The organism is Massilia sp. CCM 8734 (assembly GCF_011682155.1).
Classification (GTDB): Bacteria; Pseudomonadota; Gammaproteobacteria; order Burkholderiales; family Burkholderiaceae_D; genus Telluria_A; species Telluria_A rubra.
Map to the genome: position 1 here is coordinate 1 of NZ_WHJI01000047.1, position 57,671 is coordinate 57,671.

Below are 57,671 nucleotides of genomic sequence, written 5' to 3' on the forward strand. Positions count from 1 at the left end.
AGCCTTGAGCTCTTTAAAGGGTCGTTCGAGACCAGGACGTTGATAGGTCAGGTGTGGAAGTGCAGTAATGCATTAAGCTAACTGATACTAATTGCCCGTACGGCTTGTCCCTATAACCTTAGCAGGTACAGAGATAAGAAATGCGCGTTGTGTTTTGTGTTGATACGCAATCACTACCCAAGTAATACAATAAAACGATACTTCTTCCAGATTCAAGCTAGTGCTGCCCGGTCGGGAGCACCAAGCTGTACAAGTTATGCCTGATGACCATAGTAAATCGGTACCACCCCTTCCCATCCCGAACAGGACCGTGAAACGATTTTACGCCGATGATAGTGCTGCAACCAGTGTGAAAGTAGGTCATCGTCAGGCTAGTTATAAGAGAAAGACCCCGGTAAGCCCAAGCGCGTTCAAGATCGCGCTTAGTGCAAACCGGGGTTTTTTTTCGTCCACGTTTTTGTCGACGGCCGCATGAATGTCAGGTAAATCTGGTGCCGCGCAAGCTGCCAGGGCATTTGCGCGGCGGAATTCCCTGCTATTCAACGTCGTTTATTGCGGCTTGTACGTCACTTTCAAGGTGTAGCTGGATGCCGTATAGCCATTCAACAGCACATACACATCGCCATTGGCCGTCATGTTGACGGTGCAGTTTTCCGTGCTGGTCGAGCCATCCGATTTGCAGGTGTAGCTGGTGGTGGTCGGCACGGAGGTTTTGCGCACATACAGATCGGTGTCGCCCGTTCCGGTGGTGGACGACACGACCGAACCAATCGCCGCCTTGAACGGACCGAAGGTTTTCTTCTGGCCCGAGGTCAGGCTGCCGGTAAAGGTTTCGGTCTTGTCGGTACCGCCCGGCGCTGCGCCATCGCTGCCCAGTTCAATCGCGAACGATGCCGCCAGGCGCGCGAATTTGAGCGAGTGATTGGCCTGGCCGCCGGCGTTGGCGAAGGTGTCGTTGACCGTGTGGATATACCGGTTCGACTGCGACATCGTCGTTTCGAACGGCATCGACGCGTAATAACCCTGCGCCGTCCACGATGCGTGATCCGAGCAGCCGTACCCACACTTGTCGTAACCGATGGTCAGGGTCGGCTGATAGGTGGTGATCAGATTGGCGACGAAGGTGTTCTGCGCGCTGTCGGTGTAGTCGGTATAGATATAAATATCGTTGGCCGAGCCTTTGTAGTTGGTCATGTCGAGCTGCATCACGCCGACCACGTTCACATTATTCGTCTTGAAGTTCTGGGCAATCGCCTGCGAACCGCGCAAACCCACTTCTTCAGCCGCATAACCGATCATTTTGATGGTGCGGCGCGGCTTGTAGCCGTTGGCGATCATCGAGCGCAGCACTTCGGTCATGCTGGCGATGCCGGACGCATCGTCATCGGCGCCCGGCGCACGCGAGGTTTCCCCGGTGCCGGAACCGACCGTGGAATCGAGATGGCCGCCGAGCACAATCACCTCGGACGGATTGTCGGTCCCGGTAATGGTCAGGATGACCGATTTCTGGTTATAGCCGCTGTGCGTGAATTGCGTCACCGCGATATCGGAACGGCCGGTGGCCATGCCGGCCCATTTTTGCTTGAGCCAGTTGGACGCGTCGGAGCCGCCCGTGGTCGTATAAAAGCGGTTCGTGAACGAGGACAGTTCCGTAATCGTCGTGCCGATATTGCTGGCCTGCATTTGCGACAGCACCGGCGTTACCAGCGCCTGGTTGTCGATCGTATAGCTCGGCCGGGCCAGTGCCGCCAGGCTGGCTGCGCTCGGAGGCGAGGCCAGCTTGGCCAGCGCGCGCTTGCCGTCGGCTTCGGTCTCGTGATACATGTACCCGCCGCAACGCTTGAGTTCATGGTGGATCGATTCGTTCAGCTTCAGCATTTCTTCTTCGTTCACTTGCACCAGGTGAACTCGCTCCGCAGCGACGAGCCCGGCCTGGTCATTGGTCCTCACAACCTGACTCTGGCGCGCAATCGCTTGCGGCGCCACTTTTTGCAAATGCGTGTACGCGGTGTCGCCCACCGTGATCCAGCCTTTGCCGGGGGCGGCGGCGGCGGCATTGGTGGTCGCCAGCAGCCCGGAAATCAGGACTGCAAGCAGGGCAGGCATCGCGCGACGCTGGAATTGGTGCACTTGGTTCTCCATCGGATTTTCCTTTTTTATAGATGGGCGTTGTAGCCCACTTGTCGAGCGATGGCGTGACCGGTGGGTCAGACGGCGCTCATCCAAAAAACAATGCAGCCAAAATGGCCGCATCGGTCGGATGCCTGAATTGCTAAATGGTTGTACATACTTTGCAAAAAATATTATCACGTGGAAGTACCGCACAAACTAGATTGTAGGAATTTGTTCACAGTAAATCTATATATAAATCAATGACTTACGGCAAGTTTGTATCCACTAAGCATGAGCCGTTATGGCGTGGAACTGCCGAGCTCCACTGCGAAGGCGGCCGCCAGGCGTGCGAACTTGAGCGCGTGCACGGCTTGTCCGCCTGAGCTGGCGAAGGTGTCGTTCTTGCTGTGGATGTGGGGATTGGCGCGTGCCAGCGAGGACTCGAAGGGCATCGAGGCCGGGTAACCTTCGGCGTGCCAGGAGGCATGGTCGGAACAGGCGTAACCGCAGGAATCGCTACCGACGGTAACACCCGGCAAATATGCGGCGATCAATTTACCCAGGAATTCATTCTGCTCGGCGCTGCTGTAATCGCGCAGCAGATAGATATCCTTGTCCGCGCCCTTGTAGTTGATCATGTCCAGCTGCAGCACCCCGACCACCTGGATGCCGGCCTGCCGGAACGCGCGCGCCAGCTCTTGCGAGCCGCGCAGGCCGACTTCCTCCGCCGCGTAAGCGATCAGCTTGATGGTGCGGCGCGGCCGGTACTTGCTCTCGCTCATGACGCGCAGCACCTCGGTCAGGCCGGCCACGCCGGAGGCGTCGTCATCGGCGCCGGGCGCTTGTGCCGATCCCGGCTCGTCCATGGCGTTGGCGTTGATCGAATCGAGATGGGCGCCGATCACGACAACTTCATCGGCCAGGTCGGTGCCGGCGATGGTGGCAATCACCGATCCCTGTGGAAAGCCCGTGTGGGCAAAGGTCTCGACCAGCACGCCGCCATGGCGCGCGCCGGTGGCGGCCCAGCCTTGCCGCAGCCACTCGGAGGCACGCGCGCCGTGCGGGCTGTTATAAAAGCGGTCGGGAAAGGCCGACAAGCCCGCGATCATGCGTGCGATATGCTTGGCGTTCATGCCGGCCAGCATGGGCGTGACCGTCGCCTGGTGAGCGATCAGATAGCTTGGTCGCACCAGCCCGGCTAACGGCGCCGCCGCGCCCTGTGCCAGGCTGCGCTGCGCGCTGGCCTGGTCCGCATGCACCATGAAGCCGCCGCAATGCCCAAGCTTTTGGTGCAGCAAGCGCGCCACCCGCCCCACTTCCTTGGACGGCACTTCCACCAGCACCACCGGCGCCGGGCTGACCGCTGCGACGCCGGGAGTCGCATGCAGGCGTGCGGCCGGCATGGCCGGGCTTAACAGGCGGTAAGCCGCCTCGTCCACGGTCAGCCAGCTGGTCTGCGCCAGCGCGGGCGGCGTCGCCGCCAACAGCATTGCCAGGATCAGTATCCGCATCGCAAAGCCCTCCCTCCTGCTCGATGGAAAAAGCTTACTGCGGTTGTTCAGTAAAAGTTCAATTTTGAATGTGGGATGGTTGATCTTTGTCAAACACGCATGTCATCCGGGCGTCACGCTCGCTCAGTACACTCTTGCGTTTTCGAATGACATCCCTGATGAGGCTTGCATGAAGTTTCTCCCGCAACTTTCCCTGATCGCCGCTGCGGCGGCCATGGCCATGGCCGGCTGCGGCGGCAGCAGCGACACCGTGCGTACCGCGCCCGCAGCGCAAACCGGCGTCTTCCTCGACTCCGCCGTCGAAGGGCTCGACTACGCCGCCGGCGCAGGCGCGCGCGCCACGACCAATGCCAAAGGCGAGTTCTCCTGTATAGTCGGCGAAACAGTTGCCTTCAGCATTGGCGGGATGGCATTAGGCAGTGCGAGCTGCGGCACGCTGTTGACGCCGCTGTCGCTTTCGGGAGGAACCGACGTGACCGACCCCAAGGTAGTCAACCGCTTGTTGGCCCTGCAATTGCTCGACGACGATAACGACCCGTCCAACGGTATCAAGCTCGGCGCCGACGCAAAAGCCGCGCTGGCCGGCAAAAACCTCGATGTCAATGCGGCCGCGCCCGTCTTCAATGCCGCGCTGGCAGGCAGCCTGGCCGGCAGCACCTACGGCGAGCGCACCATCGACGACGACCGTCGCATGCTGGCACGCGAACATTTCGAAGACACCCTCGCTGCGACAGTCGGCACGCCCGCAGTCGAGCAATTTACCCAGTCCACGCCGCTGGGCAAGGTGGCTACCAGCGTGACGCGTTACCAGGTCAGGGCGGCAGCCAGTTTCCACGTCCCGTACGAAGGCGCCAACGCGGCTGTGAAGGCCGAGTTTGCGCAAGGCTTCCTGCCATCCTACGGTTCCGGGCTTGCTTTCAAGGGCAAGAACGCCAACGGCGACCTGGAGTTCTACAGCCTGACCGACCGCGGCCCCAACGGCGACGGCCCGAACCTGCCCGCGCTCGACGGCCAAGGCACGATGGGCAGCAAGATTTTCCCTTCGCCCAGCTTCACGCCATCGATCGGCGTGTTCACCATCGGCAAACAGGGCGCCACCCTGAGCGCCAGCCTGCCGATCAAGGTTGCCGCCGGCGTGAACGCATCGGGCTTGCCGGTGCCGGCCGGATCGCTTGGCAACTCGGCCGAAATCCCGGTGTTTGACGCGATGAAATTCGATCCCGCCAGCAAGGCCGTGTTCAACGCCGGCGGCATCGACAGCGAAGCCATCGCCGTCGATCAGCGCCGCAACGCCCTGTGGGTGAGCGACGAGTACGGCCCCTTCCTGGCGCGCATCGACGTCGGCACGGGCATCATCCAGGCCAAATACGCCCCCGGCAGCGGCTTGCCCGCCATTCTCGCCAAGCGCCGCGCCAACCGCGGCATGGAAGGGATGACACTCGACCCAGCCAGCGACAAGATCCACGCCTTCCTGCAAAGCCCGCTCAGCGATGGCACGGCGGTCTACGCCGTGACCGGCAAGAACGAACAGGTCGAGCGCTTTGCCCGCTTTACGCGCTGGATCGAATTCGACCCGGCGACCGGCGCGACCACCCGCATGTTCGCCTATCCGCTCGACGGCAAGGATTACGCGGACGGGCGCACCGGCAACGCCAAGCTGGGCGACATGGTGGCGCTGGGCAATGGCAAATTCATCGTCATCGAGCAGGGCGCCGGACCCGACGGCGAGGTGTTCAACAAGCTGATGCTGGTCCAGATCGGCGAGGCCAGCAACATTCTCGCCCCTGGTTTCAATCCGCACACGTCCGACCTGGAAAAAAGCAGCATGAGCGGCACGGCGATCAACGGCGCCAGCTGGGCCGGCGTAACGCCGCTGAAAAAGACCTTGCTGCTGGACTTGAACGCGATCGGCTGGCTGGCTGAAAAGGCGGAAGGGCTGGCCCTGGTCGACGGCATGACCCTGGCGCTGACCAACGACAACGACTTCGGCATGCTCACCCGCGTCACCGGCCCGGACGGCAAGATCGTGGCCGCCGCCGACGTCACCAAATGCAACGTCAACGCCGCCGGCAACATCATCGCGAGCAGCGCCGCCGGTTGTGGCGAAGCCAACCGCATCCGCGTCGGCCGTGGCGCCGACAAGGAACGCCCGAGCCGCCTGTGGCTGATCAAATTCGACAAAGCCCTGTCGTCCTACTGATCGCCCATGGCAAAACGGCGCCCGATTCGCATCGGGCGCCGTTTTGCACCATCCAAACGCAGCGTTCATCAGAACGCGCGCGAAGCCTTCAGCACCAGGAAGTTCACGCCGCTGTTGGGCTTTTTGTAGCCGCCGTTCGAGAAGTGTTGAATCTTCATGCCCACATCCCATTGATTGGCGAATACATAGCCAGCGCCCAGGTGATCGCCGAACTGGAACGCGGTCGACAAGCGGTTCGAATCGTTGTCATAGCGCTTCGACAGCAAATTGAGGCCGATGCCCGCTTCGCCATACCAACCGGTCATGTCGTCTGCCTGGAACCGGAACACCGGCGTGAAACCGATATTCGTGATGTTCTGGTGTTGGCCGTCCACGTTTTGATACGCATTGCCGCGCCATTGGGCAATCGAGGCATCCCAGTAACCGCTGAGGTGGGTGCCGTTCGATTGGAACCAGCGCTGGCTCCAGTCTTTTTGCACGCCAAAACGGACCATCTGGACCTTGGCGCCGCCACCGACTTCCAGCGAGGCGTTATCAATCACTTTGTCGGACGCAAACGCGCACGGGGTTGCGGCCATCACCGCGAGCGCTGCCAGCGAGGCACACCGCTTCATGTTTAACAGGGACATATGTGGGGCTTTCTGAGATAGGCACGCTAATTCATCATGATTAGCGTGTCCACTATTGTACCGGCGAAGCTGAAACCTCGCCTTGCATCATGTGTGCGCGCAATTTGATAAAATGACATGCTTAAAGCCGCATTCACTTCCATCCCAGGAGGCCGCCCTGACTACCCTCACCATCGCCTTTCTCGGCATCGGCCTGATGGGCCATCCGATGGCCATCTGCCTTGCTGGAGCCGGCTGGACCGTTCGCGCCTGGAACCGCTCTCCCGACAAAGCCGAGGCCCTGCGTCCCGCCGGTGTCCAGCCCTGCACCGGGCTCGATGAGGCCGTGCGCACGGCCGACATCGTCATTTCCATGCTCGCGTCCGGCGCCGTGGTGAGCGAGGTCATCGACGCCGCGCTGCCCAGCCTGCACCCCGGCGCGCTCTGGATCGACATGAGTTCTACCCAGCATGGCGAAGCCCTGGCTTTTCACGCGCGCCTGGCTGCCCGTCAGGTCCGCTTCCTCGATGCGCCCGTTTCCGGAGGCGTTGCAGGTGCGCAAGCTGGCAGCCTGGCGATCATGGCCGGCGCTGCGCTCGATGACTTTGCCCAGGCAGAACCCGTCCTGCGCGCGATGGGACGGCCCACCCTGGTCGGCCCCGCCGGCAGCGGCCAGGTTGCCAAATTGTGTAATCAGTTAATCGTCGGCGGCACCCTGAACATCGTGGCCGAGGCGCTGCTGCTGGCGCAGGCGGCCGGCGCCGATCCGGCCGCCGTGCGCAGCGCGATCCGCGGCGGCTTTGCCGAAAGCCGCATCCTCGACTTGCACGGCCAGCGCATGCTGGACCGCAATTTCATTCCTGGCGGGCAGGTCACGAGCCAGCTCAAGGACTTGCAAAACGTGCTGGTGGCCGCCGCCGATGCCGGCCTGGTGCTGCCGCTCACCTCGGTCGTCACCGCCAATTACCGCAGCATTGCCGACGAGTTTGCACGTGCCGACCACGCAGCCGCCCTGCTGGCGCTGGAGAAAATGAACCCGGGCCAGCGCCTGGGAACGGCGCCGGACCAGTTGCCGCCGGACTAGTCTTTAGCCGGCGCCAGCTGCATTTCGGCTAGCCGCACCCAGTAGCTGGCGCCGATCGGCAACAAATTATCGTTGAAGTCGTAGCTGGCGTTGTGCAACTGGCACGGCCCCAGCCCGTGACCGCCGGCGCGATGGTCGCCTTCGCCATTGCCGATGAACACATAGCACCCCGGCTTTTCCTGCAGCATGAAGGCGAAATCCTCCGCCCCCATGGTCGGCTCGGTATTCGCATTGACCTTGTCATGCCCCACCACGGCCGTCATCGCCTCGACCGCAAAGGCCGTTTCGCGCGCATGATTGACCAGCGGTGGATAGTTGCGCTTGAACTGGAAGCCGACCGTGGCATTGAAGCCCGCCGCGCAATGCTGCGCCATCTCGCCCATGCGTTGCTCGATCAGGTCCAGCACCGGCGTGGTGAAGGTGCGCACGGTGCCGATCAGCACCGCTTCGTCGGGAATCACATTGGTGGCGCTGCCCGCGTGGATTTGCGTGATCGACAACACCGCCGTATCGAGCGGACTTTTCTCGCGCGAAATGATCGTCTGCCACGCCTGGGCGATCTGGACCGCCACCATGACCGGGTCGACGCCGCGATGCGGCTGGGCCGCATGGCAACCCTTGCCCTTGACCACTACGCGGAACTCGTTACTGGACGCCATCATCGGCCCCGCCACCACGCCGAAAGTGCCCATCGGCATTCCCGGCCAGTTGTGCATGCCGTACACGGCATCCATCGGAAACTGCTCGAACAGGCCGTCTTGCATCATGCGGCGCGCGCCGCCGCCGCCTTCTTCGGCCGGCTGGAAAATCAGGTACACGGTGCCGTCGAACTTGCGGTGTTTCGCCAAATGATGCGCCGCGCCCAGCAGCATGGCCGTATGGCCGTCGTGGCCGCAGGCGTGCATCTTGCCCGGATGGCGCGAGGCATGCTCGAAGGTGTTGATTTCTTGCATCGGCAAGGCATCCATGTCGGCCCGCAATCCGATCGCGCGCGTGGAGGTGCCGTTCCGGATGATGCCCACCACGCCCGTCAGGCCCAGGCCGCGCACGATGGGGATGCCCCATTCGGTCAGGCGGGCCGCGACCACATCGGCGGTGCGGACTTCTTCGTAACACAATTCCGGGTGCGCGTGCAGGTCGCGCCGGATCTGCTCCAGCGCACCCTGGAAGGCGATAATCGGTTCAACAAGGTTCATATCATTCTCCACTCATGCTGGAATGTTAACCCATTTGTGGCAGTTTTGTAGTCCTTCTGGGCATCAGGCTGGCAGACCGGACCTGCTTCTCAACAACAGTCCCGGAATCGTATAAAGTAAGGGTTTCAACACCTGTTTCCCTGGATCTTGCAATGACCACCACCCAAGTGAGGGCCACCTGCCCGCACGACTGTCCCGATACCTGCGCCCTGCTCATCACCGTGGAAGACGGCGTCGCCACCGAAGTCAAAGGCGACCCCGACCATCCGACCACGGCCGGCGTGCTGTGCACCAAGGTGTCGCGCTATGCCGAACGCACCTACCACGCCGAGCGCCTGCTGCATCCCATGCGCAGGATCGGCAACAAGGGCGAGGGCAAGTTCGAGCGCATCAGCTGGGACGAGGCGATCGACACCATTGCCAGCCGGTTAACAGAAATCGCCGCGCGCGCCCCGCAAGCGATCCTGCCGTACAGTTACGCCGGCACCATGGGCCTGGTGCAGGGCGATTCGATGTCGGCGCGCTTTTTCCACCATCTCGGCGCATCCTTGCTTGACCGCACCATCTGCGCCACGGCCGGCTTTACCGGCTATAAATACACCATTGGCGCCACCATCGGCACCGATGTCGAGCAGTTCCAGGATGCCAAACTGATCATCATCTGGGGCGGCAACCCGATCGCCTCCAACCTGCATTTCTGGATGCGCGCGCAGGAAGCCAAGCGCAAGGGCGCGCGCCTGATCGCGATCGACCCGTATCGTTCCCTGACGGCCGAAAAATGCCACCAGCACATTGCCCTGTTGCCCGGCACGGATGCCGCGCTGGCGCTGGGCCTCATGCATGTGCTGATCCGCGACAATCTGGTCGACGACGATTACATCGCCCGCTACACCCTGGGCTACGAGCAACTGAAAGAACGCGCCGCCGAATGGCCGCCGCAGCGGGTTGCCGACACCTGCGGCATGACGCCCGAGGAAGTCGAAAACCTGGCGCGCGAATACGGCGAGACGGCCCGGCGCGGCGAACCGGTGGCGATCCGCACCAATTACGGCGTGCAACGCGTACGCGGCGGCGGCATGGCTGTGCGCAATATCACCTGCCTGCCGGCCCTGGTCGGCGCCTGGCGCCATGCTGCCGGTGGGGTCCAGTTGTCGTTGTCGGGCTCGTTCCCGGTCAACAAGCAAAAGCTGCAGCGTCCGGACTTGCTCAAGCAGCCGGTACGCACCATCAACATGACCACCATCGGCGACGATTTGCTGCGCGATACATCAAGCGAATTCGGCCCGAAGATCGAGGCCGTGATCGTCTACAACGCCAACCCGCTGGCGATCGCCCCCGATTCCGACAAGGTCATGCGCGGCTTTGCGCGCGACGACCTGTTTACCGTCGTGCTCGAACATTTCCAGACCGATAGCGCCGACTACGCCGATATCTTGCTTCCTGCCACCACCCAACTGGAACACGTGGACGCCCACAGCACCTACGGCCACCTGTACATGATGGCCAACAATGCCGCCATCGCGCCGCTGGGCGAAGCCAAGCCCAACACGGAAATCTTCCGCCTGCTGGCCGCGCGCATGGGTTTCGACGACCCATGCTTCCAGGAAACCGACGACCAACTGGCCGCGCAATCGTTCGATGCCAGCCATCCGCGCGCGATTCATTTCGACTGGGAATCGCTCAAGCGCAAGGGCTGGCAAAAACTGGCGATGCCGGCCGCGCCGTTTGCCGAAGGCGGTTTCCCCACGCCATCGGGCAAATGCGAATTCTATTCGGCCAGCATGCTCGCCGACGGACTCGACCCGCTGCCGGCGCATATTCCGCCCTACGAATCGGTGGCGAGCAACCCGGTGCTGGCGGCAACATATCCACTGGCCATGATTTCCCCGCCGGCGCGCAATTTCCTGAACTCGACGTTTGTAAACGTGACCAGCCTGCGCGCGACCGAAGGCGAACCGCATCTCGACATCCATCCCGACGACAGCGCCGCGCGCGGCATCGAGCATGGCCAGATGGTGCGCATTTTCAACGACCGCGGCGCCTTTGTCGCCCGGGCCCGGGTCACGCCGAAAGCGCGCGCCGGGCTGGTGGTGGGCCTGTCGGTATGGTGGAAGAAACTCGCCAGCGACGGCAAGAACGCCAATGAAGTGACCAGCCAGCGCCTGACCGACATGGGCCGCGCGCCGACCTTTTACGATACGCTGGTGCAGGTGGAAAAGGTATAAAACCCAAAGGGGGTGCGCGATGAAACTCAGCAGACGGGCCCGCAACGGCCTGATGGCAGGCACGGCGGCATTGCTGCTGGCAAGTTGTTCCAGCCTGAATTATTACCGCCAGGCGGCCCAGGGCCAGCTGACCCTGCTGTCCGACGCGCGCTCCATCGACGACTGGCTGAACGACCAGGCCACCGACGCCAAGCTGCGCGTGCGCCTGGCCACGGCGCGCCAGATCCGCACCTTCGCCGTCAAGGAACTGGGGCTGCCCGACAACAACAGCTACAAGAATTACGCGGCCCTGAGCCGGCCGTTTGTGTTGTGGAACGTGGTGGCCGCGCCGGAACTGTCCTTGAAACCGATCCAGTGGTGCTTCCCGGTGGCCGGCTGCGTCACCTACCGCGGCTACTACAGCAAGGAAGACGCCACCGAGTATGCGCGTGTGCTGCGCGAGGAAGGCAACGATGTCTCGGTCGGCGGCGTGCCGGCGTATTCCACCCTGGGCTGGTTCAACGACCCGCTCATTTCCACCTTCATCCACTATCCCGACGCCGAACTGGCGCGCCTGATTTTCCACGAGCTGTCGCACCAGGTGGTCTACGTGGCGGGCGACTCGCAATTTAACGAATCCTTCGCCAGCGCGGTGGAAGAGGCCGGCGTGGAACGCTGGCTCAGCGGTTATGGTAACGAAACCATGCGCGCGAACTACCTCGCCATTTCGGCGCGCAAGAAACAATTTCTCTCATTGCTGCTGGGCTGCCGCGATGCGCTCGGCAAAGCTTACGCGTCCAAAGCCAGCGTCGCCGAAAAACGCGCCAGCAAAGCCCGCCTGTTCCAGAAGTTGCAGGACGATTACCAGCTGCTCAAGGCGAGCTGGGGCGGTTATGCCGGCTACGACCGCTTCTTCGCCGAGCCGCTCTCGAACGCCCACCTGGCCTCGATTGCCACCTACAACGATTTCATCCCGGCCTTCCGCGCCCTGTTGGCGCGCGAAAAAACGTTTCCGCGTTTCTACGCCGCCGCCAAGGCCTTGGCCGAACTCGACCGCGACGAGCGCCACCGCCGCCTGAAAGCGCTGGCCGGCGCCTGAACAAACGCCGGCAATTTTTCGCCATACCAATGGGTGTTGCGGCACTGCACCAAAAGGTGCGTGCATCAAGCCTGTCTGAAATACCAGCAAAAGCGCTTGCATCGAAGCGCATCGCCCGATAGCATCACAGACAGCGTAATAAAGCGCACGCTCGGTTTATTTTCTTGAGCGCAAAAATACTGGTCGGCAATGTGCGCCGAACCCACATAACGATAATATTGAGACTGAGGCACATATGGACAAGATTTGGCTGAAATCCTATCCCGCGAACGTCCCTGCGGAGATCGATCCCGACCAGTACGGCTCGCTGGTGCAATTGCTCGAAGAGTCCTTCCAGAAATTCGCGACCCGCAACGCCTACGTCTGCATGGACAAATTCCTCACCTATGCCGAGCTCGACCAGTATTCGAAACGCATGGCCGCCTGGCTCCAGAGCCGCGGCCTTTCCAAGGGCGCGCGCGTGGCCGTGATGATGCCCAATGTGCTGCAATATCCGATCGCCATCGCCGCCATCCTGCGCGCCGGCTACACCGTGGTCAACGTCAACCCGCTGTATACGCCGCGCGAACTGGAGCACCAGCTCACCGATTCCGGCAGCGAAGCGATTATCGTCCTGGAAAATTTTGCCCACACCCTCGAACAAGTCCTCACCAAAACACCGGTCAAGCACATCGTGGTGGCCAGCATGGGCGAGCTGCTCGGCGGCGTCAAAGGTGTGATCGTCAATTTTGTCGTGCGCAACGTCAAGAAAATGGTGCCCGCCTTTTCGCTGCCCAACGCCGTGCGCTTCAAGGACGTGCTCGCGCAGGGCGAAAAGATGACGTTTAACCCGGTCAAGGCGAGCGCCACCGATGTCGCCTTCCTGCAGTACACGGGCGGCACCACGGGTGTGTCGAAAGGTGCGACGCTGACCCACCGCAACGTGATCGCCAACGTCCTGCAAAGCGAAGCCTGGTCGCAGCCGGCGCTGATCAAGGCGCCCGTGGTCGAGCAGGTGGTGATCGTGTGCGCGCTGCCGCTTTACCATATCTTCGCACTGACCTGCTGCGCCATGTGGGGCATGCGCGTGGGCGCCCTGAATATCATGATTCCCAATCCGCGCGATATCGGCGGCTTTATCAAGGAACTGTGCAAATACAAGATCAACATGCTGCCGGCGGTCAATACCCTGTATAACGCGCTGCTCAACCATCCCGATTTCACCAAGGTCGATTTCTCGGGCCTGAAGATTTCCAACGGCGGCGGCATGGCGACCCAGCAGATCGTCAACGACAAATGGAAAAAGGTGACCGGCACCTGCATCATCGAAGGCTACGGCCTGTCCGAAACGTCGCCGGTGGCCACCTGCAACCGTTCCGACCTGACCGAATTCACGGGCCACATCGGCATGCCGGTGCCGTCGACCGACGTTGCGATCCTCGACGACGACGGCAAGCCGGTGGCGTTGGGCCAGTCGGGCGAAATCGCGATCCGCGGCCCGCAGGTGATGGCCGGCTACTGGAACCGTCCGGACGAAACGGCCAAGGTCATGACGGCCGACGGCTTCTTCAAATCGGGCGACGTCGGCATCATGAACGAGCACGGCTTTATAAAAATCGTCGACCGCAAAAAGGATATGATCCTGGTTTCGGGCTTTAATGTGTACCCGAACGAGCTCGAAGAAGTCATCGCCAAGCATCCGGGCGTGCTCGAATGCGCCTGCATCGGCGTGCCGGACGAGCATTCGGGCGAAGCGGTCAAGGTGTTCGTGGTGCGTAAAGACCCGGCCCTGACGGTCGAACAATTGATGGCTTACTGCAAGCAGGAATTCACCGGCTATAAAAAGCCGAAGTACATCGAATTCCGCAGCGAGCTTCCGAAAACCAATGTCGGCAAAATCCTGCGCCGCGTGCTGCGCGATGAAAAGCATGCATCGTAAGTGGCATCGCAACAGATAGCAGTACGTTCTTCGCTTATTTAGCGGCACGACCGCCTGCGGGCGGTCTTTTGCATTCACAGTTACAGTAAAAAAGACGAGGCATAGATGGACAAGTTTTGGCTTAAGTCGTACCAGGAGGGCGTGCCTGCGGAAATCGATTACACGCAATACCGCTCGCTCACCCACCTGCTGGAAGAAGCTTTCCGCAAGTACGCCGACCGCAAGGCCTACGTTTGCATGGACAAGTCCATCACCTACGCGGAACTGGACCGCATGTCGGCGCAGATGGGCGCCTGGCTGCAAAGCCGCGGCCTGAAACCCGGCGCGCGCGTGGCCATCATGCTGCCCAATGTGCTGCAATATCCGGTGGCCATGGCCGCCGTGCTGCGCGCCGGCTACGTGATCGTCAACGTCAACCCGCTCTACACCCCGCGCGAGCTGCAGCACCAGATGATCGACTCGGGCGCCGAAGCCATCGTGGTGCTGGAAAACTTTGCCCACACGGTGCAGGAAGTGCTGGCCAAGACCCAGGTCAAGCACGTCATCATGGCCACCATGGGCGACCTGCTCGGCCCCCTGAAAGGCATGATCGTCAACCTGGTGGTGCGCAAGGTCAAAAAAATGGTGCCGGCGTTTTCGCTGCCGGACGCGGTCCCGTTCAACAAGGTGCTCGCCGAAGGCGCGCGCCTGACGCTCACGCCGGCCACGCTCGGCCATGACGACATCGCCTTCTTGCAGTACACCGGCGGCACCACCGGCGTGTCCAAGGGCGCGGTCCTGCTGCACAAGAACGTGATCGCCAACGTGCTGCAGAACGAAGCCTGGCTGCAGCCGACCCTCGACACCCTGCCCAAGAACCAGCAACTGCAATTCGTGTGCGCGCTGCCGCTGTACCATATCTACTCGCTCACCGTGTGCTCGCTCATGTCCACCCGCCTGGGCGGCATGAACCTGCTCATTCCGAACCCGCGCGACATGCCGGGCTTCGTCAAGGAGTTGAGCAAATACCGCATCAACGTGTTCCCGGCGGTTAATACCCTGTACAACGGCCTGCTCAACAACGCCGAATTCGCCAAGCTCGATTTTTCCAGCTACAAGGTGTGCAACGGCGGCGGCATGTCGGTGCAGCAGTCGGTGGCGGACCGCTGGCTCAAGCTGACCGGCACCCCGATCATCGAAGGCTACGGCATGTCCGAAACGTCCCCGGTGGCCACCGCCAACCGCTGCGACATCAAGGAATTCACCGGCTCGATCGGCCTGCCGTATCCGTCCACCGACATCGCCATCCTCGACGACAACGGCAATCACGTGCCGCTCGGCGAGCGCGGCGAAATCGGCATCCGCGGCCCGCAGGTCATGGCCGGCTACTGGAAGCGCGACGACGAAACCGCCAAGTCGATGACCGCCGACGGTTTCTTCAAGACCGGCGACATCGGCATCATGGATGAACGTGGCTACACCAAGATCGTCGACCGCAAGAAAGACATGATTCTGGTCTCGGGCTTTAACGTCTATCCGAACGAAATCGAAAGCGTGATCTCGTCGCATCCGGGCGTGCTCGAATGCGCGTGCATCGGCGTGCCGGACCATAATTCGGGCGAAGCGGTCAAGCTGTTCGTGGTGCGCAAAGACCCGAACCTGACGGCGGAAGACCTGCTCGAATTCTGCAAGGAGCAGCTCACGGCCTACAAAAAGCCGAAGTACATCGAGTTCCGCACCGATCTTCCGAAGACCAACGTCGGCAAGATCCTGCGCCGCGAACTGCGCGACCCGGCGCCGGTCGTCACGGCTTGATCTGGGCGGGAGCCGCTAGATTTGGCGCGCTCCCGCTTTGCCGTTGGCAACTTCAAAGCTCGCCAGCGTCGCCTTGCCCGACTGCGCATTGCGCACATCGTCCAGCCCGACGAACACCGTCGTGGTCTTCTCAGGCGTCACATCCATCAGCATGAACCCGCGCTTGTCGCTGCGCCCGTATTTGGTATGCGGGTTCATCTCCAGATACTGCAAGGTGCGCGCCTGTGGCCGCGAGCCCGACGTCACCGAGGTCCCGCAAAACTCGGTCGCAATGAGCGGATTGCGTTTGGACGACGGCCGGTTAAAGTCACCCAGCAAGTCCGACGCATAAAACGTGTGCACATCGCCCGCCAGCACCACCGGATTGGCCGCGCCGCTCTTGCCCAGCGCCTCGAACAGCCGCTGGCGCGCCACCGGATAGCCATCCCACCCATCATTCCAGAAGCGCCCGTCGCCGGTCTTGAGCACCGGCACCTGGCTCGATTGCGCCATCGGCGTCTGCTGCGCGATCAGGTTCCAGCGCGCCTTCGACGAATTGAACCCCTCGGCCAGCCATGCCTCCTGCGCGTGCCCCAGCATCGAGCGGCCCGGGTCGCGCAGCGCCGCGCAGGCGCGCGTGACCGAGCTCGAACCGCCCCGTCGCACCGGCGCACAAGCATGCGTGGCGCGGTACTGGCGGTCGTCCAGCACATGAAAGCGCGCCAGCCGCCCCCAGTCGTAGCGCTGGTACATGCGCATGCCGGCGTAGTCGCCCGGCCGCGCCAGCACCAGCCGCAGCGGCATATGCTCATAAAACGCCTGGTACGCCGCCGCGCGCCGCAGCGCAAAGCCGGCATCGAGCCGTTCGTCGCGCTCGCCCGCGTAATCGTTGGCCACTTCGTGGTCGTCCCAGGTCACGATCCACGGCGCCGCCAGGTGCGCACCCTGCAAATCGGCGTCGCTCTTGTACTGGGCGTAGCGCGCGCGGTACTCGGCCAGCGAAAACGATTCCGCCGTGCGCACGGCCGAAGCAGGGTGCGCCAACTGGTACGGCCCCCACTCATATATATAGTCGCCCAAAAACGCCACCAGGTCGGGCGCGGCGGCGGCGATGTGGCGGTGCGCGGCGTAGCTGCCGAACTCCCAGTGCTGGCATGAAGCCACCGCCAGCTTGAGCGCGGCGGGCATGGAATCAGGCGCCGGGGCGGTGCGCGTGCGTCCGGCCGGGCTGACCGCGTCGCCCAGCATGAAGCGGTACCAGTACCAGCGCGCCGGTTCCAGTCCGCGCACGTCCACATGCACGCTGTGCGCCAGCGCGGGCAGCGCGCTGGTCGTGCCCCTGGCCGCGATGCGGGTGAACGCCTGGTCGTGCGCCACTTCCCAGCGCACCGAAAAGGCGACCGGCGGCATGGCTGCGGCGTTCAATGGATCGTTCAGGATGCGCGTCCACAGCACCACCGAGTCGGGCAGGGGAGAGCCGGAGGCCACCCCCAGGCTGAAAGGATAATCTGTGCCGGCCGCGCGCGCGTGCGCACCCGGCAGGGAAATGCCGCCGGCGGCCAGCGCCGCGTACTGAAGGAAGAGGCGGCGCGGGCCGTCCACTTAACGGTCTTGCGGGAAGATCAATTCATCGAGCGCCGGCACCTTGCGCGGCTTGCGGTCGTCGCCCGTGGCGACATAGGTCAAGGTGGCCTCGGTCACCTTGACGGTGTTGGCCTGCAGGCGGTTACGCTCGGCGTAGACTTCCACGTAAACCGTGATCGAGGTATTCCCCACCTTGGTGATATCGGCATAAAAAGACAGCAGATCGCCGACGAACACCGGATTTTTGAAGACGAACGAGTTCACCGCGACGGTGGCCACGCGCCCGTTGGCGCGCCTGGTGGCCGGCAGCGAGCCGGCGATATCGACCTGCGCCATGATCCAGCCGCCGAACACATCGCCATACACGTTAGCGTCGGACGGCGCGGGCATGACCCGCAGCTCGGGCATTTTGCCGGCTGGGAGTCCTCGGGGGGCGGAAACAGAGGCAGGAGCAGGGACAGCGTTTTCTGGCGTGGTCATCGTGAAATCTCTTGAAAGGCTACAATCGACCGGAATTGAACCACAAATCCCCGAGCTCCGCCATGCGCCGTAATTCTTCCCCTCCGCCTCCCGTCGATCCGAACGCCCCGCCACGCAGCGACTGGGGCACCTTGAAGACCCTGATTCCCTACCTGTGGGTATACAAATGGCGCGTCATGGCGGCGCTGGGCTGCCTGATCGCGGCCAAGCTGGCCAACGTCGGCGTGCCGCTGGTGATGAAAAACCTGATCGACCAGCTGACCATCAATCCATCGAACCCGAAGGCGCTGCTGGTGCTGCCGCTCGGCGCGCTGGTCGCCTACGGCCTGCTGCGCCTGTCGACCACGGTCTTCACGGAGCTGCGCGAATTTTTGTTCGCGCGCGTCACCCAGCGCGCCGTGCGCACCATCGCGCTGCGCGTGTTCCGCCACCTGCACGCGCTGTCGCTGCGCTTTCACCTGAACCGCCAGACCGGCGGCATGACGCGCGATATCGAGCGCGGCACGCGCGGCGTCAGCTCGCTCATCTCGTACACGCTGTTTAACATCTTGCCGACCCTGGTCGAGATTACGCTGGTGCTGGGCTACCTGGTCACCCACTACGACATCTGGTTCAGCGCGATTACCGGCGTGGCGCTGGTGACCTACATCGCCTTTACCGTCATCGTGACCGACTGGCGCACCCACTTCCGGCGCACCATGAACGACCTCGATTCCAAGGCCAACACCAAGGCCATCGACTCGCTGATCAACTACGAAACCGTCAAATACTTCGGCAACGAAGACTACGAAGCGGCGCGCTACGACGAAGGCTTGAAAAACTACGAGAACGCGGGCGTCAAGTCGCAAACCTCGCTGTCGGTCCTGAACACCGGGCAATCGCTGATCATCGCCACCGCCGTCACCCTGATTCTGTGGCGCGCGACCGAAGGCGTGATCGCCGGCACGATGACCCTGGGCGACCTGGTGCTGGTGAACTCCTTCATGATCCAGCTCTACATTCCGCTCAACTTCCTGGGCGTGATCTACCGCGAAATCAAGCAAAGCCTGGCCGACATGGAACGCCTGTTCTCGCTGCTGGACCAGAACCGCGAAGTGGCCGACAGCGGCGACGCCAAAGCGCTGGCCACCCACGGCGCCCAGGTCGCGTTCTCGAACGTGAACTTCAGCTACGAATCGAAGCGCCAGATTTTGTTCGACGTCGATTTTACGATTGCGGCCGGCACCACCACCGCCGTGGTGGGCCACAGCGGCTCCGGCAAGTCGACCTTGTCGCGCCTGTTGTTCCGCTTTTATGACGTCAACAGCGGTGCGATTACCATCGACGGCCAGGACCTGCGCAACGTCACCCAGGAGTCGCTGCGCCGGGCGATCGGCATCGTGCCGCAGGATACGGTGCTGTTCAACGACACCATCGAATACAACATCGCCTACGGCAAGCCGGGGGCGAGCAAGGACGACATCGTCGCCGCCGCACGCGCCGCCTCGATCCACGACTTCATCGAGTCGCTGCCGGACGGTTACGCCACCATGGTGGGCGAGCGGGGACTGAAACTGTCGGGCGGCGAAAAGCAGCGCGTGGCCATCGCGCGCACCCTGCTCAAGGACCCGGCCATCCTGATTTTTGACGAAGCCACCTCCGCCCTCGACTCCAAGGCCGAACAGGCGATCCAGGCGCAGTTGAAGGAAATCGCAAAGAACCGCACCACCCTGGTCATTGCGCACCGCCTGTCGACGGTGGCCGACGCCGAGCAGATCCTGGTGCTCGATCACGGACGCATTGTGGAACGGGGTACGCATTACGCGCTATTGGGAGCGAACGGCTTGTACGCCCAGATGTGGGAACGGCAGCAGGCGAAGCAGGAAGAGGAAGAGGCGGAGTCGCCGCTCGACGTGGAATAAGCGGGTGGGGACGTCGTGCCCACCCTTGAACCAGTTAGTAGGTGTAGAACATGCGCTGGATTTCCTTGGTGCTGTTGGTTTTGGTCAGCGCCAGCATCAGGAGGATGCGCGCCTTTTGCGCATTGAGCGTATCGGCGGCCACGAAGTCCAGCTGATCGTCATTGGCTTCGCCGTTGCGCGCCAAAATTCCCTGTCCCACGCGGCTGGCGCGCACGATGATCGCGCCCTTGGCGCGCGCCGCTTTCAACGACGGCACCACTTTTCCGGCCAGGCTGCCGTCGCCCACGCCAGCGTGGATGATGCCCTTCGCGCCCGCGGCCATGAAGGCGTCCAGCGCCACCGGATTCATGTTCGCATAACCGTACACGATGTCGACCTGCGGCAGCGACGTCAGCGCGCCGATATCGAACTCGGTCTCGGTCGTGTGCTTGCGCACCGACTGGCGATAGAAGAAAGGCTTGCTGCCCTGGATGTAGCCGAGCAGGCCGAGTTCGCTGGTGCGGAAGCTGTCCAGGGTCGAGGTATTGACCTTGGTGACATCGCGCGCGGACTGGATCTGGTCGTTCATCGCCACCAGCACGCCCTTGCCGACCGCTTCCGGGCTGGCGGCCAGCATCACCGAGTTATACAGGTTGATCGGGCCGTCGGCCGACAGCGCCGTCGAGGGACGCATCGCCCCGACCAGCACCACCGGTTTGCGGCTCTTGAGCACCAGGTTGAGGAAGTACGCGGTTTCTTCCAGCGTGTCGGTGCCGTGCGTGATGACGACGCCATCGACGTTGTTCTGCGCCAGCAGCACATTGACGCGCTTGGCCAGCGTGAGCCAATGCTCGTTGCTCATGTTCTCGCTGGCGATCTGGAACACCTGCTCGCCGGTGACATTGGCCACCTTCGACAGTTCCGGCACCGCCTTGATCAGGTTTTGCACGCCCACCGTGGCGGCGGTGTAGCCGACCGTGGTGGTGCTGCTCGCGCCGGTGCCGGCGATGGTGCCGCCGGTGGCCAGGATGGTCACGTTGGCCAGCTTGGGCGCGGCGCTTTCAGCCTGCACAGCACTGCTCACCGCCACCAGCATGGCGAACAGGGCGATCATCGATCGGGTGGTTTTTTGATACAGCATGGGTTCTCCTTGGATTGATGTTTATGGTTGTTTGTAGACGACGCCGTCTTTCATCACAAAGCGCACCTGCTGCAGGAGCGCGATGTCGCGCAGCGGGTCGCCGGCAACGGCGATGATGTCGGCCGCGTAGCCCGCTTCCACGGAACCGAGGCGGGTACTTTGGTCGAGCAGGGCGGCGGCGTTCAGGGTGGCCGCGCGGATCGCTTCGAGCGGCGGCATGCCCGCTTCGACCATGTAGGCGAACTCCTTCGCGTTCTCGCCGTGCGGGAACACGCCGGCGTCGGTGCCGAAGGCGATCTTCACGCCGGCCTTGTAGGCGCGCGCGAAAGTGGCCTGGATCTGCGGGCCGATGGCGGCCGCTTTCGGGCGCACCAGCGGCGAATAGTAATCCGGGTCCCTGGCCTTGTCGGCCACGTAGCGGCCGGCCGACATGGTCGGCACGTACCAGGCGCCGTGCTTCTTGAACAGGGCGATGGTGTCGTCGTCCATGATGGTGCCGTGTTCGATCGAGTCGATCCCGGCGCGCAGCGCGCGCTTGATGCCTTCGGTGCCGTGTGCGTGTGCCGCGACCCGGAAGCCGTAATCTTTGGCGGTGCTGACGATGGCGCGCAGTTCGTCCTCGGTGTACTGGGCGTTCTGGCCGTTGCGGGCCTGGCTCAACACGCCGCCGGTGGCGGTGACCTTGATCAGGTCCGCGCCTTCCTTGTAGCGGGCGCGCACCGCTTCGCGCGCGCCTTCGGCGCTATTGACCACGCCTTCGTTCGGTCCCGGCGTGCCCAGCGCATGGCTCAAGCGCTGCGAAAAATTATTGCTCGGATCGGCGTGCCCGCCGGTGGTCGCGATCGATTTCCCCGACGTGAACATGCGCGGGCCGGGAATGCTGCCGGCCGCAATGGCGCGCTTGAGCGAGACGTTCAGGCCATCGCTCGCGCCCAGGTCGCGCACCGTGGTAAAACCGGCTTTGAGGGTGCGCTCGGCAAAGATGACGGAGCGGTAGGCATGGTCGGCCGGGTTCAGGCTGATGGCGTCGCGCAGGGCGTCGGCCTGCTTCTGGGTTTCGCCGGTCAGGTGCACGTGCATGTCGATCAGGCCGGGCAGGCAGGAGTGGGCCGACAGGTTGATGTGGCCCGCTGTCGGGTTAGCGTCCGCGTTCGCGGCTGGGCTCATCGGCCCGACCGACTTGATGGCGCCGTCTTCGACGACGATGCTTACCTTCTCGCGCCAGGCGCCGGTCTTCACATCGAGCAGGCGTCCGCAATCGACGGTCTGGGTGGCGGCTTGCGCACTACCGCAAGCGAGCAAAATACCGATGGCGGACAGCTTGAGCATTGCGGGTCTCCCGAGAAGAATGATGGCAAAAGAGCATACATGAACTAAATGTGCAGAAGTGCGGCCAAGGCCCAAAAGCGAAGGGCGGAAAAGCTGTGCTTTCCCGCCCTGTGAGCGCTGGTGGCTTACTTAAGCGGCGAGGTGGCCGGTTCGACCGTGCCAGGGTCGCTCAATTCACCCTCCCACTTGGCCACGACCGCCGTGGCGATGGCATTGCCGATCACGTTGGTGGCCGAACGCGCCATGTCGAGGAAGTGGTCGATCCCGAGCAACAGCAGCAGGCCTGCTTCGGGAATATTGAACTGGCCCAGGGTGGCGGCGATCACCACCAGCGATGCGCGCGGCACGCCGGCCATGCCCTTGGAGGTCAGCATCAGCACCAGCATCATGGTCAGCTGGGTCGACAGCGACATCTCGATGCCGTAGGCCTGGGCGATGAATACGGTGGCGAAGGTACAGTACATCATCGAGCCATCGAGGTTGAACGAATAACCGATCGGCAGCACGAACGCGGCGATACGGTTGCGCACACCGAAGCGCTCCAGGCCTTCCAGGGTCTTCGGAAAAGCCGCTTCCGACGACGCGGTGGAAAACGCCAGGATGGTCGGCTCGCGCACTTCGCGCAGCAGCGCAAACACGCGCGGTCCCAGGAACAGGAAGCCGGCGATCGTCAGCGCCACCCACAACACGCCGATGGCGATGTAGAACTCGCCCATGAAAATACCGTAGGTCGACAAGATGCCGATGCCGCTCTTGGCGATGATGCCCGAAACCGCCGCCAGCACCGCGATCGGGGCCAGGTTCATCACATAGCCGGTCACCTTGAGCATGACGTGGGCAACGCCGTCGATGGCTTCGATCATCGGATTGGCGCGCGCGCCGACCGCTGCGGCGGCGGTGCCGAAGAACAGCGAGAAGATCACGATCTGCAGGATTTCGTTCTTGGCCATGCCGTCCACGATGGACGACGGCACCAGGTGGGTGACGAATTCCTTCAGCGTCAGGCTGCTGGTGACGATGCCCGACACCGCGCCGGCCGGCGGCAGGTGAGCCACCATGGCGTCGCCGGGGCGGAACAGGTTGACCAGGATCAGGCCGAGCGAGAGCGACATGACCGAGGCGATCACGAACCAGCCCAGCGCCTTGGCGCCGATGCGGCCGACTTCCTTGGCGTCGCCCATCTTGGCGATGCCGACCACCAGGGTCGAAAACACCAGCGGCGCGATGATCATTTTAATCAGGCGCAGGAATAGCGTGGTTATCAGCGACATGTATTCGGCGAAGGCGGCCGGGTTCGGCGCGCTGACATTGATGGCATATCCGAGCACCACCCCGAGCACGAGGGCCAGAAGGATGTAGAGGGTGAGGCGGTTTTTCTGGTTCATGGGCTGTGCGTCCTGTATTTGGGTCGATTCGGTGGCGTCAGGGACAGCGGAAAGCCGGTTTCCCTGCATTCTCGGGCAAAATAGCGGTATTTTGTGAGCGAACCAGCCAGTTATGTGATGATTTTCTTGGCAAGTTCCGCAGTATCCTAGGGGTCGCAGGTGCTGTCAAGCTCGCACCTTCTCTATCAGAACAGACGAAAAACAACATGATCGAACTAAAAAATGTCAGTAAGTGGTATGGCCAGTTCCAGGTGCTGGCCGACTGCACGACCGAGGTGGGCAAGGGCGACGTGGTGGTTATCTGCGGCCCGTCCGGCTCCGGCAAGTCGACCCTGATCAAGACCGTCAACGGGCTCGAACCGTTTCAGCAGGGCGAAGTACGGGTCGACGGCGTCTCGGTGGGCGACAAAAAGACCGACCTGTCGGCCCTGCGCGCGCGCATCGGCATGGTGTTCCAGAATTTCGAGCTGTTCCCGCACCTGTCGGTACGCGACAACCTGACGCTCGGCCAGACCCGGGTGCTCGGGCGCAGCCTGGAAGAAGCCGCCGCCAAGGGTTTGCAGTACCTGGACCGGGTGGGCCTCCTGGCGCAGCAGGATAAATACCCCAGCCAGCTATCGGGCGGGCAGCAGCAGCGCGTGGCGATCGCACGCGCCCTGTCGATGGACCCGATCGCCATGCTGTTCGACGAGCCCACCTCCGCGCTCGACCCGGAAATGATCAACGAAGTGCTCGACGTGATGGTCGGGCTGGCGCAGGAAGGCATGACCATGATGGTCGTCACCCACGAAATGGGCTTTGCGCGCAAGGTCGCCGGGCGCATTTTGTTCATGGACCATGGCCGCATCGTTGAAGACAGCCCGACCCAGGAATTCTTCACGGCGCCGCGCTCCGAGCGGGCGCGCGAGTTTTTGGCCCGGATCATTCACTGACGCCGGTGCGCCTGCGATTACAGGAAGTCGTCTTCCCGCTGGTGCCGCACCGCGAGAATAGTGACGGTGTGTGCGTCTTCGATCTCGAACAAGGCGACATACCCGGCGCCGCCAAAATCAATGAGCAACTCCCTGAGACGGGGCGAGTCGGCAGCTGCTTTTCTGCAGGTGAAGGGAAATTCCTCCAGTAGCGTCATGGCTTTGGCAATGATCGTACGCGCCCGCCTGGCCGCGCCAATGTCCTTGGCGGCCAGATAGGCATACAGGCGGCGCAAGTCGGCCCGAGCCTCTTTTGTATACCTGACGCGAAAACTCATTTGACCGCCCGGGCCTCGGCGTCGGCAATGACTTCATCAAGGTCGCGCAGGACGTCGTCGGCACTGTAATACTCGCCGTTTTGCAGTGCCGCGTCGCGCGAGGCGAGACCGCGTTCGATAAAGTCGCGTTGCGCGCGGCGCTGCCGAATCTGCAGTGTCACCGATTGCGCGACAAAGCTGGACAGGGATTCGCCGCTTTCCAGTACGCTTTCGGCTGCTTCGCGCAATTCGGGTGCGACTCGTAGAGAGGGGAAGTTGGCAGTTTTCATCATCGGGCTCCATGCGTTGCATTTGCAACGCAGTATCTCAAGCTCCCGAGGCGAATGCAAGCAGCAGGTTCAAACGTGCGCCATGTTTCTTGGAGGAATCACGAGCGATTGGTCGCCTTCGGAGGTTAAAATACCGCATCCGTTCTCCGAAAGCCGCCATGTCCACCATCGATACCCCCCAGAGCCTGACCATCACCCGCCCCGACGACTGGCACCTCCACCTGCGCGACGGCGCCGCCCTGGCCAGCGTGCTGCCGCACAGCGCACGCCAGTTCGCGCGCGCCATCGTCATGCCCAACCTCAAACCCCCGGTCACCACCACCGCCATGGCCCAGGCTTACCGCGAGCGCATCCTGGCCGCGCTGCCGGCCGGCATGCGCTTCGAGCCGCTGATGACGCTCTACCTGACCGACAACACCGACCCGGACGAAATCCGGCGCGCCCAGGACAGCGGCTTTGTCCACGCCGTCAAGCTTTACCCGGCCGGCGCCACCACCAATTCCGACGCCGGCGTGACCGACCTGGCGCGCTGCTACAAGACGCTCGAAGTGATGCAGGAAGTCGGCATGCCATTTCTGGTGCACGGCGAAGTGACCGACCAGGAGATCGACCTGTTCGACCGCGAGGCAGTCTTCATCGAACGCGTCATGCGCCCGCTGCGGCGCGACATGCCCGAGCTGAAAATCGTCTTCGAGCACATCACCACCAAGGACGCGGCGCAGTACGTGGCCGAAGCCGACGGCCCGATCGCCGCCACCATCACCGCGCACCACCTGCTGTACAACCGCAACGAGATCTTCAAGGGCGGCATTCGACCGCATTACTACTGCCTGCCGGTGCTCAAGCGCGAAGAACACCGCCTGGCCTTGATGACGGCGGCCACCAGCGGCGACGAGCGCTTTTTCCTGGGCACCGATTCGGCCCCGCACGCGGTGGGCGCCAAGGAGACCTCGTGCGGCTGCGCCGGCTGCTATACAGCGCTGCACGCGATGGAGATGTACACCGAAGCGTTCGAACGCGCCGGTGCGCTCGACAAGCTCGAAGCCTTCGCCAGCTTCCACGGCCCGGATTTCTACGACCTGCCGCGCAACACCGAACAGGTGACGCTCAAGCGCGAAGCCTGGACCCTGCCGCACACCGTGCCGATGGCCGACTCCACCCTGGCGCCGCTCAACGCCGGCGAACAGATTAACTGGAAGCTGCTGTAAGCGATGCTGTCGCAGATCGACTGGGCGCGCCCGTGGTACGACGCAGTGCGCCCCGCGTTTGCGCGGCTAGGTGGCGGGATGACGAGCGTGGCCGAGGCCCTGAACGCGGCTGCCGCGCCGCTGGCGCTGGTCAACCAGCGCGGCCTGCCGCTGCGCTTCGTGCCGCAAGATCACTTGCCGGACGGGCGCGCCTACGAAGAATTCATTGGCGCCACCGGCTGCGTGCCCACGCGCGAGAACCTGCACGACTTCTTCAATGGCCTTGTGTGGCTGACCTTCCCGCGCATCAAGCAGCAATTGAACGCCCTGCAGGCGGCGCAGATCGCGCTGGCCGGGGTGGGCAAGTCGCGTGGCGCGGCGCGCGACGGCGCCACCATTTTCGACGAAAACTCGGCGCTGCTGGTGGTGCGGGCCGGCGGCGAGGGCGAGCGCCTGGTGGCCGCCCTGCGCGCGCACGGCTGGATTGAGGCACTATACGAACAGCGTGGCGCATTTGGGCCGGACGCCGAAGTCTGGCTGTTCGGCCACGCGCTGATGGAAAAATTGGTCGCGCCGCGCAAGGCGATCACCGCGCACACGCGCGTGGTGGTGGCCGGCGACGAGTACTTCGCGCTGTCGCACGACCAACGGCGCGCCTGGATCGACGGCAGGGTCGCCGCCGAACTGGCGGACCAAGGATTGAGCACTGCCTGCTTTACTCCCTTGCCGGTGCTTGGCGTGCCCGGTTGGTGGGAAGGGCAGGACCACGCGTTTTACGCCGACACCACGGTATTTCGGCCCAAGCGGGCCGTTTGAGGAGAACACATGACTGAAGCGGTACGTTGGGGAATTCTGGGCACGGGCAAGATCGCGCGCGCATTTGCGACGGCTTTGCGCGACACGCCGGGCGCGCTGCTGGCCGGCGTGGCGTCGCGCAGCCTGGAAAGTGCGCAAGCCTTCGGCGCCGAATTTGGCGCGCTTGCCAGCTACGGCTCGTACCAGGCGCTGGCCGATGCGGCGGACATCGATGTGGTCTACATCGGCACCCCGCACCCGATGCACGTCGACAATGCCGTCATGGCTCTCAATGGCGGCAAGGGCGTGCTGTGCGAAAAACCCTTCACCATGAACTTGGGCGAAGCGGAACACATCGTGGCGCTGGCGCGCGAGAAGAAGCTGTTCCTGATGGAGGCGATGTGGACGCGCTTCATGCCGGCGCTGGCCGAAGTGCGGCGCATCATCGCCTCCGGCGAGATCGGCACGGTGCACCAGGTGACGGCCGATTTTGGTTTCGCGGGCACGCAGGACCCGCTGCATCGCCTGAATGATCCGGCGCTGGGCGGCGGCGGGCTGCTCGATTTGGGCATTTATCCGCTCTCGATTGCGGCCGCGCTGCTGGGGCCCGTGGCCGAGGTGCAGGCCATGGCGTTGATGGGCGAGACCGGGGTCGATATCCAGACCGGCTTCACCATGCGGCACGAAGGTGGCGGCATGTCGGTGTGCAGTTGCTCGCTCAGGGCCAAGACGCCGGCGGAGCTGACCGTGTCCGGCAGCCTGGGGCAGGTACGGATGAACACCATGTTCCACCGGGCGCAGTCGGTGACCGTGAGCACGGCGGACGGCGCGCGCACGATTGACACCCCGTACCTGGGCAACGGCTATGTGCACGAGGCGATGGAAGTGGGGCGCTGCCTGAAGGAGGGATTGCTGGAGAGCCCCGGCATGCCGCTCGACGAGACGCTGCATCTGATGGGCGTGCTCGATACGATGCGCGGCCAGATCGGATTGCGCTATCCGGCGGACCGCTAACCCTTCGTTCCGGCCACCACCCCGTGTTCCCGCGAAGGCGGGAACCCAAGTTCGCTCCGTAGTCGTCGACTGAGCGACTAACTTGGGTTCCCGCCTCTGCGGGAAGTCGTCTACGGCAATGCCGAAGACGACGGTTTGGAGTGTAGCGGTTGGGTTTGGCGGCATCAGCCTTACACCTTCAAAAACTCCTCTTTCCCACCCAGCCATCTCGCCAGATGCGCCTCCACCACATCATCGACCGCCTCGTGAATCAGGTTGTGCGCCACGTCGCGCGCCTGTTCCACCAGCCACTGGTCGGTCTCCAGGTCGGCGAACCTGAGCATCGCCTGGCCCGACTGGCGCGCCCCTAAAAACTCGCCCGGCCCGCGAATCTCCAGGTCCCTGCGCGCAATCTCGAATCCATCGGTGGTCTCGCGCATGGTCATCAAGCGCTGCTTGGCGATCGGGCCCAGCGGGCTTTGATACAGCAGCAAGCACACGCTGGCGGCCGAGCCGCGTCCCACCCGTCCCCGCAACTGGTGCAGCTGCGACAAGCCGAAGCGCTCCGCGTGCTCGATCACCATCAGCGATGCATTCGGCACATCGACGCCCACCTCGATCACGGTGGTGGCCACCAGCACCTGCACCTCGTTCGCGGTGAACGCATCCATCACCTCCTGCTTCTCGGCCGCTTTGAGGCGCCCGTGCACCAGCCCCACCTGCAAGTCGGGCAGGGCCTCGGCCAGCATCGCGTGCGTATCGGTGGCGGTCTGCAACTGCAGCGCCTCCGACTCCTCGATCAAGGGACAAACCCAGTAAATCTGGCGCCCCTCCAGCGCCGCCGCGTGTACCCGCTCGATGACTTCGTCGCGCCGGTTCTGGTCGATCGCGCGCGTCACGATCGGGCTGCGCCCCGGCGGCAGTTCATCGATGATCGACACTTCCAGGTCGGCGTAATAGGTCATCGCCAGGGTGCGTGGAATCGGCGTGGCCGACATCATCAACTGGTGCGGCGTCTTGCCGTTGCTGCCCTTGTTGCGCAGGGTCAGGCGCTGCCCCACGCCGAAACGGTGCTGCTCGTCGACGATCACCAGCCCCAGTTTCGCAAACTGCACCGTGTCCTGGATCAGCGCGTGCGTGCCGATCACCAGCTGCGCCTCGCCCGACTCCACCATGGCGGTGGCGGCCAGCTTGTCCTTCTTTTTCAGGCTGCCGGTCAGCCACGCCACCTTCACCCCGAGCGGCTCCATCCAGCCGGCGATCTTGCGGAAGTGCTGGTCGGCCAAAATTTCGGTCGGCGCCATCAGGGCCGCCTGGTAGCCGCTGTCGATGGCTTGCGCGGCGGCCAGCGCCGCCACCACCGTCTTGCCGCTGCCGACGTCCCCCTGCAGCAGGCGCTGCATCGGATAGCCGTTTTTCAGGTCGGCGCGGATTTCCTTGAGCACGCGCTGCTGCGCGCCGGTCAGCTTGAACGGCAGCTGCCCCAGGAACGCCTCCGACAGCGCGCCGACGGCCTTCAGTACCGGCGCACCCTTGACCCGGCGCGCCCGCTGCGCGCGTTTGAGCGAGAGCTGCTGCGCCAGCAGTTCGTCGAACTTCATGCGGATCCAGGCCGGGTGCGAGCGCTCGACCAGCGAATGGGCGTCGATTTCCTGCGGCGGATAGTGCAGCAGGCGCACCGACGGCTCGAAATCGGTCAGGTTCATTTCTTCGCGCAGGGCCGCCGGCAACGTGTCGCGCCAGTCGATGCGCTTCATCGCGTCGGCGATCGCGCGCCGCAAGATCGCCTGCGACAAGCCTTCGCCGGACGGATACACGGGCGTGAGCACGGTCGGCAGCGGCGCGCCTTCGTTAATCACCTTGTACGATGGATGCACCATCTCGGCCCCGAAGAAACCATGCTTGAGTTCCGCCCGGGCGCGCACGCGCGTGCCCTCGGCCAGTTGCTTGACCTGGCTGCCGTAAAAATTCATGAAGCGCAGCAGCAGGTCGCCGCTCTCGTCGGCGATGGTGACGAGCAGCTGGCGCCTTGGACGGAAGCTGATCTCGTTTTTCGTCACGATGCCCTCGACCTGCGACACATGGCCGCCGCGCAGGCACGCTTCGCGGATCGACACCACGACGGTTTCGTCCTCGTAGCGCATGGGCAGGTGCAGCACCAGGTCCATGTCGGTGTGCAGGCCCAGCTTGGCGAGCTTGCTTTCGTTGGTTTTCGGTGGTGTTTTCGGTTTGGTCGGCGGCATATTGAAGCAACTTCAGTGCGTAAGGGGGTAAAATAGAGGGTTGCCCTGCACGCGTGAGCCCTTATTGTACGGCTCTTGACCCATATTTTTACAAAATTAGCAGAATGTACTCGCTCTCCGACTTCGATTTCGACCTGCCCGCCGAGCGCATCGCGCAAACGCCGCTGCCAAACCGCAGCGCCTCCCGCCTGTTGCACCTGGACGGGACGGCCCTGGTCGACCGCCAGTTCGCCGACATCGTCGACCTGCTCGCCCCCGGCGACCTCTTGGTGATGAACGACACGCGCGTGCTCAAGGCGCGCTTTTTCGGCGTCAAGGAAACCGGCGGCAACGTCGAGGTGCTGGTCGAGCGCATCCTCGACAGCCGCACCGTGCTGGCCCAGGTGCGCGCCTCCAAGTCGCCCAAGCCCGGCAACCGGATCCGCCTGGCCGACGCCTTCAACGTCACCGCGGGCGAGCGCGCCGGCGAATTCTTCACCCTCGTGTTCGATGACGACGTGTTCGAACTGATCGAAGCGCACGGGCGCCTGCCGCTGCCGCCCTATATTGAACACGACGCCGACGAATTCGACGAAACGCGCTACCAGACCGTGTACTCGCGCGAGCCGGGTGCGGTGGCCGCGCCGACGGCCGGCTTGCACTTCGACGAAGCGCTGCTGGCCGCGTTGAGCGCGAAGGGCGTCAATTTCGCCTACGTGACCCTGCACGTGGGCGCCGGCACCTTCCAGCCGGTACGGGTCGAAGCGCTGGCCGAGCACAAGATGCACACCGAGTGGTACACCGTGCCGCAGGAAACCGTGGACGCCGTGCGCGCCGCCAAAGCGGCCGGGCGCGACATCGTCGCTGTCGGCACCACCAGCCTGCGCGCGCTCGAATCGGCGTCGCAGTCGGGCCAACTGGTGGCCGGCAGCGCCGACACGGCCCTGTTCATCACGCCCGGCTACACCTTTAAGACGGTGACGCGCCTGATCACCAACTTCCACCTGCCCAAGTCGACCCTGCTGATGCTGGTGTCGGCCTTTGCCGGGTATGACGCCATCCGCGCCGCCTATGCGCACGCCATCGCCAGCGAGTACCGCTTCTTCAGCTATGGCGACGCCATGCTGCTCACGACCGACAACAAGTAGATCCCACATCCTATGCTCGACTTCCAACTTCTCAAGACCGACACCAGCGGCCTGTCGCACGCGCGGCGCGGCCGCCTCACGCTCAATCACGGCGTCATCGACACCCCGATCTTCATGCCGGTCGGGACCTACGGCTCGGTCAAGGCGATGTCGCCGGTCGAACTCAAGGAGGTCGGCTCGCAAATCATTTTGGGGAACACCTTCCACCTGTGGCTGCGCCCGGGCACCGAAGTACTCAACAAATTCGGCGGCCTGCACGGCTTCATGGGCTGGGACAAGCCGATCCTGACCGACTCCGGCGGCTTCCAGGTGTTTTCGCTCGGCGCGATGCGCAAGATCACCGAGGAGGGCGTCAAGTTCTCGTCGCCCATCGACGGCAGCAAGCTGTTTTTGTCGCCCGAGATCTCGATGCAGATCCAGCGCGCGCTCAACTCCGACATCGTCATGCAGTTCGACGAATGCACCCCGTACGAAATCGACGGCCGTCCGGCCACCTCGGTGGAAGCGGCGCAATCGATGCGCATGTCGCTGCGCTGGGCCCAGCGCTCGATGAACGAATTCACGCAGGGTGAAAATCCCAACGCGCTGTTCGGCATCGTCCAGGGCGGCATGTTCGAAAACCTGCGCGACGAGTCGCTGGCGGGGCTCGAAGAGATCAACTTCCCGGGCATTGCGATTGGCGGCCTGTCGGTGGGCGAGCCGAAGGAAGACATGATGCGCATGCTGGAACACGTCGGCCCGCGTCTGCCGGCCAACAAGCCGCACTATCTGATGGGCGTCGGCACGCCGGAAGACCTGGTGGCCGGCGTGGCCAACGGGATCGACATGTTCGACTGCGTCATGCCGACCCGGAATGCGCGCAATGGCTGGCTGTTTACGCGTTTCGGGGATGTGAAGATCAAGAACGCGCGCTACAAGGACGACCAGGGGCCGCTCGACGAGAGCTGCGACTGCTACTGCTGCAAGAACTTCTCGCGCGCGTATTTACATCACCTGCACCGCTCGAAAGAGATCCTGGGGGCGCGCCTGAACACGATCCACAACCTGCACTACTACCTCAAGCTGATGAGCGAAATGCGCGACGCGATCGACGCCGACCGTTTCCACGCCTTCCGCCTCGAATTCAACGCCGGCCGCGCCCGCGGTGTCTGATTTGTTGCAAAACCGTCATTCCCGCCTGCGCGGGAATGACGAGGATGATGGGCAAAAACGGCGCCACTGATTGTAGAAGATCAGAAACGCGGCCGGGGATTGTTGAAAATTAAATAACTTTCACCCGCTTGCAAAAATGAAGTTGGCAGCCACATAGGCCTAATTGGCTTGCCGCGAGTATGCGGTGCTAGAATACAGCGCTGATTTTTTAACGAAACTAACCTCAATATCGGAGTCTCCCGTGTTTATTTCCAACGCCTATGCGCAAGCTGCTCCCGCTGCCGCCGATACCAGTTTGATGGGTAACATGAGCACCTTCCTGCCCCTGATCCTGATGTTCGTGGTCATGTATTTCCTGATGATCCGCCCCCAGCAAAAACGCGCCAAAGAGCAGAAATCGATGATGGACGCCCTGTCCAAGGGCGATGAAGTCGTCACCGCCGGCGGCATCCTCGGCAAAGTCGTCAAGGTCAACGAGAGCTACGTCACCATCGAGATCGCCAACAATACCCATATCGTTGTGCAGAAAAGTTCGATCACCACGCTGCTGCCGAAAGACACGCTGAAGTCCCTGTAAGCCCGACGCGCGGCCACGCGCCGCCTGACTGCTCAACATTGAACGCTGGAACACTATGAATCGCTATCCCGTCTGGAAATACATTCTCATCGTCATTGCGCTGTTGCTGGGTGCCTTGTACACGGCGCCCAACTACTTCGTCGAATCGCCTGCGCTGCAGGTGACGACCGGCAGTTCGATCCTCAAGATCACCAACTCGACGAGCGAACAGGTCGAAGCAGCCCTCAAGGCGGCCGGCATCGCGCACGATGGCGTGACCCTGGACGGGAATGAAAACAGCACGTCCGTGCGTGCGCGCTTCGCCACCACCGATGCCCAGTTCAAGGCCAAGCTGGCGCTCGAACGCGCCCTGAACCGCAACCCTGCCGAACCGGATTACATCGTCACCGTCAACCTGGTGAAGAACACCCCGCAATGGATGCAGGCGCTGCGCGCGCTGCCGATGAACCTGGGCCTGGACTTGCGCGGCGGCGTCCACTTCCTGATGCAGGTGGACGTGGCCGCGACCACCGAAACCAAGATCGCGGGCATCCAGCAGAGCGTGCGCAGCCAGCTGGTCAGCAAGGACAACAAGGACGAGGCGCGCCATAGCGGCATCACCCGCGTCGGCCAGACCATCGAAGTGCGTTTTGACGATGCCGCCAGGCGCGCCAAGGCACGCTCGATCATCGGCGCGGAGTCGGCCGACCTGCTGTTGACCGACGCCTCCGACGCCAACGGCCTGAAACTGATCGTCGCGCTCAAGCCGGAAGCGCTGCAGCGCACCATCGAAGAAGGCGTCAAGCAAAACATCCTGACCCTGTCGAAGCGGGTCAATGAACTGGGCGTGTCCGAGCCGATCATCCAGCAGCAGGGACGCGACCGCATCGTGGTGCAACTGCCCGGCGTGCAGGACGTGGCGCGCGCCAAGGACATCATCGGCCGCACCGCCACCCTGGAAATGCGCATGGTCGACGACACCGTGGTGCCGGGCATGGAATCGGCTGCCAATATCCCGCTCTCTTCCGAACTGTTCACCGATGAACGCGGCCAGCCGATCGTGCTGTTGAAAGACATCATCCTGACCGGCGAATACATCTCCAGCGCCATCGGCACCATGGACCAGAACAACCAGCCGGCGGTGAGCCTGGACCTGAACGGCAACGGCGGCAGCAAGATGCGCATCGCCACGCGCGAACGCATCGGCAAGCGCATGGCCATCCTGCTCAAGGAAAAAGGCAAGTACAACGTGCTGTCGGCGCCGGTCATCAACAGTGAACTGGGCAGCCGCTTCCAGATCACCGGCATGGGCACCCCGCAAAAAGCCAACGAACTGGCGCTGCTGCTGCGCTCGGGCGCTTTGTCGGCGCCGATGGAAATCATCGAAGAAAGGGTCATCGGCCCGCAACTGGGCGCCGAGAACATCACCAAAGGCCTGTACTCGACCGTGTACGGCTTCGCCGCGATCGCCATTTTCATGATCATCTACTACCACATGTTCGGCGCCTTCAGCGTCGTCGCGCTGGCCTCGAACCTGCTGTTCCTGCTGGCGCTGCTGTCGTGGATGCAGGTCACCCTGACCCTGCCGGGCATCGCCGCCATCGCGCTGGCGCTGGGCATGGCGATTGACGCCAACGTGCTCATTAACGAACGTATCCGCGAAGAGCTGCGCGCCGGCGAATCGCCGCAGAAGGCGATCGCCGCCGGTTTCGACCGCGCCTGGGCCACCATCCTGGACTCCAACGTGACCACCCTGATCGTCGGTATCGCCTTGCTGGTGTTCGGTTCCGGTCCGGTGCGCGGTTTCGCCGTGGTCCACTGCCTGGGTATCCTGACCTCGATGTTCTCGTCCGTGTTCGTCTCGCGCGGCGTGGTCAACCTCTGGTACGGCCGCAAGAAAAAGCTGAACAAAGTCTCGATCGGTACCGTCTGGACTCCTGGCCTGTCGGTCACGAAATCATAAGCACTTACTACAACAGGACTCAAGATGGAATTTTTCCGCATCAAGAAAGATATTCCCTTCATGCGCCATGCGTTGATTTTCAACGTGGTGTCGGCGCTGACCTTCGTGGCAGCCGTGTTCTTCCTGTTCTCCAGGGGCCTGCACCTGTCGGTCGAATTCAAGGGCGGCACCGTGATGGAGCTCAAGTACCCGGCCGCCGCCAACCAGGAGAAGATCCGCACGGACCTGATCAAGCTCGGTTACGAGCAGCCTGAAGTGTCCAGCTTCGGCACCGCGCAGGACGTCATGCTGCGCCTGCCGATCATCGAGACGGTGACCGGCTCGACCGGTTCGCAGAAGGTGTTCGCCGCGCTGTGCGCATCCGAAGGCGGCGCCGTCACCCGCATCGACACCGTGGTCAAGGGCCAGAGCGTGGCCAAGGATGTCTGCCATTCCCCAAGCGGCGCCGACGTGCTCAGTCTCCGGAAGGTCGAATTCGTCGGCCCGCAGGTGGGCGACGAACTGGCCCACAACGGCGTGAGCGCCCTGCTCATGGTGGTGCTGTTCGTGGTGATCTACCTGGCGATTCGCTTCGAGTGGAAGTACGCCGTCTCGGCCATCATCGCCAACTTGCACGACGTGGTCATCATCCTCGGCTTCTTCGCCTTCTTCCAGTGGGAGTTCTCGCTGGCGGTGCTGGCCGGCGTGCTGGCGGTGCTCGGTTACTCGGTCAACGAATCGGTGGTTATTTTCGACCGGATCCGCGAAAACTTCCGCAAGCAGCGCAAGGCCAGCGTCGAAGAAGTCATCGACAATGCGATTACCAGCACCATCTCGCGTACCATCATCACCCACGGCTGTACCCAGATGATGGTGCTGTCGATGCTGCTGTTGGGCGGCGCGACCTTGCACTACTTCGCCGTGGCGCTGACCATCGGTATTTTGTTCGGTATCTACTCGTCGGTGTTCGTGGCCGCCGCCATTGCCATGTGGCTGGGCGTGAAACGTGAAGACCTGATCAAGCCGATCAAGGAAAAGGACGAAACCGACGGCGCCGTCGTTTAAGCGCCTTTTCGCCTGCTTCGACAATGCCGCCCGGCTCACGCTGCGCGGCATTTTTCATACCTGCCGTCTGCCGACCCATGATGCCTGACTACCTCCCGCCGCCATGAGCCGCACCAACCGCCTGTTCCTGTTGCTCGACGCCCTGCGCGGGCACCGCCGTCCCGTCACCGCCGCCGTGCTGGCCGAGCGCCTCGGCGTGTCCGAACGCACCATCTACCGCGACATCCAGACCTTGTGCGAACTGGGCGCCCCGGTCGAAGGCGAAGCGGGCGTCGGCTTCATGATGCGCGCCGGGCTGTTTTTGCCGCCGCTGATGTTCTCGACCGACGAACTCGAAGCGCTGGTGCTCGGTGCGCGCTGGGTGCGGCGCCAGGGCGACGATGCGCTGGCCGAAGCGGCCTCGAACGCGCTGGCCAAGATCGCCATGGCCACCCCGAAGGACCTGCGCGACTGCATCGCCGAGACCAGCCTGTGGGTGCCGGTCGGTCCCGGCGCGCTTGAAACAACCGTGTTCGTGCGGCCCGCGCGCGAAGCGATCCGCGACCAGCACAAGCTGCGCATCGGCTACCGCGACGCCGCGGGAGTGCCGAGCGAGCGCACCGTGTGGCCGTTTGCGCTGGCGTTTTTCGAAGGCGCGCGCGTGCTGGCCGCCTGGTGCGAACTGCGCGGCGCCAACCGCCACTTCCGGATCGACCGCATCGCCACCGCCGTGGCCAGCGGCGAGCGCTATCCGGTGCACCGGCGCGACTTGCTCAAGCGCTGGCGCGAAGAGTTATGCCTTGCCGACGACTCCTGACAGAAACTGACGCACAGCACCCCTATCATGGCCGCTCCAACAACTTTTCACGGAGCTGCGCCATGCGCCTGTACCACAGCCATCTTTCATCAAACGGCCGCCGCGTCCTGATGGTCGCCGAGCAGCTTGGCCTGCCGCTGGACATCGTCAATGTCGACCTGGGGAGCGACAGCGAGCGCGCGCGCCTGCGCGAAATCGACGCCAATGGCAAAGTGCCGGTGCTCGAGGACGGCGACTTCCTGCTGTCGGAATCGTGCGCGATCATGCAATACCTGTGCGACCTCACCCCCGGCCAGCAACTCTATCCGCAGGATGCGCGGGTGCGGGCCGATGTGAACCGCTGGCTGTTCTGGGGCAGCCAGCATTTTGCCGAGACGATCAGCATCCTGTCGTTCGAACACATATGGAAGGCCATGATCGGCATGGGCGAGGCCGACCCGGCCACGGTAGCACGCGCCGAAGGCGAACTGCGCCAGCTCGGCGCCGTGCTCGACGGCCATCTGGCGCAGCGCGACTGGCTGGTGGGCGACGCGCTCAGCCTGGCTGATATCGGCGTCGTGACGCCGCTGATGTATCTGGAACGGGCCAAGCTGCCGCTGGGCGACTTCGCCAACCTGATGCGCTGGTTCGACCGCCTGCGCCAGCTCGACCTCTGGAAAAACAGCGGCCCCGCATAAACCTGCACACCCCGCGACTGCGCCTACAACCGGGGTCAGAGCATTAATTAGAAATGTTTCAAGTTAAAGCTCTGACCCCGGTTACGAAGCTAGGACCCCGGTTACGCCACTACCTGCCAGATCAGGCTATGGAAAAACAGCGAAGTCGGATAAATCTGCAAAACCCGCGACTGCGCCTACAACCGGGGTCAGAGCATTAATTAGAAATGTTTCAAGTTAAAGCTCTGACCCCGGGTTTTCTTGATTGACACGCGTGGACGGGATAGGCATACTCGAGGCATCTGATGTTAGCGCTAACATTGGCGTCCGCCGAGGAGAGCCCCCGTTGATTGCAACACCGCTGCCGTGGCGTGAAAAAATCAGTTATGGCCTCGCCGATATGGGCTTCAATTTTTATTGGGCCAATATCGCGACCTTCCTGATGATGTTCTACACGGACGTGTACGGCATTTCCGCCGCCGCTGCCGCGTCGATGATGTTCGTCGTTAAGATCGTCAACGCCTTCACCGATCCGCTGATCGGCGCCGTGGCCGACCGCACCAGCACCCGCTTCGGCAAGTTCCGCCCCTACCTGGTCTGGATGGCGCTGCCGCTGGCCGGCGCCGGCGTGCTCACCTACACCACCCCGGACCTCGACCAGAGCGGCAAGCTGGCCTGGGCCTACGGCACCTATCTGCTCATGATGGTCTGCTACACCTGCATCAACATCCCCTACAACGCCTTGTCCGGCGTGATGTCGGCCGAGCCGCAGGAACGCTCCACCATCAACGGCCTGCGCTTTATCTTCGCCTTCGCCGGCAGCCTGCTGGTCACCGCCGCCACGCCCGCCATGGTGCTCTTCCTGGGCGGCGGGGAAGGAATCGACGCGACCCGGCGCGGCTGGCAATTGGCCATGCTGGTGTGGGGCGTGCTTGCGTCGCTGCTGTTCGCGGCCACCTTTTACAACACGCGCGAACGCATCGCGCCGCCGCCGCGCCAGCAGACCCGCGTGCGCGACGACATTGGCGACCTGGCCGGCAACCATCCGTGGATGGTGCTGTTCTTCCTGGCGCTGATCATCATGGTGTCGATCACCCTGCGCACCACCACGGCCGCCTATTACTTCAAGTATGTGGTGGGCCGGCCGGACCTGCTGGCATCCTTCCTGCCGGCCTACATGGCGGCGGCCGCCGCCGGCGCCGCGCTCACGCCCGTGCTGACGCGCCTGGTCGACAAGAAGACCCTGATGATGGTGCTGATGTCGCTCACCGCGCTGCTGTCGGCGGCGTTTTTCTTCGTCGGCCCCGAACAGATCACGGCCATGTACGCGCTCCAGATCGCCCTCGGCCTGGTGCTGGGACCGAAGTCGCCGCTGGCGTTCTCGATGTACGCCGACAGCGCCGACTACAACGAGTGGCGCAACGGCCGCCGCGCCACCGCGATGACCTTCGCCGCCGCCACGTTCTCGCAAAAACTCGGCACCGCGCTGGCGGTGGCCGTCATCGGCACGGTCTTCACAAAGCTCGGCTACGTGCCCAACGCGGCGCAGTCGAGCGGCTCGCAGGCCGGCATCGTCTGGCTGATGTCCATCATTCCCGCCATGTTCGCCCTGCTCGCGGTGGCGGTCATGTTTTTCTATAACCTTGACAGCGCCAAACTGCGCCAGGTCCAGGCCGACCTGTCGGCGCGCAAGGCGCCGCTGTAACGCCATTTCTGGAGACGTTTTATGTTACGCCCCACCGACGACGGCGCCCGCTACGAATTGAGCAGCCCGACCGCGATGCCGCATGCCGCCGGCTTCCTGTGGAACCGCAAGATGATGATCCAGGTGACCTGCCGCGGCTACGCGGTGGCCCAGTTCATGCAGCCCGAACCGGCCAAATACGCGCACGCGCCGAACATGGAAGCGACGTCCTTCATGCAGCCGGAACAGGCCTATTTTGCGCACCATCCGGGGCGCTTCTTTTATGTGAAGGATGAAGACACGGGCGAGCTGTTCTCGGCGCCCTACGAGCCGGTACGCGCGCCGGTCGACCGCTTTGCCTTCTCGGTCGGCCAGAGCGACCTGGCCTGGCGCATCGAGCACCTGGGCATCGGCATCGAGCTGCGCCTTTGCCTGCCGCCGGACGAGGTGGTCGAACTGTGGTCGCTGCGCGTGACCAATTTGTCCGGCCGCCCGCGCCGGATCAGCGTCACGCCGTACTTCCCGATCGGGTACATGTCGTGGATGAACCAGTCGGCCGAGTACCGCGCCGACCTCGGCGGCATCGTCGCCAGCAGCGTCACGCCGTATCAGAAAGTGGCCGACTACTTCAAGAACAAGGACTTGAAAGACAAGACCTTCTTCCTGTGCGAGCAGGCACCCGATTCGTGGGAGGCCAACCAGGCCGCCTTTGAAGGGGAGGGCGGCCTGCACAATCCGTCGGCCCTGCAAGGTGCGGCGCTGGCCTGTGGCGATGCGCGCTACGAGACGCCGGCGGCGGTGGTGCAGTACCGGCTGGCGCTCGACGCCGGTGCGTCCAGCGGCCAGCGCTTCCTGTTCGGCCCCGCGTTCGACGACGCCGGGATCGCGGCCCTGCGCAGGGCCTGGCTGAGCGAAGACGGCTTCGCGCGGGCCGCCGCACAGGCCGAGGCCTACGTGGCCGGCGGACGCGGTTGCGTACGCATCTCCACGCCCGACAAGGAGTTTGACAACTTCGTCAACCACTGGCTGCCGCGCCAGGTGTTCTACCATGGCGACGTGAATCGCCTCACTACCGATCCGCAAACGCGCAACTACCTGCAGGACAATATGGGCATGAGCTTCGTGCGCCCGTCCGTGATGCGCGCGGCCTTTTTGCATGCGCTCAGCCAGCAGGAAGCGTCCGGCGCCATGCCCGACGGGATCTTGCTGGCGGCCGGCGCGCAGCTCAAATACATCAACCAGGTGCCGCACACCGATCATTGCGTGTGGCTGCCGGTATGCCTGCAGGCTTACCTCGACGAGACGGCCGACATGGCCATGCTCGATGAAGCGGTGGTCGATGCGCAGGGCCGCAGCGAAAGCGCGTTCGCGCGCGTCGGCCGCGCCATGGACTGGCTGCTGGCCGAACGCGACCATCGGGGGCTGTCGTTCATCGCCCAGGGCGACTGGTGCGATCCGATGAACATGGTCGGCTACAAGGGCCGCGGCGTGTCCGGCTGGCTGACGGTGGCGGCGGCGTATGCGCTCACGCTGTGGGCTGGCGTGTGCGAACAGCGCGGGGACGCTGCGCGGGCGCGGCACTTTCGCGATGGCGCGGCGGCCATGAATGCGGCGGCCAACGCGCATCTGTGGGATGGCGCCTGGTTCGCGCGCGGCATCACGGATGACGGCGTGAAGTTCGGCGTGAGCACGGATGCCGAAGGGCGCATCTACCTCAATCCGCAGGCGTGGGCTATCCTGGGCGGGGCGGCGGACGGCGCGCAGACCGCGCGCATGCTGGCCGAAGTCGAGCGCCAGCTGTATTCGCCCTACGGCGTGACCATGTTCGCGCCGCCATACAGCGCCATGCGCGACGACGTCGGACGCGTGACGCAGAAGCATCCCGGCTCGGCGGAAAATGGCGCGGTGTACAACCACGCGGCGATTTTCTACATTTTCAGTTTGTACAGCATCGGCGAGACCGAGCGCGCGCACATGCTGCTGCGCCAGATGATTCCGGGGCCGGATCACGCCGACTACCTGCGGCGCGGGCAGCTGCCGGTGTTCATTCCCAATTACTACCGGGGTGCGCACCGTGAGTATCCGAGGACGGCGGGCAGGTCGAGCCAGTTGTTCAATACCGGGACCGTGTCATGGATGTACCGCTGCATCGTCGAGGGCTTGTGCGGCTTGCGGGGCGATGCGGACGGCTTGACGATCAACCCGCAGATGCCGGCCGCCTGGCAGCGCATGGATGTGGAGCGCGAGTTTCGCGGGGCGCGCTTCCAGGTGCATATCGAGCGCGCCGATGTGAACAGCGTGATGGTCAGGCATGAGGGAAAGTTCTTGCCGCAGGCGCGCATGACGGGCATCGTGGCGGGGGCGCACTACCGGCTCGATGTATTCGTGCCGTAGACGTCCGTCGTACCCGCGCAGGCGGGTATCCAAGGCATCTCCGCTCCGCACAGGAACTTGGGTACCCGCGGGGGCGCCGAGCCCTGCGCGGGTACGACGACGGCGCGGCTCCGGCGACGCTAGGCGCTCTCGCGCGCCATCAGCGTAAATCCCAGGTCGATCTGCGCCGCCGGCGGCGCCTCGCCCTTGATCACCGCCAGCAGCAAGCTGGCCGCCTCGAACCCGATCCGGTAGCGCGGCGTGGCGATCGTGGTCACCGACGGCGTCATCCAGGCTGACGCCGGCAAGTCGTTAAACCCGCATACCGCCAGCTGCTCCGGCACCTTGATACCGCGCCGCTGGCAGTGGTAAATCGCGCCATGCGCCAGGTCGTCATTGCAACAGAAAACCGCGTCGCAGTCCGGCGCCTGCTCCAGCATGCGTTCCACCAGTTGCGCCCCCAGCGCGATGGTCGACGGCCCGCCCACCATCAGCTCCAGGCGCGCGTCAAGCAGGCCCGCCTCGCCCATCGCCTGGCGGTAGCCGTCGGCGCGGCGCAGGGTGCGCTCGTCCAACTGGGCGCCGATAAAACCGATGCGCGTATGGCCTTTGTCGATCAGGTAGCGCGTCATCGCCCGGCCCGCATCGAACTGCGAAAACCCCACCGACAACTGGCCCGGCGCGCTCCCCAGGTCCATCATTGATACCAGCGGCACGTTGGACGCCGCCAGCATCTGGGTCACCCGCGCACTCTGGCTCAGGCTCGAGAGCAAAATCCCATCCGGATTCGATTGCAGATAAATACCCAGCAGCTTTTCTTCCTCGGCATCCGAATAGCGGGTGTTGCCGATCAATAGCTGGTAATTGCCGGAGCCGATCGCATCCTCGATCCCCTCCAGCACGGCCGTGAACACGGCATTCGACAGCGACGGCACCAGCACCACGATCACGTTCGACTGCGCCGATGCCAGGGCGCGCGCGGCGCGGTTCGGCACATAGCCGAGTTCGGCAACGGCGAGCCCGACCCGCGCCCGCACGGCGTCCGATACCCGCTCCGGCTGGTTCAGCGCGCGCGAAGCCGTCATCGCCGACACCCCGGCGCGCGCCGCCACCGACGCCAGCGTGGCTTTGCCGCTGGCGCGGCTCTTGATCGTGCTTGTTTTGCTCATGCGCTTGGCCGACTCCGATAATTTTTTGAAAACTTTTGTCGGATTTTACCCCGCGCGGCATGCTTTCCGTCAATACATCTCAAGTTGCCTGAAGGAATTTTCTACTTGTGTGTGTTCCCGCACAGAGCTGGGGGGAGCGGCGGACTATAGTGGAACTGTCTCTTTCAGGACATCCCTAGTTTTGGACTTCGCCCGCTTTAATACTGCGGGCATTTTTTTGCCCTGGCGAAAAGCGGTGTCACATCCAAAGGGAACGGGAGGGCGCGGCAGGACGCCGCGCCGGGGCATTACATCAGGGCCGAGGTCAGGCTGCTCACTTCGGCGGCCGATTCTTCCAGGATGCTGTTGAGGGTGCCATCGCCGATGACGAAGTCGATGGTGGCCGCCGCCTGGCGCGAGGTGGCGGCGGCGCGCTCGTACAGGGGCGACGGGACCGGCGCCAGGTCGTTGGCCAGCAGCAGGGTGTCGCCCAGGGTTTCGGGCGGCAAGGCACGCATGCCGACCCAGAGCGCCTCGATGGCCGCCATGACGGGCGCCGGCACGGCCAGCCGTTGCAGGACGCAGCGGCCGATGATCTGTTCGCCATGTTCGATCCAGTCGTCCGGCTCGCCTTCGAACAGGCCCGGAAACTCATCCGCGCGCGAGAGCATGTAAAAACCACCCACCTCGTGCACGATGCCGGCGAACATCGCCGTTTCCGGGTCCAGGTTGGCCACGCGCCGCGCGATCACCTGCGACAGCGCCGCCACGTGGGCCGAGTGCTGCCACAATTGATTGGCCTTGGCGCGCAGGGCCGGCTGGGTGATCTTGCTGTCCAACTGGCGCACGATGACCGCCGCGCCCAGCGCGTTGAGGGTGCGAAACCCCACCCGCTGCACCGCAGTGCGCACGTTGGTCACTTCATTGCCGGATCGGTTGTAGGCGACCGAATTGGCGATCGCCACGGTGCGCGCGGCCAGCAGCGGCTCGGCCTGCACCAGGCGGGCGGCCACGTCGGCATGACAGTCGGGATCGTTCAATGCGCGCTGCAACTTCAGCGTGGCGTCGACATTGGTCGGGAAACTCAGTTCCCCCCGGCTTGCTTGAGCAGCAATGCTCTTGTACGCTTCGAGTCTGTCCATGAAAAAATTATACTCCGATAACCCAGCCGTGTTTGTCGTAAAAACGTGCTCTAAAGCATTTATCTGATCGGACGCCGGGGAGCGCCTCGTCCGGCACGCTCACCCCGGGCTCACGGCCGGGCTGGCGTTCAGGGCTCGCTGAAAATGGCGTCGCAGCCGTCCTGGGTCGCTTCGGTATCTTCCAGCTCATCGACCAGGCCCAGGTCGAACAATTCCTCGACGGCGTTCATAAAACTGTTGAGCTTGGTTGCGCCGATGAGGCGATAGATTTCCCCGGCTTCGTTACGCACGCCGATCAACATTTTTTCCTGGCGCACTTCGTCCGGCGTGGCGACGTTGAGCAGCAGGTTGCCGATGATGTGTTTGTCAAAGTGAGCGGGCTTTTTGCCTTCGAGCAGGGTGGTTTTCAATCTTCTTCCTTGTGTTGTTGTAATGTGGGGCAAACGGCATGGTCGGCGATGACTTGTTTCAGTTTGCGCAAGCTGGCGTCGATGTCATCGAAATCGCTGTCCGACAACGATGAAAACAGTTGCCTGCCATGCGCGATGACCTTGGGAAAGACTTCCCGGAACACGTCCTCGCCGCAGGCGGTCAGGCGCACGTAAAACGAGCGCTTGTCGTCGCAGCTGCGTTCGCGCACAACCAGGCCCTTCTGTTCCAGGCGGTCGATCACGCCGGTCAGCGTGCCCTTGGTGATCAAGGTTTTCTCGCCCAGTTCCTTGTACGTCATGCCCTGCGTATTGCCGAGCGTGGCGATGATATCGAACTGGGCATGCGTCAAGCCGCACTGGCGCACCGACTCGCCCGAAAAGCGCTCGAAGCTTTGCAGGCACTCGGACAGCAAGCGCACACTCCTTAAATATCGTTCCCCCATAGGCCGTGATTATAGCTGGCTGCGCCCGGTTTGACGGCGGCGCGCTCGCTGGTGTGGCCTGTGCGCCGCGCCGCGCGTGCTGTTGATGCTGATTTGCTACAGCGTGCCGGCGGCCAGCCTGGTCCGGGCAGGATGGTTGATCTCCGGTATGATAGTCAGCCAATGAAATCCGATGGCGCCTCGCGGGCGCCGGACCCCTTGTCATGACGCACCCATGCCCGTCCGATGCCACTTACTAAACTCGCCCGCCTGGCGCAAGAAACACCGCTGCGCGTGCTCCTCATCAACGCCGGCGAGCCTGACGCGCTGACCTGGGCCGGCCTGTTCCAGCCGCTGCGCCTGGCTGCCAAGATCCTCGGTCCCGAGCGCTTGCACGTGGACGTGCGCAGTCCCGACAAATTCGCCGCCGACGCCCAGCGCCACTGGCACCTGGTGCTGCTGGTGGCCGACGAAGCGCAAGCCTCGCTGAAACCGGCCAACAGCCGCATCCTGATCGAGCGCTGCCGCGCCGCACCGTTCTGGGGCGGGGTCGGGGCGGGCGTGTTGTGGCTGGCCGACGCTGGCGTGCTCAACGGCGTGCGCACGGCGCTGCCATGGGCCTTGTATGCCGAGGTCGACACGGTGGCCGACCGCGCCATGTTTACGCCGAACCTGTTCGAAATCGACGACAACCGGCTCACCTGCTGCGGCGGCGCGGCCAGCATCGACTTTGCGCTGAACCTGGTCGAGATCATCTTCGGAGCCGGGGTCCAGGCGCGCATCAAGGAAACGCTGTGCATCGACCGGGTGCGCGGCAAGGAAGAGCGGCAGCGGGTGGCCTTGCAAGCCCGCTTCGGCGCGCTGCAACCGAAGCTGACCGAAGCGGTGACGTTAATGGAAGCGAACATCGAAGAGCCGCTGTCGACGGACGACATCGCCAACCTGGTCGGCATCTCCCGGCGCCAGCTGGAGCGCTTGTTCAAGCAATATTTGGGCAGCCTGCCATCGCGCTACTACCTCGAATTGCGACTGCAGCGCGCGCGCCAGTTGCTGCTCGACACGCATTATTCCATTGTGCAGGTCGGGCTGATGTGCGGCTTCTCGAGCGGCTCGCACTTCTCGACCGCGTTTGGCGCCTTGTTCGGCAACACCCCGCGCGAAGAACGCCAGCGCAAACTCGCCGCCCCGCCCACTTGAATTCCTAACGCTAATCGCGACAAATCCCTACAACCGGGGTCAGAGCTTTAATTAGAAATATTTCTTTATTGCGATTAGCGCTCTGTATCGCTCCTAAGTCATGAGCGCGCACGTCAATACTTTCCCACTGTGGGGGCGCGTCGGCCGCGACTTTATAGGTTTGTGGACAATTAGTTGAGAGTTGGATCTCTGCGCTCGATTGAGAAATGTTTCGATTTAAAGCTCTGACCCCGGTTTGTGGGTTTTCCGGTTTGTAGGTTTTGTACGCTTTGGCGGCGAGCAAAAATGAAAATGCTTGTCGCGTATTCAAAAGATGTTTGGGGCTGCTCTTCTTATAATAGTTCGACGTGCCCAGCGGTTTCGCCCGGGGACGCCTACTAACATTGGATGAGGAATGCCATGAACGCAAAGCTTGAAACGGGTGCAACCACGCGGCCGGTGACCAGACAAACCTTCGACGACGTCCTCGTCCCAACCTATGCGCCCGCCGCCATGGTGCCCGTGCGCGCCGCCGGCCTCGACCTGTGGGACCAGAACGGCAAGCATTACCTCGATTTCACTTCCGGCATCGCAGTGTCGAGCCTCGGCCATTGCAATCCGACCCTGGTCGCCGCCCTGACCGCTCAGCTGAACAACGTCTGGCACCTCGGCAACGGCTACACCAACGAGCCGGTCCTGCGCCTGGCCCTGGCCCTGACCGAAGCCACCTTCGCCGACCGTGCCTTCTTTTGCAACTCCGGCGCGGAAGCGAACGAAGGCGCCCTGAAGCTGGCGCGTAAGTACGCCCACACCAAATTCGGCCCGCACAAGTCGCGCATCATCTCGTGCCTGTCGTCGTTCCACGGCCGCACGCTGTTTACCGTGTCGGTCGGCGGCCAGCCGAAATACACCGAAGGGTTCGAGCCGCTGCCGCAAGAGATCGACCATATTCCGTACAACGATATCGCAGCGGCCCGCGCCGCCATCGGCGACGACGTGTGCGCGGTCATCGTCGAGCCGATCCAGGGCGAAGGCGGCGTCATTCCGGGCGATCCGGCGTACCTGAAAGCGCTGCGCGAACTGTGCGACCAAACCGGCGCGCTGCTCATTTTCGACGAAGTGCAATCGGGCGTGGGCCGCACCGGCGCGCTGTACGCGTACATGGACAAGGGCGTCACGCCCGATATCCTGACCAGCGCCAAGGCACTCGGCAACGGCTACCCGATCGGCGCCATGCTGACCACCCACGAGATCGCGGCGCACTTCGGCGTCGGCTCGCACGGCACCACCTACGGCGGCAATCCGCTGGCGGCCACCGTGGCGCTGAACGTGATCGACACGATCAACCAGCCGGCCTTTTTGGCGCGCGTGAAACAGGCGTCGGAAAAAATCTTCGCCAACCTGCGCAAGCTCGCCGCCGACTACCCGCAAGTGTTCGGTGAAGTGCGCGGCAGCGGCCTGCTGATCGGCCTGCCGGTGGCGGAACCGTTCAAGGGCCGCGCCAAGGACATCACCAAGGCCGCCGAAGCACTCGGCCTGATGCTGCTCATCGCCGGCACCGACGTGGTGCGCTTCGCGCCCGCGCTGATCGTCACCGACGAACAGATCGACGAAGCCGACCGCATCCTGCGCGCCGCCGTCGACGGCATGCTGAACGCGGCTCCCGCCAAGTAATCAGTTACAGACGGCCGGCGCGGCACTCGCCGCGACCGGCCGCGGCACGCTTTGCCTATAAAGGGAAATCACATGTTTGTTGTCCGTCCGGTTGAACTGTCGGATATCGACGCCCTCGAAACGTTGGCAGCAGTGACGATGCCGGGCGTGCATACCCTGCCGAAGACGCGCGAGAAAATCGCCGCTTCGGTCGAGCGTTCGATCGCCTCGTTCGCTGCCCATGTCGACATCCCGAGCGAGGAGTCGTATCTCTTCGTGCTCGAACAGCAGGCCACCCGCGCCATCGTCGGCACCGCCGCCATCTTCGCGTCGGCCGGTTCCAACGGCACCTATTTTTCATTCCGTAACGATGTGATCCAGCAGGTCTCGCGCGACCTCAATATCAGCCACAGCGTGCATGCGCTCACGCTCTGCTCGGAGCTGACCGCTTACTCCCAGCTGTCCGGCTTTTACGTGAGCAACCGCAGCACCGCCGGGCTGGAAGCGGCCCTGCTGTCGCGCGCGCGCCTGCTGTTCGCGGTGCTCGCCCCGCACCGCTTCGGCGACCGCTTCTTCGTGCCGCTGGCCGGCGTCACCGACAAGAACGGACAGTCGCCGTTCTGGGAAGCGCTCGGCCGCAAATTTTTCAAGATGGATTTCCTCGAGGCCGAACGGGTCATCGGCGGCGCCCGTAACCGCACCCTGATCGTCGAACTGATGCCGCATTATCCGGTGTACGTGCCGCTGCTGCCGGGCGACGCCCAGGCGGCCATGGGCCAGATCCATGGCGACGGCGAACTCGCGTTCAACCTGCTCACCGAAGAAGGTTTCGAGGCCGACGACTATGTCGACATCTTCGATGGCGGCCCGATCCTGCAAGCGCACAAGAACGCGCTGCGCACCTTTGCCGGTTCGATGCTGCGCCGCGTGGCGCCGTTCGATGCGGGCATGTCGTCCGAGCTGCCGGTGACCTACGCGGTCGCCGCCAGCAATGAGCAGAACTTCCGCGCCATCACCGTCTCGTGCCCGTCCACCGAAGGATACGACATCGTGTTCCTGCCACAGGATGCGCAGGATGCGCTGATGGTGGCCCCGGGCGATAACGTCATTTGCGTCAGAATCTGAAAGAGAACCCTATGCTAGTTGTACGCGCAATTCACGCGTCCGATCTGGATGCCCTGATCGAACTGGCGCACCAGGTCGGCAGCGGCATGACGACGCTCAAGCCGGACCGCAAGATGCTGGGCGACCGCATTTCGGTGGCGGTGGCCTCGTTTGCCGAGACCATCCCGCCCGAACAGCGCGACTACATGTTCGTCATGGAAGACACCACCAGCGGGCGCCTGGCCGGCGTGTGCGCGATCAAGGGCGCGGTGGGGCTGGACGAGCCGTTCTATAACTACCGCATCGGCACCCTGGTCCATTCGAGCCGCGAGCTCGATGTGTTCACGCGCATGGACACCCTGTACCTGTCGAACGACCTGACCGGCGCCACCGAATTGTGCTCGCTGTTCCTGCATCCGGATTACCGCAGCGGGAACAATGGCAAGTGGCTCTCGAAAAGCCGCTTCCTGTTCATTGCCCAGTTCCCGCACCTGTTCACGGCCAAGCTGATCGCCGAGATGCGCGGCTACCAGCTTGATGACGGCAGCTCGCCGTTTTACGAAGGCCTGGGCCGCCACTTCTTCAAGATGGATTTCAACCACGTCGACCACCTGACGGCGATGGGCAAGAAGTCCTTCATCGCCGAACTGATGCCGCGCCAGCCGTTGTACGTCGCTTACCTGCCGGAAGACGCGCAGGAAGTGATCGGCAAGGTGCATCTGTCGACCGCGCCCGCGCGCCGCCTGCTCGAGCAGGAAGGCATGCACTTCGAAGGCTATGTCGATATTTTCGATGCCGGCCCGGTGCTGCAGGCGCGCGTGTCGGAACTGCGCGCCATGCGCGACAGCACGGTGGCCACGGTCGATGAAAGCGCCACGCCGACGGACACCGATCCGCTGCTGGTATCGAACACGAAGCTCAATGATTTTCGCATGATCGTCGCACACGCCAATCCGGTCTCGGGCAAGCTCGCCCTGACGCCGGACGAACAGGCGCTGCTGCATTGCCAAGGCGGCGACACGGTTCGCACGCTGTCACTCAATGTAAGGAAAAATGTCCATGTCTGATGCCAGCAAGGTAGTGAGTAACATCGCAAGTAACTTCGTCAACGGTGAATGGCTCGCCGGCAGCGGCGCCGAACTTGTCACCATCGATCCGTCCACCGGCAAACAGACCTGGGCCAGCCTGGAGTCGACCGCCGACGACGTGGCACGCGCGGTGCAGTCCGCGCGCGCGGCCTTCGATGCGTGGGCATTGACCCCGCTCGACGATCGCATCGCCCTGTGCGGGCGTTTCCGCGACCTGCTCAAGGCCAATGCCGAAGAGCTGGCGCAGACCATCTCCGAAGAAGTCGGCAAACCATTGTGGGAAGCGCGCACGGAAGTGGCGACCATGGCCAACAAGGTCGATATTTCGGTGCAGGCCTACGGCACGCGCACCGGCGAAGTGGCGGCCAAGGTCGCCGACGGCAATGCCGTGCTGCGTCACCGTCCGCACGGCGTGTTCGGCGTGTTCGGACCGTACAACTTCCCCGGTCACCTGCCCAACGGGCATATCGTCCCGGCCCTCATCGCCGGTAACACGGTGGTGTTCAAGCCGAGCGAATACGCCCCGCGCACGGCGATCAAGACCGTGCAGCTGTGGCAGCAGGCCGGCTTGCCGGCTGGCGTGATCAACCTGGTCAACGGCGGGCGCAATACCGGTGTCGCCCTGGGCCAGGATACGGGCCTCGATGGCGTGCTGTTTACCGGCTCCTGCCAGACCGGCGTCGCCCTGCACAAGCAGTTCGGCGGCCAGCCGGGCAAGATGCTGGCGCTGGAAATGGGCGGGAACAATCCGCTGGTGGTGTGGGACGTCAAGGATGTCGACGCCGCCGTGCATCACGCCGTCATGTCGGCGTTCATCTCGGCCGGCCAGCGCTGCACCTGCGCGCGCCGCCTGGTGGTGCAGGACAGCCCGGCCGGCGAAGCTTTCGTGAAGCGCCTGGTCGAAGTGGCATCGACCCTCACCGTGGGCGCCTCCAACGCCGAGCCGCAGCCGTTCATGGGGCCTGTGGTCTCGAGCGCGGTCGCCGCGCGCCTGGTGCAGGCGCAGGCCGACATGGCCGCCAAGGGCGGCACGGTACTTCTGCAAATGAAGCAGCTCGATCCGAACGCCGGTTTTGTCACCGCCGGCATCGTCGACGTCACCAACGCCATCGGCATTGCGGACGAAGAGTGGTTTGGCCCGCTGTTGCAGATCGTCCGCGTCACGGATTTCGCCAGCGCCGTCAAGGTTGCCAACGCCACCGAATTCGGTCTCGCCGCCGCGCTGCTGTCGAACGACGAAGCGCTGTGGAAGCAGTTCTCGGTGCAGGCCCGCGCCGGCATCGTCAACTGGAACCGCCCGACCACGGGAGCTGCCAGCAGCGCGCCGTTCGGCGGCGTGGGCAAGTCGGGCAACCATCGCCCGAGCGCCTACTACGCGGCCGATTATTGCGCGTACCCGGTCGCATCGATCGAAACGAGCGAACTTGAACTGCCGGCCAAGCTGTCGCCCGGCTTGAGCTTCTAGGACCCGCCATGAGCGCACGCGAATTTAACTTCGATGGCCTGGTCGGCCCGAGCCACAACTACGCCGGCCTGTCGTTCGGCAACGTCGCCTCTTTCAGCAATGTGAAGAGCGCGTCGAACCCGCGCGAAGCGGCCCTGCAGGGCCTGGCCAAGATGCGCGAGCTGGCCGCGCGCGGCTTCGCGCAGGCGGTCATGCCGCCGCAGGCGCGTCCCAACTTCCGCCTGCTGCGCCGCATCGGCTTTACCGGGACCGACGCCGACGTGCTGGCGCGCGCCTTCCGCGAGGCGCCCGTCATCCTGGCGTGCGCCTATTCGGCGTCCCCCATGTGGACCGCCAACGCGGCCACGGTCAGCCCGTCGGCCGATACCTTCGACGGCCGTGCGCATTTCACGGCCGCCAACCTGAATAACAAGCTGCACCGCTCGGAAGAGCACCTGCAGTCGACCCGCACCCTGCGCGCGCTGTTCTCGGACGAGCGTCATTTCGCGGTGCACGAGGCGCTGCCGCCAACGTCGGCCTTTGGCGACGAAGGCGCGGCCAACCACACGCGCTTTTCCGCCACCCACGGTGGCAAGGGCGTCGAGTTTTTCACCTACGGCCGGGTCGAATTCGATCCGTCCGCGCCGGCGCCTAAAAAGTACCCGGCCCGCCAGAGCCTGGAGGCGTCGCAAGCCATCGCGCGCCTGCACGGGCTGGACTCGGCACGCACCGTGTTCGCCTCGCAAAATCCGGACGTGATCGACCAGGGCGTGTTTCACAACGACGTCATCGCGGTCGGTAACGGCAATGTGCTGTTCTATCACGAGCAAGCCTTCCACGACGAAGGGGCGGTACTGAACGCGCTGAGGAATGCCCTGGCCGGCGTTGAAACCGAACTGACCGCGATCCGCGTCGATACCCAGGTGGTGGCGGTGGGCGACGCGGTGGCCAGCTACCTGTTCAACAGCCAGTTGCTCACCAAGCCCGATGGCGCGATGGCGCTGGTCATTCCCCAGGAAAGCCAGGAAAACCGCGCCGTGGCGCGCTACCTCGAAGAACTGGTCGCCAGCGGCGGCCCGGTCGACGAGCTGATTCACTTCGACCTGCGCCAGAGCATGCGCAACGGCGGGGGGCCTGCCTGCCTGCGCCTGCGCGTGGTGCTCACCGAGGCGGAAATCGGAGCCATGCACCAGGGCGTGATCATGACCGACCCCCTGTACCACACCCTGGTCGACTGGGTCGGTAAATACTACCGCGACCGCCTCGAACCGAAAGACTTGGCCGACCCCCAGCTGGCGCTCGAATGCAGTGCCGCGCTGGAGGAATTGAGCCGCATCCTGGGACTGCCCGGCCTGTATGACCTGACGTAGAATACCGCCAGCCGGACGGTGCCCCTTATTTGGGCGGGTAAAACCCGCCTGCCTGCAAATCGCGAAAGCGCCGTCACAAGCTGGCGCCGGAACGATGGAATACAAACCAAGCAACGGAGAAGCAAAGATGAAACAGATGCCACAAGATTTGCGTAAACAGACGCTCGACCTGATCACTGCGAGCCAGCCTGCCGATGACGGCCAGGTGACGGCCCTGATCAGCGCCTGGCTCGGTTCGCTCGACGACGAAGACCTTGCGGGCACGTCGCCGGGCAATCTGGCGCCGGTCCTGCGCGACGGCTTTACGCAAGCGGCGCGGCGCACCGCGCCCGGCTGCCAGATCGCGCAGCTGCGCTACTCCGACGGTCGCGGCGCGCAAGCGACCGCCCTCTTGGTCATCAACGATGACATGCCTTACCTGGTCGACTCCATCGTCATGGCGATGCGCAAGCAGCGCGTGGCCGTCAATGGCGTCATGAACGCCGTGCTGGCCGTGCGCCGCGACGCCAGCGGTACCGCGCTCGCCGTCGGCGAAGCCGGCGCACCGCTCGAATCCGTGGTCCTGTGCCTGCTGGCCGAAGACCTGGGCGCCGACGAACTGGCCGCGCTGGTCGCCAGGCTGCACATGGTCGCGCGCGACGCCGCCGTGGTGCGGCGCGATTCCGTGGCCATGGGCGACCGCCTCACCGCCGTCGCCGCCGCCGCCGCCGCCAACGGCACCGAAGGCCAGGAAGTCGCAGCCTTTCTGGAGTGGGCCAAGAACGAAGGCTTCGAGCCGTTCGGCTACGCCTATTACGTCGTCAAGGCCGGCGAGCGCGAACTCGAACGCGATATCCCGAGCCGCATCGGCGTGCTGCAAGATACCTCGCATCCGGTCTACGGCACCTGCCTGGCCAACATCCCGGGCGACTTCGACACCTTGTCCAAGCGCCCCGATGCGCTGTCGATCGTCAAGGCCGATGTCGAAGGCACCTTGCACCGCGACCAGCCGCTCGACTTCATCGGCGTGCGCGACACCGATGCACAAGGCAATATCCGCGGCGAGCACTGCTTCGTCGGCCTGTTCACCCGCGCCGCCACCGCCACCCCGCTGGCGCGCCTGCCGTTCGCGCGCGGCCGCGTGGCCAAGGTCCTGAGCCTGGCCGGCGTGCGCCAGGAAGGCTTCCGCGCCGAGAAATTCCTCGAGATCCTCGAGTCGCTGCCGCGCACCGAAACGGTGGAAGCGGACGCCGAATGGCTCTCGCAGGTGTGCAGCTCGGTCGTCTCGCTGTACAAGCAGCCGCGCGCCAAGGTCTTTGCACGGCGCGATGTCTACGCGCGCCACTTGAATGTGCTGGTCTACATGCCGCGCGAGCGTTACAGCGCCAGCGTGGCCGCCAGCCTGGCCCACGCGCTCAAAGAAAGCTCGGGCGCGACCGACGTGCGTTCGCAAACCCTGGTGGCCGATGGTCCGCTGGCCCGTGTGTACCTGATCGCCCACGCCGCGCGCAACCCGCTCGACCTCGAAACCGATATCCAGCAGCCGCTCCTGGCGGTGCTCGACGGCTGGCACGACAAGTTCGCCGCCCTGACCGACAACGTGTTCGATGTACAGACCCGCGGCACCCTGCGCAAACTGTGCTCGACCTTGCCGGTCAACTACGTCAGCGCCACCGCGCCGGCCGTCGCCTTGCGCGACCTGAACGCGATCCTGCACAACGGCCATGCCGGCCGTGTGTCGGTGCGCGTGGAACTGGACGACGCCGGCAGCGCCACCATCCGCCTGTACTCGGTGGACGGCGTGCCGTCGCTCTCGCGCATCCTGCCGGCGCTGCACAACGCCGGCGTTGCCATCGACCGCGAACAGACCTACGCGATTGCCGTCGCCGACGGCAGCCGCCATTTCGTCACCAGCCTGGCGGTGGACGCCGAAAGCGCGGCCAAGTTGGCCAAGCCGAACGTCGTGGCCGTGGCGCAGGAATTGTTTGCCTCGCTGTTTAACAACGAAGCCGAAGACGGCCGCATGAACGGCCTGGTGATCGAAGGCGGCCTGCGCATGCGCGAAGTGCAACTGATCCGCGCCTATATCAGCTACTGGCGCCAGACCGGCAGCAAATTCTCGGTGCGCTACATGGCCGACACCCTGCGCCGCCAGCCGGTACTGGTCAAGGAACTGGTCGAAGGGTTCGTGCAGCGCTTCGATCCGTCGGTGCCGGAGAATCAACGCCTGGCCGCAGCCGACCGCATCGCCGCCATCAAGACCAGCCTGGCCACCGTCAACCACGCCGACACCGAGGAAATCGTCGCCGCCCTGGTCGACCTGATCCTGGCCACCGTGCGCACCAACTACTTCCAGAACGACCAGCAAGGCGACAAGATCATCTTCAAGTTCGACACCAGCAGCCTGGCGCTGGTGCCGGAACCACGCCCGTACCGCGAGATCTATGTGTTCTCGCGCCGCTTCGAAGGCGTGCACCTGCGCGGCGGCCCGGTGGCCCGTGGCGGCTTGCGCTGGTCGGACCGCATGGAAGACTACCGCACCGAAGTACTGGGCCTGGTCAAGGCGCAGATGGTCAAGAATGCGGTCATCGTGCCGGCCGGCTCCAAGGGCGGTTTTGTCTGCAAGCAGATGCCGAAGGACGCCGTGCGTGAAACCATCGCCGCCGAAGGCGAAGCAGTCTACCGCCTGTTCATTTCCAGCCTGCTGGAAGTGACCGACAACCGCGTGCGCGGCGTCATCGTGCCGCCAAGCGACACGGTACGCTACGACCAGGACGATCCGTACCTGGTGGTGGCCGCCGACAAGGGCACCGCAACCTTCTCCGATATCGCCAACAGCATCGCTGTCAAGCGCGGCTTCTGGCTGGGCGACGCCTTTGCCTCGGGCGGCTCGAACGGTTACGACCACAAGAAGATGGGCATCACCGCCAAGGGCGCGTTCGAAGCGGTCAAGCGCCACTTCTACGAGATGGACCACGACATGAACACCACCCCGATCACCATGGTCGGCGTGGGCGACATGTCGGGCGACGTGTTCGGCAACGGCGTGCTGCTGTCGCGCCAACTGAAGGTGCTGGCCGCGTTCGACCATCGCCACATCTTCCTCGACCCGGCGCCGGACGTGGTCACCTCGTTCGCCGAGCGCGAGCGCATGTTCGCGCTGCCACGCTCGTCGTGGGAAGACTACAACAAGGACCTGATCTCGGCTGGCGGCGGCGTGTTCCCGCGCAGCGCCCGTTCGATCGAGATCTCGCCGCAAGTGCGCGCCGCGCTCGATATTGCCGAGACCGTGCTGCCGCCTGAAGAACTGATGCACCGCATCCTGCTCGCTCCCGTGGACCTGTTCTACAACGGCGGCATCGGTACCTACATCAAGGCCTCGACCGAAACCCACGCGCAGGTCAAGGACCGCGCCAACGACAATATCCGCGTCGACGGCAACCAGCTGCGCTGCAAGGTGGTGTCCGAAGGCGGCAACCTGGGCGCAACCCAGAACGGCCGTATCGAATTCGCTCTCGCCGGTGGCCGCATCTTCACCGATGCGATCGACAATTCGGCCGGCGTGGATTGCTCGGACCATGAAGTGAACGTCAAGATCTGGCTCGACACCGAAGTCAATGCCGGTGAACTGCCCGAAGCGGACCGCAACCGCATCCTGAACGAGATGACGAGCGATATCGAACACCTGGTCCTGCGCGACAACACCCTGCAAACCCACCTGCTGGTGCGCGAAGTGCAGGCCCAGCTCGACCCTGCGGTGGTGGACGCTTACGCCGCGCTGATCACCAGCCTGGAAGCCGAGGGTGCGCTCTCGCGCGAACTGGAACAGCTGCCGACCGACGCCGAACTGCAGCGCCGCAAGACCTTGGGCGCGGGCTTGACCGCGCCGGAACTGGCGGTGGTGATCGCCAACGTCAAGAACCGCTTCAAGCGCCTGCTGGCCGCGCTGCCGCTGACGGAAGAAAGCTGGGCCGAGTCGGTGCTCAAGCCTTACTTCCCGGCGCAGCTGGTCGCCACCCGCAACGCGCTGGCGCACCCGCTGGCCAACGCCATCCTGGCCACCGTGCTGGCCAACGAATCGGTCAACCGCTGCGGTCCGTTGATGATCCGCGAGCTCGCCAGCGCGCACCAGATCGACGAGACCGAAGTCGTCAAGGCCTGGGGCCAGTCGTGGTCCGCGCTGCACCTGGCGCCGATTTTCGGCGCGCTCGACGCCGATGCACTGACGGTGCCGCGCGCCGTGTCGGTCAAGGTCGATGCGCGCACCCGCGTGCTGTTCAAGGCGATCGTCGAAGGCGTGCTGTCGGTTCCTGGCGATCACCAGCGTGCGGGCGGCATGGAAGAACTTTCGCGCCTGTTCTCGCAGCCGGAAATGCTCAAGCAGCTGATGCCGGCAACGGCCGATGCCGACGCTTTCGTTTCCCTGCCTGCGTCGTTCACGCAAGCCTGGAAAGCGGTCGACGCGATCGAAGCGGTAGCGACCTTCCTGTTCGCGGCGGTGTCGGTCAACCGTCCTGCGGGCATGAGCCTTGCGCAATTCTTGCAGGTGGGGATGGCGCTGCGCGGCCAGGCCGGCATCGATACGCTCGAACGTGGCCTCAAGCTCGCGCCGCACAGCAAATCGCAAGAGCAGCTGCGCAACTACGCGATGCAGGCGCTGCGCCGCACCCAGCAACGCCTATTGCAGCAAGTGCTGGCCCGTTCCAGCAACGGCAGCGACACCCTGGAAGCGGTTGAAGTGGTGACCAACACCATGGGCTTGTCGGGCTACGCGCCGGCGCTTGATCTGGAGCAGGCGATGCTGGACGTGTGGGCCTTGTCCGAGGCGACCAACGCGGCGCCGGTGGCGGTGTAAATGAGCGCCTACGTTGCACCAACGGCAAACGGGGGCGCGCAAGCGCTTCCTGCCGCCGTGCGCGCCCTGGCCGGCGCCGACTTTGACGTGCTGGCCAAGCGCTTCATCGACGCCGGCTTCGCGGTCGCGCAGCCGGCGCCCGGCATCGTGACGATCAAGTCCGGCCAGGCGCCCGCCTGCGCCAGCGTGATCGTCTCGGTCGGCGTGCATGGCGACGAAACCGGCCCGATCGAGGTGCTGGCCTACGTGCTCGATGCCCTCTCGCAGG

At 63.7% G+C, this 57,671-nt stretch carries 44 protein-coding genes and 2 rRNA genes (1 of these 46 running past the window's edge); 30 read left to right on the top strand and 16 right to left on the bottom strand.

Translation table 11 applies throughout. The features are described 5' to 3' along the window. Positions 1-112, top strand: a 23S ribosomal RNA gene (locus F2P46_RS30100); the annotation flags it as partial. A 147-nt stretch (positions 113-259) separates the two neighbouring features. After that, positions 260-372: ribosomal RNA gene (gene rrf, locus F2P46_RS30105) — 5S ribosomal RNA — on the top strand. 177 nt (positions 373-549) lie between these two features. On the opposite strand, the gene F2P46_RS30110 is transcribed toward rrf, so the two are convergent. Together F2P46_RS30110 and F2P46_RS30115 are read right to left on the bottom strand one after the other, a co-directional pair. After that, positions 550-2,142 carry a M20/M25/M40 family metallo-hydrolase gene (locus F2P46_RS30110; protein ID WP_166897246.1) on the bottom strand — a complete coding sequence of 531 codons (1,593 nt, stop codon included), beginning with the start codon at positions 2,140-2,142 and terminating at the stop codon, positions 550-552. Positions 2,143-2,411: 269 nt separating this feature from the next. Beyond that, entirely contained in the window at positions 2,412-3,623 is a 1,212-nt protein-coding gene (locus F2P46_RS30115; RefSeq protein ID WP_229509515.1) for a M20/M25/M40 family metallo-hydrolase, read from the bottom strand. A 169-nt stretch (positions 3,624-3,792) separates the two neighbouring features. Between F2P46_RS30115 and F2P46_RS30120 the strand changes: the two genes are divergently transcribed. Further along, a complete protein-coding gene (locus F2P46_RS30120) occupies positions 3,793-5,823 on the top strand; it encodes an esterase-like activity of phytase family protein (protein ID WP_166897249.1) in 2,031 nt (676 codons plus the stop codon). A 68-nt stretch (positions 5,824-5,891) separates the two neighbouring features. On the opposite strand, the gene F2P46_RS30125 is transcribed toward F2P46_RS30120, so the two are convergent. Beyond that, the gene (locus F2P46_RS30125) at positions 5,892-6,452 is read right to left on the bottom strand and encodes an acyloxyacyl hydrolase (RefSeq protein ID WP_229509516.1); all 561 of its coding nucleotides are present in this window, start codon (positions 6,450-6,452) and stop codon (positions 5,892-5,894) included. Between the two features lie 112 nt (positions 6,453-6,564). On the opposite strand from F2P46_RS30125, the gene F2P46_RS30130 reads away from it, so the two are divergent. Then, entirely contained in the window at positions 6,565-7,515 is a 951-nt protein-coding gene (locus tag F2P46_RS30130) for an NAD(P)-dependent oxidoreductase (RefSeq protein WP_166897252.1), read from the top strand. Here F2P46_RS30130 and F2P46_RS30135 read toward each other — a convergent pair. Beyond that, a complete protein-coding gene (locus F2P46_RS30135; RefSeq protein WP_166897255.1) occupies positions 7,512-8,711 on the bottom strand; it encodes a M20 aminoacylase family protein in 1,200 nt (399 codons plus the stop codon). The genes F2P46_RS30130 and F2P46_RS30135 overlap by 4 nt on opposite strands. A 152-nt stretch (positions 8,712-8,863) precedes the next feature. Here F2P46_RS30135 and F2P46_RS30140 point away from each other — a divergent pair, with 152 nt between their 5' ends. The 4 genes from F2P46_RS30140 to F2P46_RS30155 all read left to right on the top strand — a co-directional run bounded on the left by F2P46_RS30140 (position 8,864) and on the right by F2P46_RS30155 (position 15,726). Then, the gene (locus F2P46_RS30140) at positions 8,864-10,936 is read left to right on the top strand and encodes a molybdopterin oxidoreductase family protein (RefSeq protein WP_166897258.1); all 2,073 of its coding nucleotides are present in this window, start codon (positions 8,864-8,866) and stop codon (positions 10,934-10,936) included. A gap of 19 nt (positions 10,937-10,955) precedes the next feature. Further along, positions 10,956-12,014 carry an aminopeptidase gene (locus F2P46_RS30145; protein WP_166897261.1) on the top strand — a complete coding sequence of 353 codons (1,059 nt, stop codon included), beginning with the start codon at positions 10,956-10,958 and terminating at the stop codon, positions 12,012-12,014. 235 nt (positions 12,015-12,249) lie between these two features. Next, complete coding sequence (locus F2P46_RS30150) at positions 12,250-13,932, top strand: long-chain fatty acid--CoA ligase (protein WP_166897264.1); 1,683 nt, start codon at positions 12,250-12,252, stop codon at positions 13,930-13,932. A gap of 105 nt (positions 13,933-14,037) precedes the next feature. Beyond that, a complete protein-coding gene (locus F2P46_RS30155; protein ID WP_166897267.1) occupies positions 14,038-15,726 on the top strand; it encodes a long-chain fatty acid--CoA ligase in 1,689 nt (562 codons plus the stop codon). A gap of 15 nt (positions 15,727-15,741) precedes the next feature. On the opposite strand, the gene F2P46_RS30160 is transcribed toward F2P46_RS30155, so the two are convergent. Beyond that, positions 15,742-17,307, bottom strand: coding sequence for an alkaline phosphatase D family protein (locus tag F2P46_RS30160; protein WP_166897269.1), 1,566 nt, complete (start codon positions 17,305-17,307; stop codon positions 15,742-15,744). Next, positions 17,308-17,769: an acyl-CoA thioesterase gene (locus F2P46_RS30165; RefSeq protein WP_166897272.1), complete on the bottom strand. Its 462-nt coding sequence runs from the start codon at positions 17,767-17,769 to the stop codon at positions 17,308-17,310. 62 nt (positions 17,770-17,831) lie between these two features. On the opposite strand from F2P46_RS30165, the gene F2P46_RS30170 reads away from it, so the two are divergent. Then, complete coding sequence (locus tag F2P46_RS30170) at positions 17,832-19,670, top strand: ABC transporter ATP-binding protein/permease (protein ID WP_166897275.1); 1,839 nt, start codon at positions 17,832-17,834, stop codon at positions 19,668-19,670. A 34-nt stretch (positions 19,671-19,704) separates the two neighbouring features. Here F2P46_RS30170 and F2P46_RS30175 read toward each other — a convergent pair whose 3' ends face one another. From F2P46_RS30175 to F2P46_RS30185, 3 genes are all read right to left on the bottom strand, one after another. Further along, a complete protein-coding gene (locus F2P46_RS30175) occupies positions 19,705-20,790 on the bottom strand; it encodes a type II asparaginase (RefSeq protein WP_166897278.1) in 1,086 nt (361 codons plus the stop codon). Between the two features lie 21 nt (positions 20,791-20,811). Further along, positions 20,812-22,119 carry an amidohydrolase family protein gene (locus tag F2P46_RS30180; protein WP_166897281.1) on the bottom strand — a complete coding sequence of 436 codons (1,308 nt, stop codon included), beginning with the start codon at positions 22,117-22,119 and terminating at the stop codon, positions 20,812-20,814. A 125-nt stretch (positions 22,120-22,244) separates the two neighbouring features. Beyond that, entirely contained in the window at positions 22,245-23,504 is a 1,260-nt protein-coding gene (locus F2P46_RS30185) for a dicarboxylate/amino acid:cation symporter (protein WP_166897284.1), read from the bottom strand. A 206-nt stretch (positions 23,505-23,710) separates the two neighbouring features. Between F2P46_RS30185 and F2P46_RS30190 the strand changes: the two genes are divergently transcribed. Then, positions 23,711-24,436, top strand: coding sequence for an amino acid ABC transporter ATP-binding protein (locus tag F2P46_RS30190; RefSeq protein ID WP_166897287.1), 726 nt, complete (start codon positions 23,711-23,713; stop codon positions 24,434-24,436). Between the two features lie 17 nt (positions 24,437-24,453). On the opposite strand, the gene F2P46_RS30195 is transcribed toward F2P46_RS30190, so the two are convergent. Next, entirely contained in the window at positions 24,454-24,753 is a 300-nt protein-coding gene (locus F2P46_RS30195; protein WP_166897289.1) for a type II toxin-antitoxin system RelE/ParE family toxin, read from the bottom strand. Next, a complete protein-coding gene (locus F2P46_RS30200) occupies positions 24,750-25,025 on the bottom strand; it encodes a YlcI/YnfO family protein (RefSeq protein WP_229509517.1) in 276 nt (91 codons plus the stop codon). The genes F2P46_RS30195 and F2P46_RS30200 overlap by 4 nt, the downstream gene beginning before the upstream one ends. 155 nt (positions 25,026-25,180) lie before the next feature. Here F2P46_RS30200 and pyrC point away from each other — a divergent pair, with 155 nt between their 5' ends. From pyrC to F2P46_RS30215, 3 genes are read left to right on the top strand one after another with little or no spacing between them, the layout of a single operon-like run. Beyond that, on the top strand, positions 25,181-26,230 hold the full coding sequence (gene pyrC / locus F2P46_RS30205; RefSeq protein ID WP_166897292.1) for a dihydroorotase: 1,050 nt from the start codon (positions 25,181-25,183) through the stop codon (positions 26,228-26,230). A 3-nt stretch (positions 26,231-26,233) separates the two neighbouring features. Further along, the gene (locus tag F2P46_RS30210) at positions 26,234-27,025 is read left to right on the top strand and encodes a DUF3025 domain-containing protein (RefSeq protein WP_166897295.1); all 792 of its coding nucleotides are present in this window, start codon (positions 26,234-26,236) and stop codon (positions 27,023-27,025) included. Between the two features lie 9 nt (positions 27,026-27,034). Then, entirely contained in the window at positions 27,035-28,018 is a 984-nt protein-coding gene (locus F2P46_RS30215; RefSeq protein WP_166897298.1) for a Gfo/Idh/MocA family protein, read from the top strand. A gap of 170 nt (positions 28,019-28,188) precedes the next feature. On the opposite strand, the gene recG is transcribed toward F2P46_RS30215, so the two are convergent. Further along, positions 28,189-30,240, bottom strand: coding sequence for an ATP-dependent DNA helicase RecG (gene recG, locus F2P46_RS30220; protein ID WP_166897301.1), 2,052 nt, complete (start codon positions 30,238-30,240; stop codon positions 28,189-28,191). 104 nt (positions 30,241-30,344) lie between these two features. On the opposite strand from recG, the gene queA reads away from it, so the two are divergent. From queA to F2P46_RS30265, 9 genes are all read left to right on the top strand, one after another. Next, on the top strand, positions 30,345-31,367 hold the full coding sequence (gene queA, locus F2P46_RS30225; protein ID WP_166897304.1) for a tRNA preQ1(34) S-adenosylmethionine ribosyltransferase-isomerase QueA: 1,023 nt from the start codon (positions 30,345-30,347) through the stop codon (positions 31,365-31,367). Between the two features lie 12 nt (positions 31,368-31,379). Then, positions 31,380-32,519, top strand: a complete 1,140-nt coding sequence (gene tgt, locus F2P46_RS30230; RefSeq protein ID WP_166897307.1) for a tRNA guanosine(34) transglycosylase Tgt — start codon at positions 31,380-31,382, stop codon at positions 32,517-32,519. 241 nt (positions 32,520-32,760) lie between these two features. Continuing rightward, positions 32,761-33,096: a preprotein translocase subunit YajC gene (gene yajC / locus F2P46_RS30235; RefSeq protein WP_166897310.1), complete on the top strand. Its 336-nt coding sequence runs from the start codon at positions 32,761-32,763 to the stop codon at positions 33,094-33,096. A 55-nt stretch (positions 33,097-33,151) separates the two neighbouring features. Next, entirely contained in the window at positions 33,152-35,038 is a 1,887-nt protein-coding gene (gene secD / locus F2P46_RS30240) for a protein translocase subunit SecD (RefSeq protein ID WP_166897313.1), read from the top strand. Positions 35,039-35,062: 24 nt separating this feature from the next. Beyond that, the gene (secF, locus tag F2P46_RS30245; protein WP_166897315.1) at positions 35,063-36,082 is read left to right on the top strand and encodes a protein translocase subunit SecF; all 1,020 of its coding nucleotides are present in this window, start codon (positions 35,063-35,065) and stop codon (positions 36,080-36,082) included. A gap of 103 nt (positions 36,083-36,185) precedes the next feature. Next, a complete protein-coding gene (locus F2P46_RS30250; RefSeq protein ID WP_166897318.1) occupies positions 36,186-36,878 on the top strand; it encodes a YafY family protein in 693 nt (230 codons plus the stop codon). Between the two features lie 62 nt (positions 36,879-36,940). Further along, complete coding sequence (locus F2P46_RS30255) at positions 36,941-37,555, top strand: glutathione S-transferase family protein (RefSeq protein WP_166897320.1); 615 nt, start codon at positions 36,941-36,943, stop codon at positions 37,553-37,555. A 325-nt stretch (positions 37,556-37,880) separates the two neighbouring features. Continuing rightward, a complete protein-coding gene (locus F2P46_RS30260) occupies positions 37,881-39,239 on the top strand; it encodes an MFS transporter (protein ID WP_229509518.1) in 1,359 nt (452 codons plus the stop codon). A gap of 21 nt (positions 39,240-39,260) precedes the next feature. After that, the gene (locus tag F2P46_RS30265) at positions 39,261-41,612 is read left to right on the top strand and encodes an NdvB protein (protein ID WP_166897322.1); all 2,352 of its coding nucleotides are present in this window, start codon (positions 39,261-39,263) and stop codon (positions 41,610-41,612) included. Between the two features lie 119 nt (positions 41,613-41,731). On the opposite strand, the gene F2P46_RS30270 is transcribed toward F2P46_RS30265, so the two are convergent. The 4 genes from F2P46_RS30270 to F2P46_RS30285 all read right to left on the bottom strand — a co-directional run bounded on the left by F2P46_RS30270 (position 41,732) and on the right by F2P46_RS30285 (position 44,755). After that, entirely contained in the window at positions 41,732-42,760 is a 1,029-nt protein-coding gene (locus F2P46_RS30270) for a LacI family DNA-binding transcriptional regulator (protein ID WP_166897325.1), read from the bottom strand. 287 nt (positions 42,761-43,047) lie between these two features. Continuing rightward, entirely contained in the window at positions 43,048-43,881 is an 834-nt protein-coding gene (locus F2P46_RS30275; RefSeq protein ID WP_166897328.1) for an HDOD domain-containing protein, read from the bottom strand. Between the two features lie 128 nt (positions 43,882-44,009). Continuing rightward, on the bottom strand, positions 44,010-44,291 hold the full coding sequence (locus tag F2P46_RS30280; RefSeq protein ID WP_126073913.1) for a hypothetical protein: 282 nt from the start codon (positions 44,289-44,291) through the stop codon (positions 44,010-44,012). Further along, a complete protein-coding gene (locus F2P46_RS30285) occupies positions 44,288-44,755 on the bottom strand; it encodes a MarR family transcriptional regulator (RefSeq protein ID WP_166897331.1) in 468 nt (155 codons plus the stop codon). Before F2P46_RS30285 ends, F2P46_RS30280 begins: the two co-directional genes overlap by 4 nt. Before the next feature lie 225 nt (positions 44,756-44,980). On the opposite strand from F2P46_RS30285, the gene F2P46_RS30290 reads away from it, so the two are divergent. The 8 genes from F2P46_RS30290 to F2P46_RS30325 form a co-directional block, all read left to right on the top strand. Then, positions 44,981-45,931, top strand: coding sequence for a GlxA family transcriptional regulator (locus F2P46_RS30290; protein ID WP_166897334.1), 951 nt, complete (start codon positions 44,981-44,983; stop codon positions 45,929-45,931). A gap of 399 nt (positions 45,932-46,330) precedes the next feature. Continuing rightward, on the top strand, positions 46,331-47,584 hold the full coding sequence (astC, locus tag F2P46_RS30295; RefSeq protein ID WP_166897336.1) for an acetylornithine/succinylornithine family transaminase: 1,254 nt from the start codon (positions 46,331-46,333) through the stop codon (positions 47,582-47,584). Positions 47,585-47,656: 72 nt separating this feature from the next. Next, positions 47,657-48,688, top strand: a complete 1,032-nt coding sequence (locus tag F2P46_RS30300; RefSeq protein ID WP_166897339.1) for an arginine N-succinyltransferase — start codon at positions 47,657-47,659, stop codon at positions 48,686-48,688. A gap of 11 nt (positions 48,689-48,699) precedes the next feature. After that, a complete protein-coding gene (astA, locus tag F2P46_RS30305; RefSeq protein ID WP_166897342.1) occupies positions 48,700-49,734 on the top strand; it encodes an arginine N-succinyltransferase in 1,035 nt (344 codons plus the stop codon). A gap of 22 nt (positions 49,735-49,756) precedes the next feature. Then, positions 49,757-51,220: a succinylglutamate-semialdehyde dehydrogenase gene (astD, locus tag F2P46_RS30310; RefSeq protein ID WP_166897359.1), complete on the top strand. Its 1,464-nt coding sequence runs from the start codon at positions 49,757-49,759 to the stop codon at positions 51,218-51,220. Positions 51,221-51,228: 8 nt separating this feature from the next. Then, positions 51,229-52,569, top strand: a complete 1,341-nt coding sequence (gene astB, locus F2P46_RS30315; RefSeq protein ID WP_166897344.1) for an N-succinylarginine dihydrolase — start codon at positions 51,229-51,231, stop codon at positions 52,567-52,569. Between the two features lie 127 nt (positions 52,570-52,696). Beyond that, positions 52,697-57,403 carry an NAD-glutamate dehydrogenase domain-containing protein gene (locus tag F2P46_RS30320; RefSeq protein WP_166897346.1) on the top strand — a complete coding sequence of 1,569 codons (4,707 nt, stop codon included), beginning with the start codon at positions 52,697-52,699 and terminating at the stop codon, positions 57,401-57,403. Continuing rightward, positions 57,404-57,671, top strand: the start of a protein-coding gene (locus tag F2P46_RS30325) for a succinylglutamate desuccinylase (RefSeq protein ID WP_166897347.1). Its footprint extends 752 nt past the window's final position; only the first 268 of its 1,020 coding nucleotides appear in the window; its start codon is at positions 57,404-57,406; the stop codon falls past the right edge of the window.

What these genes read in the sequence shown, in the direction of transcription:
- F2P46_RS30110 (WP_166897246.1), bottom strand. Translation starts at nt 2,142, where the DNA reads ATGGAGAACCAAGTGCACCAATTCCAGCGTCGCGCGATGCCTGCCCTG.
- F2P46_RS30115 (WP_229509515.1), bottom strand. Translation starts at nt 3,623, where the DNA reads ATGCGGATACTGATCCTGGCAATGCTGTTGGCGGCGACGCCGCCCGCG.
- F2P46_RS30120 (WP_166897249.1), top strand. Translation starts at nt 3,793, where the DNA reads ATGAAGTTTCTCCCGCAACTTTCCCTGATCGCCGCTGCGGCGGCCATG.
- F2P46_RS30125 (WP_229509516.1), bottom strand. Translation starts at nt 6,452, where the DNA reads ATGTCCCTGTTAAACATGAAGCGGTGTGCCTCGCTGGCAGCGCTCGCG.
- F2P46_RS30130 (WP_166897252.1), top strand. Translation starts at nt 6,565, where the DNA reads ATGACATGCTTAAAGCCGCATTCACTTCCATCCCAGGAGGCCGCCCTG.
- F2P46_RS30135 (WP_166897255.1), bottom strand. Translation starts at nt 8,711, where the DNA reads ATGAACCTTGTTGAACCGATTATCGCCTTCCAGGGTGCGCTGGAGCAG.
- F2P46_RS30140 (WP_166897258.1), top strand. Translation starts at nt 8,864, where the DNA reads ATGACCACCACCCAAGTGAGGGCCACCTGCCCGCACGACTGTCCCGAT.
- F2P46_RS30145 (WP_166897261.1), top strand. Translation starts at nt 10,956, where the DNA reads ATGAAACTCAGCAGACGGGCCCGCAACGGCCTGATGGCAGGCACGGCG.
- F2P46_RS30150 (WP_166897264.1), top strand. Translation starts at nt 12,250, where the DNA reads ATGGACAAGATTTGGCTGAAATCCTATCCCGCGAACGTCCCTGCGGAG.
- F2P46_RS30155 (WP_166897267.1), top strand. Translation starts at nt 14,038, where the DNA reads ATGGACAAGTTTTGGCTTAAGTCGTACCAGGAGGGCGTGCCTGCGGAA.
- F2P46_RS30165 (WP_166897272.1), bottom strand. Translation starts at nt 17,769, where the DNA reads ATGACCACGCCAGAAAACGCTGTCCCTGCTCCTGCCTCTGTTTCCGCC.
- F2P46_RS30170 (WP_166897275.1), top strand. Translation starts at nt 17,832, where the DNA reads ATGCGCCGTAATTCTTCCCCTCCGCCTCCCGTCGATCCGAACGCCCCG.
- F2P46_RS30175 (WP_166897278.1), bottom strand. Translation starts at nt 20,790, where the DNA reads ATGCTGTATCAAAAAACCACCCGATCGATGATCGCCCTGTTCGCCATG.
- F2P46_RS30180 (WP_166897281.1), bottom strand. Translation starts at nt 22,119, where the DNA reads ATGCTCAAGCTGTCCGCCATCGGTATTTTGCTCGCTTGCGGTAGTGCG.
- F2P46_RS30185 (WP_166897284.1), bottom strand. Translation starts at nt 23,504, where the DNA reads ATGAACCAGAAAAACCGCCTCACCCTCTACATCCTTCTGGCCCTCGTG.
- F2P46_RS30190 (WP_166897287.1), top strand. Translation starts at nt 23,711, where the DNA reads ATGATCGAACTAAAAAATGTCAGTAAGTGGTATGGCCAGTTCCAGGTG.
- F2P46_RS30195 (WP_166897289.1), bottom strand. Translation starts at nt 24,753, where the DNA reads ATGAGTTTTCGCGTCAGGTATACAAAAGAGGCTCGGGCCGACTTGCGC.
- F2P46_RS30200 (WP_229509517.1), bottom strand. Translation starts at nt 25,025, where the DNA reads ATGATGAAAACTGCCAACTTCCCCTCTCTACGAGTCGCACCCGAATTG.
- pyrC (WP_166897292.1), top strand. Translation starts at nt 25,181, where the DNA reads ATGTCCACCATCGATACCCCCCAGAGCCTGACCATCACCCGCCCCGAC.
- F2P46_RS30210 (WP_166897295.1), top strand. Translation starts at nt 26,234, where the DNA reads ATGCTGTCGCAGATCGACTGGGCGCGCCCGTGGTACGACGCAGTGCGC.
- F2P46_RS30215 (WP_166897298.1), top strand. Translation starts at nt 27,035, where the DNA reads ATGACTGAAGCGGTACGTTGGGGAATTCTGGGCACGGGCAAGATCGCG.
- recG (WP_166897301.1), bottom strand. Translation starts at nt 30,240, where the DNA reads ATGCCGCCGACCAAACCGAAAACACCACCGAAAACCAACGAAAGCAAG.
- queA (WP_166897304.1), top strand. Translation starts at nt 30,345, where the DNA reads ATGTACTCGCTCTCCGACTTCGATTTCGACCTGCCCGCCGAGCGCATC.
- tgt (WP_166897307.1), top strand. Translation starts at nt 31,380, where the DNA reads ATGCTCGACTTCCAACTTCTCAAGACCGACACCAGCGGCCTGTCGCAC.
- secD (WP_166897313.1), top strand. Translation starts at nt 33,152, where the DNA reads ATGAATCGCTATCCCGTCTGGAAATACATTCTCATCGTCATTGCGCTG.
- secF (WP_166897315.1), top strand. Translation starts at nt 35,063, where the DNA reads ATGGAATTTTTCCGCATCAAGAAAGATATTCCCTTCATGCGCCATGCG.
- F2P46_RS30250 (WP_166897318.1), top strand. Translation starts at nt 36,186, where the DNA reads ATGAGCCGCACCAACCGCCTGTTCCTGTTGCTCGACGCCCTGCGCGGG.
- F2P46_RS30255 (WP_166897320.1), top strand. Translation starts at nt 36,941, where the DNA reads ATGCGCCTGTACCACAGCCATCTTTCATCAAACGGCCGCCGCGTCCTG.
- F2P46_RS30265 (WP_166897322.1), top strand. Translation starts at nt 39,261, where the DNA reads ATGTTACGCCCCACCGACGACGGCGCCCGCTACGAATTGAGCAGCCCG.
- F2P46_RS30270 (WP_166897325.1), bottom strand. Translation starts at nt 42,760, where the DNA reads ATGAGCAAAACAAGCACGATCAAGAGCCGCGCCAGCGGCAAAGCCACG.
- F2P46_RS30275 (WP_166897328.1), bottom strand. Translation starts at nt 43,881, where the DNA reads ATGGACAGACTCGAAGCGTACAAGAGCATTGCTGCTCAAGCAAGCCGG.
- F2P46_RS30285 (WP_166897331.1), bottom strand. Translation starts at nt 44,755, where the DNA reads ATGGGGGAACGATATTTAAGGAGTGTGCGCTTGCTGTCCGAGTGCCTG.
- F2P46_RS30290 (WP_166897334.1), top strand. Translation starts at nt 44,981, where the DNA reads ATGCCACTTACTAAACTCGCCCGCCTGGCGCAAGAAACACCGCTGCGC.
- astC (WP_166897336.1), top strand. Translation starts at nt 46,331, where the DNA reads ATGAACGCAAAGCTTGAAACGGGTGCAACCACGCGGCCGGTGACCAGA.
- F2P46_RS30300 (WP_166897339.1), top strand. Translation starts at nt 47,657, where the DNA reads ATGTTTGTTGTCCGTCCGGTTGAACTGTCGGATATCGACGCCCTCGAA.
- astA (WP_166897342.1), top strand. Translation starts at nt 48,700, where the DNA reads ATGCTAGTTGTACGCGCAATTCACGCGTCCGATCTGGATGCCCTGATC.
- astB (WP_166897344.1), top strand. Translation starts at nt 51,229, where the DNA reads ATGAGCGCACGCGAATTTAACTTCGATGGCCTGGTCGGCCCGAGCCAC.
- F2P46_RS30320 (WP_166897346.1), top strand. Translation starts at nt 52,697, where the DNA reads ATGAAACAGATGCCACAAGATTTGCGTAAACAGACGCTCGACCTGATC.